This window comes from Paenibacillus sp. D9 (genome assembly GCF_001188365.1).
Classification (GTDB): Bacteria; Bacillota; Bacilli; order Paenibacillales; family Paenibacillaceae; genus Paenibacillus_O; species Paenibacillus_O humicus.
Genome location: NZ_JZEJ01000001.1, coordinates 1 through 49,727, shown reverse-complemented (window position 1 = coordinate 49,727; position 49,727 = coordinate 1). Strand labels below are relative to the sequence as shown.

The 49,727-nt window shown below is 59.5% G+C and carries 42 protein-coding genes and 1 pseudogene; 7 read left to right on the top strand and 36 right to left on the bottom strand.

Annotated features, from left to right (window positions below):
• The 8 genes from VE23_RS00215 to VE23_RS00180 all read right to left on the bottom strand — a co-directional run.
• On the bottom strand, positions 1-482 hold a 482-nt coding region (locus VE23_RS00215), incomplete at its 3' end, for a lytic transglycosylase domain-containing protein (protein WP_232316739.1).
• Positions 479-1,075 (bottom strand): dephospho-CoA kinase, encoded by a 597-nt coding sequence (gene coaE, locus VE23_RS00210; RefSeq protein ID WP_049867030.1) that lies wholly within the window; start codon positions 1,073-1,075, stop codon positions 479-481. The genes coaE and VE23_RS00215, both read right to left, overlap by 4 nt.
• 82 nt (positions 1,076-1,157) lie before the next feature.
• Positions 1,158-1,871, bottom strand: coding sequence for an MntP/YtaF family protein (locus VE23_RS00205; protein ID WP_232316737.1), 714 nt, complete (start codon positions 1,869-1,871; stop codon positions 1,158-1,160).
• Positions 1,872-1,990: 119 nt separating this feature from the next.
• Positions 1,991-2,845, bottom strand: a complete 855-nt coding sequence (gene mutM / locus VE23_RS00200; RefSeq protein ID WP_048745436.1) for a DNA-formamidopyrimidine glycosylase — start codon at positions 2,843-2,845, stop codon at positions 1,991-1,993.
• 78 nt (positions 2,846-2,923) lie between these two features.
• Positions 2,924-5,584: a DNA polymerase I gene (gene polA, locus VE23_RS00195; protein ID WP_048745435.1), complete on the bottom strand. Its 2,661-nt coding sequence runs from the start codon at positions 5,582-5,584 to the stop codon at positions 2,924-2,926.
• A 266-nt stretch (positions 5,585-5,850) separates the two neighbouring features.
• Positions 5,851-7,266: an ABC transporter substrate-binding protein gene (locus VE23_RS00190; protein ID WP_048745434.1), complete on the bottom strand. Its 1,416-nt coding sequence runs from the start codon at positions 7,264-7,266 to the stop codon at positions 5,851-5,853.
• A gap of 128 nt (positions 7,267-7,394) precedes the next feature.
• Complete coding sequence (locus tag VE23_RS00185; protein ID WP_049867029.1) at positions 7,395-8,234, bottom strand: carbohydrate ABC transporter permease; 840 nt, start codon at positions 8,232-8,234, stop codon at positions 7,395-7,397.
• Complete coding sequence (locus tag VE23_RS00180) at positions 8,231-9,190, bottom strand: carbohydrate ABC transporter permease (protein ID WP_049867028.1); 960 nt, start codon at positions 9,188-9,190, stop codon at positions 8,231-8,233. The genes VE23_RS00185 and VE23_RS00180 overlap by 4 nt, the downstream gene beginning before the upstream one ends.
• A 274-nt stretch (positions 9,191-9,464) precedes the next feature.
• Here VE23_RS00180 and VE23_RS00175 point away from each other — a divergent pair, with 274 nt between their 5' ends.
• A complete protein-coding gene (locus VE23_RS00175; RefSeq protein WP_048745460.1) occupies positions 9,465-10,223 on the top strand; it encodes a glycerophosphodiester phosphodiesterase in 759 nt (252 codons plus the stop codon).
• Between the two features lie 235 nt (positions 10,224-10,458).
• Here VE23_RS00175 and phoU read toward each other — a convergent pair whose 3' ends face one another.
• The 6 genes from phoU to VE23_RS00145 all read right to left on the bottom strand — a co-directional run bounded on the left by phoU (position 10,459) and on the right by VE23_RS00145 (position 15,694).
• On the bottom strand, positions 10,459-11,118 hold the full coding sequence (phoU, locus tag VE23_RS00170; protein ID WP_049867027.1) for a phosphate signaling complex protein PhoU: 660 nt from the start codon (positions 11,116-11,118) through the stop codon (positions 10,459-10,461).
• A 30-nt stretch (positions 11,119-11,148) separates the two neighbouring features.
• Entirely contained in the window at positions 11,149-11,904 is a 756-nt protein-coding gene (pstB, locus tag VE23_RS00165) for a phosphate ABC transporter ATP-binding protein PstB (RefSeq protein ID WP_048745432.1), read from the bottom strand.
• Positions 11,905-11,935: 31 nt separating this feature from the next.
• Entirely contained in the window at positions 11,936-12,742 is an 807-nt protein-coding gene (pstB, locus tag VE23_RS00160; RefSeq protein ID WP_083436334.1) for a phosphate ABC transporter ATP-binding protein PstB, read from the bottom strand.
• Positions 12,743-12,766: 24 nt separating this feature from the next.
• Complete coding sequence (gene pstA, locus VE23_RS00155; RefSeq protein WP_048745457.1) at positions 12,767-13,654, bottom strand: phosphate ABC transporter permease PstA; 888 nt, start codon at positions 13,652-13,654, stop codon at positions 12,767-12,769.
• Between the two features lie 2 nt (positions 13,655-13,656).
• A complete protein-coding gene (gene pstC, locus VE23_RS00150) occupies positions 13,657-14,664 on the bottom strand; it encodes a phosphate ABC transporter permease subunit PstC (protein ID WP_083436337.1) in 1,008 nt (335 codons plus the stop codon).
• A 115-nt stretch (positions 14,665-14,779) separates the two neighbouring features.
• Positions 14,780-15,694, bottom strand: a complete 915-nt coding sequence (locus VE23_RS00145; RefSeq protein WP_021877762.1) for a phosphate ABC transporter substrate-binding protein PstS family protein — start codon at positions 15,692-15,694, stop codon at positions 14,780-14,782.
• 186 nt (positions 15,695-15,880) lie between these two features.
• Here VE23_RS00145 and VE23_RS00140 point away from each other — a divergent pair, with 186 nt between their 5' ends.
• Positions 15,881-16,756: a LysR family transcriptional regulator gene (locus tag VE23_RS00140; RefSeq protein ID WP_048745431.1), complete on the top strand. Its 876-nt coding sequence runs from the start codon at positions 15,881-15,883 to the stop codon at positions 16,754-16,756.
• Between the two features lie 40 nt (positions 16,757-16,796).
• On the opposite strand, the gene VE23_RS00135 is transcribed toward VE23_RS00140, so the two are convergent.
• The 5 genes from VE23_RS00135 to VE23_RS00115 form a co-directional block, all read right to left on the bottom strand.
• Positions 16,797-17,483: a TerC family protein gene (locus VE23_RS00135; protein WP_049867026.1), complete on the bottom strand. Its 687-nt coding sequence runs from the start codon at positions 17,481-17,483 to the stop codon at positions 16,797-16,799.
• A gap of 194 nt (positions 17,484-17,677) precedes the next feature.
• Entirely contained in the window at positions 17,678-18,037 is a 360-nt protein-coding gene (locus VE23_RS00130) for a DUF3243 domain-containing protein (RefSeq protein ID WP_048745427.1), read from the bottom strand.
• A 150-nt stretch (positions 18,038-18,187) separates the two neighbouring features.
• Positions 18,188-18,853, bottom strand: coding sequence for a nitroreductase family protein (locus tag VE23_RS00125; protein WP_049867025.1), 666 nt, complete (start codon positions 18,851-18,853; stop codon positions 18,188-18,190).
• Between the two features lie 175 nt (positions 18,854-19,028).
• Entirely contained in the window at positions 19,029-19,688 is a 660-nt protein-coding gene (locus VE23_RS00120; RefSeq protein ID WP_049867024.1) for a hypothetical protein, read from the bottom strand.
• Positions 19,689-19,782: 94 nt separating this feature from the next.
• Positions 19,783-20,622: a transglutaminase domain-containing protein gene (locus VE23_RS00115; protein ID WP_049867023.1), complete on the bottom strand. Its 840-nt coding sequence runs from the start codon at positions 20,620-20,622 to the stop codon at positions 19,783-19,785.
• Between the two features lie 340 nt (positions 20,623-20,962).
• On the opposite strand from VE23_RS00115, the gene VE23_RS00110 reads away from it, so the two are divergent.
• Positions 20,963-21,217 carry a GlsB/YeaQ/YmgE family stress response membrane protein gene (locus tag VE23_RS00110; RefSeq protein ID WP_048745422.1) on the top strand — a complete coding sequence of 85 codons (255 nt, stop codon included), beginning with the start codon at positions 20,963-20,965 and terminating at the stop codon, positions 21,215-21,217.
• A gap of 303 nt (positions 21,218-21,520) precedes the next feature.
• Here VE23_RS00110 and VE23_RS00105 read toward each other — a convergent pair whose 3' ends face one another.
• The 7 genes from VE23_RS00105 to VE23_RS00075 form a co-directional block, all read right to left on the bottom strand.
• Positions 21,521-22,000: a hypothetical protein gene (locus VE23_RS00105; protein WP_157053882.1), complete on the bottom strand. Its 480-nt coding sequence runs from the start codon at positions 21,998-22,000 to the stop codon at positions 21,521-21,523.
• A gap of 430 nt (positions 22,001-22,430) precedes the next feature.
• Positions 22,431-22,694 (bottom strand): HPr family phosphocarrier protein, encoded by a 264-nt coding sequence (locus tag VE23_RS00100; protein ID WP_021877772.1) that lies wholly within the window; start codon positions 22,692-22,694, stop codon positions 22,431-22,433.
• A gap of 2 nt (positions 22,695-22,696) precedes the next feature.
• Positions 22,697-24,421: a phosphoenolpyruvate--protein phosphotransferase gene (gene ptsP / locus VE23_RS00095; protein WP_021877773.1), complete on the bottom strand. Its 1,725-nt coding sequence runs from the start codon at positions 24,419-24,421 to the stop codon at positions 22,697-22,699.
• Between the two features lie 46 nt (positions 24,422-24,467).
• A complete protein-coding gene (locus tag VE23_RS00090; RefSeq protein ID WP_049867022.1) occupies positions 24,468-25,607 on the bottom strand; it encodes a mannitol-1-phosphate 5-dehydrogenase in 1,140 nt (379 codons plus the stop codon).
• Positions 25,604-26,041, bottom strand: coding sequence for a PTS sugar transporter subunit IIA (locus VE23_RS00085; RefSeq protein WP_049867021.1), 438 nt, complete (start codon positions 26,039-26,041; stop codon positions 25,604-25,606). The genes VE23_RS00090 and VE23_RS00085 overlap by 4 nt, the downstream gene beginning before the upstream one ends.
• A 5-nt stretch (positions 26,042-26,046) precedes the next feature.
• A complete protein-coding gene (locus tag VE23_RS00080) occupies positions 26,047-28,230 on the bottom strand; it encodes a BglG family transcription antiterminator (RefSeq protein ID WP_049867020.1) in 2,184 nt (727 codons plus the stop codon).
• 78 nt (positions 28,231-28,308) lie between these two features.
• Entirely contained in the window at positions 28,309-29,778 is a 1,470-nt protein-coding gene (locus VE23_RS00075; RefSeq protein ID WP_049867019.1) for a PTS mannitol transporter subunit IICB, read from the bottom strand.
• Positions 29,779-30,056: 278 nt separating this feature from the next.
• Between VE23_RS00075 and VE23_RS00070 the strand changes: the two genes are divergently transcribed.
• Entirely contained in the window at positions 30,057-31,229 is a 1,173-nt protein-coding gene (locus VE23_RS00070) for a M20 family metallopeptidase (RefSeq protein ID WP_084781192.1), read from the top strand.
• Between the two features lie 1,333 nt (positions 31,230-32,562).
• Here the strand turns inward: VE23_RS00070 and VE23_RS00065 are convergent.
• Entirely contained in the window at positions 32,563-33,642 is a 1,080-nt protein-coding gene (locus VE23_RS00065) for a Gfo/Idh/MocA family protein (RefSeq protein WP_021882216.1), read from the bottom strand.
• Positions 33,643-33,820: 178 nt separating this feature from the next.
• On the opposite strand from VE23_RS00065, the gene VE23_RS00060 reads away from it, so the two are divergent.
• A complete protein-coding gene (locus tag VE23_RS00060; RefSeq protein ID WP_048747689.1) occupies positions 33,821-34,696 on the top strand; it encodes a helix-turn-helix domain-containing protein in 876 nt (291 codons plus the stop codon).
• A gap of 118 nt (positions 34,697-34,814) precedes the next feature.
• Here the strand turns inward: VE23_RS00060 and VE23_RS00055 are convergent, their stop codons facing one another.
• The 6 genes from VE23_RS00055 to VE23_RS00025 form a co-directional block, all read right to left on the bottom strand.
• Complete coding sequence (locus VE23_RS00055) at positions 34,815-35,534, bottom strand: response regulator transcription factor (RefSeq protein WP_049867018.1); 720 nt, start codon at positions 35,532-35,534, stop codon at positions 34,815-34,817.
• Between the two features lie 179 nt (positions 35,535-35,713).
• Positions 35,714-37,501, bottom strand: coding sequence for a two-component system histidine kinase PnpS (pnpS, locus tag VE23_RS00050; protein ID WP_049867017.1), 1,788 nt, complete (start codon positions 37,499-37,501; stop codon positions 35,714-35,716).
• A gap of 495 nt (positions 37,502-37,996) precedes the next feature.
• Positions 37,997-39,631 carry a glycoside hydrolase family 3 protein gene (locus VE23_RS00040; RefSeq protein WP_084781190.1) on the bottom strand — a complete coding sequence of 545 codons (1,635 nt, stop codon included), beginning with the start codon at positions 39,629-39,631 and terminating at the stop codon, positions 37,997-37,999.
• A gap of 29 nt (positions 39,632-39,660) precedes the next feature.
• On the bottom strand, positions 39,661-41,295 hold the full coding sequence (locus VE23_RS00035; RefSeq protein WP_048747681.1) for a response regulator transcription factor: 1,635 nt from the start codon (positions 41,293-41,295) through the stop codon (positions 39,661-39,663).
• On the bottom strand, positions 41,292-43,088 hold the full coding sequence (locus tag VE23_RS00030) for a cache domain-containing sensor histidine kinase (protein ID WP_049867015.1): 1,797 nt from the start codon (positions 43,086-43,088) through the stop codon (positions 41,292-41,294). Before VE23_RS00030 ends, VE23_RS00035 begins: the two co-directional genes overlap by 4 nt.
• A 60-nt stretch (positions 43,089-43,148) precedes the next feature.
• On the bottom strand, positions 43,149-44,489 hold the full coding sequence (locus VE23_RS00025) for an ABC transporter substrate-binding protein (RefSeq protein ID WP_049867014.1): 1,341 nt from the start codon (positions 44,487-44,489) through the stop codon (positions 43,149-43,151).
• A 195-nt stretch (positions 44,490-44,684) separates the two neighbouring features.
• On the opposite strand from VE23_RS00025, the gene VE23_RS00020 reads away from it, so the two are divergent.
• Together VE23_RS00020 and VE23_RS00015 are read left to right on the top strand one after the other, a co-directional pair.
• Positions 44,685-45,029, top strand: coding sequence for a PadR family transcriptional regulator (locus VE23_RS00020; protein ID WP_048747674.1), 345 nt, complete (start codon positions 44,685-44,687; stop codon positions 45,027-45,029).
• Positions 45,029-45,604, top strand: a complete 576-nt coding sequence (locus VE23_RS00015) for a DUF1700 domain-containing protein (protein WP_069202405.1) — start codon at positions 45,029-45,031, stop codon at positions 45,602-45,604. Before VE23_RS00020 ends, VE23_RS00015 begins: the two co-directional genes overlap by 1 nt.
• An 87-nt stretch (positions 45,605-45,691) precedes the next feature.
• On the opposite strand, the gene VE23_RS26245 is transcribed toward VE23_RS00015, so the two are convergent.
• The 3 genes and pseudogenes from VE23_RS26245 to VE23_RS26855 form a co-directional block, all read right to left on the bottom strand.
• Positions 45,692-45,865, bottom strand: a complete 174-nt coding sequence (locus VE23_RS26245; protein WP_021880420.1) for a hypothetical protein — start codon at positions 45,863-45,865, stop codon at positions 45,692-45,694.
• A 46-nt stretch (positions 45,866-45,911) separates the two neighbouring features.
• Positions 45,912-48,797, bottom strand: a complete 2,886-nt coding sequence (locus VE23_RS00010; protein ID WP_232316735.1) for a DEAD/DEAH box helicase — start codon at positions 48,795-48,797, stop codon at positions 45,912-45,914.
• Positions 48,794-49,727, bottom strand: a pseudogene (locus tag VE23_RS26855) (hypothetical protein); the annotation flags it as partial. The pseudogene VE23_RS26855 and the gene VE23_RS00010, both read right to left, overlap by 4 nt.

Below are 49,727 nucleotides of genomic sequence, written 5' to 3'. Positions count from 1 at the left end.
CTGCTCAGGTTTTTGAGCGTGCCGTCCCAAGTCCCGTTCTGCAGCCATTTGGACACTTTGCCTGGGCCTGCGTTGTACGCTGCGACCGCCGCGACCGAATTGCCCTTGAACTGCTGATGAAGGGAGTGTATGTACCAAGAGCCTGCCCGGATGCTGAGCTTCGTATCGGAAGTCACACCCTCCGCGGTCAAAGCCTCGAGCTTGGCCGTCTCGATGATCCACTGGGCCGTGTCGGGCATGAGCTGCATCACCCCCGCGGCTCCCTTCTTTGAAACCTTGCCGGTATGGAAATTCGATTCCACGCGGATGATGGCCGCGATGAGATACGGATCGACTTCATAATCGGAAGCTCCAGCCTGGATCTCGTCGACGAAAGAGATCGGATACATCATCCGGCCCATCCAGTCGGACTTGAGGAAAAGCAGGAGGACGAATCCCGCCAGCACGACGAGCAGCACCCTTTTCTTGGCCAGCCATCTCATGCCGGTGGAAGCTCCGTCATCCAGCGCACAATCTGGGCGCGGGTATCCTCCAGGCTGCCGCTGTTGTCGACGACCCAGTCTGCCCGCCGCTTTTTCTCGTCCAGACTCATTTGCAGGCCGATTCGCCGCTCCGCTTCCGCTTCGTCCATGCCGTTTCGCTCCATGAGACGCATGACCTGCAGCCCATGCGGCACATGGACGACCAGGACGCCGTCGTAAGCCTTGTCCTGTCCCGTTTCATACAAGAGCGGGATATCCGCCACAATGAGCCTTCCGGGCGATTCCGCCTCGGCGCGGTCCATTTCATCCTTCATATATCCACGTATCGCCGGGTGCAGGATCGACTCGAGCTGCCTCAGCTTGTCCGGATCTCCGAATACGACCCGCCCCAAGGCGGCCCGATCGAGCATGCCGTCCGGGAGCAGCAGGCTGCGGCCGAAAGCCGCAACGATGCCGTCCAATGCCGGCGTTCCGGGCAGAACAACCTTCCGGGCCGCCTCGTCGGCATCCGATACGAAGGCTCCCGCTTCGCGCAGAAAGCGGGATACGGTGCTTTTGCCGCTGGCGATCCCGCCTGTAAGTCCTATTCTCAAGAGATTCGAACCTCCTTTTTTGCAGCCATATTACCTCTTGTAAAGCCCAATATCCCTCCGCCGCGGGAGGGATAGGGAGATGTTACCATAGTTTGCCGAATCCGATCAAAAGCAGCAGGACGCCGGGCAGAAAGCTCAGCGCCTTCATCCGGTTGACGCCGGAGAACCGGAAGCCGAAGCGCAGTCCTCCTACCAGGAAAAGGCCGCTCGCCAGCATGATGCAGCATGCCGTCACCCAAGGCACGAGGCCGACCATGGCGGCGCCGAGACCGGCGCCGAACGCATCCAGCGACAACGCGGACCCGAGCAGAAGAGCTTCGCCCGGGCTTATGCTCCCGGAGCTGTCTATATCGGCGGCTTGAGGCGTCTTCAGAATCTGAATGACGAGGCCAAGCTTTTTGATTTCGAACGTAAGCACCGCAGCCGGCGGCAAGGGAGCCTCGTTCGAGCCGCCCTCCGGCATCGCTGCCGGATTGGGATGGTCGCGGGCCGAGCCCGCATCCGGCTTGGCATCGTCCTCCTTGCCGCGCCGAAGCTGCTGCACAAGCGTATAAGATCCGATCAGCATCAGGATGGCGGCCCCGATCAGCTTCGCTCCTTCGGGGGATACGAATCCGGAGAGCCAAGCCCCGACCTTCATGGCGAGCAGGATGACGATGCCCGAACAGCCCGTAATGATCAGCACAGACAGCATCGGGATGCGGATACGCCTCAGCCCGTACGTGACTCCTACACCGAATCCGTCCACGCTGACGGCAAATGACAAGAGCAACAGCGGCAGTATGTGGGCGAACACGTTCCAGCCCTACCTCCCTGCATTTGACTTAGGATCATCATATGCAAGGAATGGGCGTCTGTTCCTGTCTCTTCATCCAACACCGGCCGACGCCGGCTTCGACGCTGCCCGGGCAGCCGTCAGCCGCTCTTGCGGACGCGCGACTTCGGCAGCGGCTGGCAAGCCGCGCAAGTATGCGTGCCGCGTCCGCCGACGACGCTCTTCTCGATCGGCCTGCCGCAGTTGCGGCAAGGCTCGTTCTTGCGGCCGTACACAAGCAGCTCATGCTGGAACTTGCCGGGATCTCCCTGGCCGTTGACATAGGACTTGATGGAGGAGCCTCCCGCATCGACGGCCCTCTGCAGCGTATCGCGGATCGCCGCGTGAAGCAGCTTCCACTGGGCCGGCTTCAGCCGGTCCGCCGTCAGCTCGGGGTGGATGCCGGCCTGGAACAGCGCCTCATCCACATAAATATTGCCAAGCCCCACGATATATTCTTGATTCAGCAGCAGCGGCTTGATGCGCGTCGTCCGCTTGGCGAGCCTGTCCACCAGCGACTCGTACGTAAACTCCTCGCTCAGCGGCTCCAGCCCAAGCTTCAGCAGCGGCGGCATCGTGAATTCCTCGCCCGGCTTGAACAGATGCATCGTTCCGAACTGGCGGACGTCCTTGTACCGCAGCTCGGTTCCGTCCGTGAAGCGGAAGCGCACATGCGTATGCTTCGCCACTTCGTCCTCGGCGTCATGCAGGCCGTACTTGCCCTCCATGCGCAGATGGGAAACGAGCACAAGCCCGTCCAGAACAAAACGGATGAACTTGCCCCGGCGTTCCACATTCAGAATTGTATGTCCCTCAAGGGCGGCCTCGAAGTCTTCGGGCTCCTTGGGGCGCTGTATGATGCGCGGCAGACTGACGACGACCTTCTCGATCGTCTTGCCTCCCGCGAGAATATTGAGCGTTCGGGTTACCGTTTCTACCTCCGGCAATTCCGGCATGATGTCATCACCTCTTCGGCTTCTATTATACCGGAACCATCCTGGCGGCGCATTGCGCAGATTCTGACTGCACGGAGGCTACTTCGCCTCGTACCAGTTGGCTCCGAAGCTGACTTCGGCCTTCAGCGGCACATTCAGCTCCAAGGCGCTCTCCATCACTTCCGGAACGAGCTTTTTCATCGTCTCCAGCTCCTCCGGCGGCACTTCGAACACCAATTCATCGTGCACCTGCAGAAGCATGCGGCTCTTCAGGCCGTCGGTCCGGAGCCGCTCCTGCATTTTCACCATCGCCAGCTTGATGATGTCGGCCGCCGTTCCCTGGATCGGCGTGTTCATCGCGGTCCGCTCGGCGAACGAGCGAAGGTTGAAGTTCGACGCCTTGATCTCCGGCAAATAGCGGCGGCGCTCCAGCAGCGTCTTCACATAACCGTCCTTGCGCGCCTCCAGGACGATATCGTCCATGTATTTGCGCACGCCCTTGAACGCCTCGAAGTACTGCTCGATGAACCGCGACGCTTCCTTGCGGGTGATGTTCAGGTTCTGGGACAAGCCGAAGTCGCTGATTCCGTACACGATGCCGAAGTTGACCGCCTTCGCCGAGCGCCGCATGTTGGAATCCACCTCGGACTCCTGCACGCCGAATACGTCCATGGCCGTCTTCGTATGGATGTCCATGTCATGCGTAAACGCCTCGGTCAGCCCTTCGTCGCCTGATATATGGGCCAGCACTCGAAGCTCGATCTGCGAGTAGTCGGCCGCCAGAATGCTCCAGCCCGGCTCGGAAGGCACGAACGCCTTGCGGATCTTGCGTCCCTCCTCCAGGCGGATCGGGATATTCTGCAGATTCGGGAACTGGCTGCTCAGCCGGCCCGTAGCCGCGATCGTCTGCCGGTAGTACGTATGGATCCTGCCGCTGTCCTCGCGGATTTCCTTGAGCAGGCCCTCCACGTAGGTGGACTGCAGCTTGTGGAGCTGGCGGAAATGCAGGATGAGCGGAATGATTTCATGGTAGGGCTCCAGCTTCTCCAGCACATCGGCGTCTGTGGAATAGCCGGTCTTGGTCTTCTTCATGACGGGAAGTCCCAGACGGTCGAACAGAATCTCCCCAAGCTGCTTCGGAGAGTTGATGTTGAATTCCGTGCCCGCCAGGCGGTAAATCTCGGCCATGTCGGCGGTGATGCCCTTCTCGAGCTCCCGGCCCAGCTCGCGGATCGCGCCGGCATCCGCGCAGATGCCGAGCTTCTCCATGTCCGCCAGCACGCCGGACAGCGGCTGCTCCAGCTCGAAGTAGAGACGGTTCATGCCGCTCTGCTCCAGCTTCTCGCGCTGCAGCGGCGCAAGCGAGCGCACGGCTTCGGCCTTCGCTGCCAGGTGGGCGTACAGCGTCTCCTTGTCCGGCACCTTGAACTTGGCGCCTTTGCCGTAGACCGACTCGTCCGAAGGGACGGATGGAAGGCCGCTGCGGGCGGCGATGCCGGTGACACTCTGGTCGGTATCCGTCGGGTCGAGCAGGTAGGCGGCCAGCACGATGTCGAAGCCGGCTCCCTGCAGATGGACGCCGATCCGGTTCAGGACGAGCTCCGCACGATGCAGATCGCAGCCGGTCTTGGGCCGGGACGGATCGGCCAGCCAGCTTTTGAACCCGTCCGCGTCCGCGCTCGAGAGCCATTCCGCATCCATGACGAACACCTGGTCCTCCACGGCATAAGCCGCTCCGAGAATATCGGCATGATGGGGGTTGTCCCCGTGCGATTCCAGGAAAAAGCCTCCGGATTCATCCAGCGCGGCTTCCAGCGCCGACCTGGCTTCCGTATCCCCGATCTCGACCGGAACGACGGCCAGTTCCCGGCTCGGAGCCGCATCCGCCGCTCCCCCTCCGGCCGACAGGTCGAGCCTCTCCATCAGCGAGCGGAATTCCAGCCGGCCGAACACATCGGCCAGTACGGAAGGCTCGAAGCCGCTATAAGAAAACTCCGCCGTTCCTTCCTCGAGAGGAACCTCCCGGAAGATCGTCGCCAGCTGCTTGCTCATGAGCGCGGCTTCCCGATTCTCTTCCACCCGCTCCTTGAGCTTGCCCTTCAGCTCGCCGGAATGCTCCAGCACGCCTTCGACGGTGCCGTATTCATGCAGAAGCTTGAGCGCGGTCTTCTCCCCGACTCCCGGAATGCCCGGAATGTTGTCGGACGTATCGCCCATCAAGCCCTTGAGGTCGATGATCTGGCTCGGTACGAGGCCGTAGCGCTCCTTGACGGCGGCGGGATCGTAGAGCTCCGTCTCGCTGACGCCCTTGCGCGTCACGGCGATCGTCACCTGCTCGGAGGCCAGCTGGAGCATGTCCTTGTCTCCGGACACGACGATTGTCTTGACCCCCTTCTCGTCCGCCAGACGGGTCATCGTCCCGATGATGTCATCCGCTTCGTATCCGCTCAGCTCGAACTGCTTGATGCCGAACGCGGCCACGACCTCCTTGATCAGCGGGAACTGCTCCGACAGCTCAGATGGCGTCTTCTGGCGGGTTCCCTTGTACTCCGCGAAGCTCTCGGTGCGGAACGTCACCTTGCCGGCGTCGAAGGCGACGAGCACATGCGTCGGCTTCTCCTCCTCAAGAACCTTGAGCAGCATCGTCGTGAAGCCGTATACGGCGTTCGTATGTAATCCCGCTGCGTTCGTCAGCGGCGGCATGGCGTAGAAAGCCCGGTTGGCAATACTGTTGCCGTCGATCAATATCCACTTGTCCATTGGGCACCTCGTCCTGTTCATGGTTGCTTCCATCATACCATAAACGGCACTCCGATTCCCGGACGGGACTCTCCCGATTCGATCGGCTCGAACTTTTCGGAATCGGATTTCTATTCCTCGCTCTATGAAGCCTGAACAGCATCCAGCCTCTATCCGTCTCGGTTCAAAACCGTCAAAAGCGAGCGCCAAACCCATCCAGGACGATAAAAAACAGCCCCGGGCTCGTCGATCCCGGGGCTGTTTGATTGTTCGGAAGCTTTCGCTCCTTATTTGGCTACCGTCTTGTTGTAGATGCCGATCTTCTCGGTAATCTGCTTCGCCGCATCGTCAAGCGCGGCCTTGACGTCCTTCTTGCCCGTGAACGCTTCCTCGATCGCGCCTTCCACCGTCTGGCGCGCTTCCGGGAAGACGCCCATGACGGCGCCTTGGCTGGCCGTGCCCGCCTTGGAGGCATGCAGCTGGTCTACAGCCGTCTGGAACTGCGGATACTTCGCCAGATTGTCCTTGACGATCTGCTCGTCGTACGCTTTCGTCGTAATCGGGAAGTAGCCGGTGTTGATGTGCCACTCTGCTTGTACAGCCGGCTCGGCCAAATACTTGATGAACTCCCAGGCAGCCTTCTGCTCCTCGGCCGGCTTGTTGTTCAGAACCCACAGGCTTGCGCCGCCGACGACAACGCCGCCTTCGGTGGATGCATCCGGCTTCGGCAGGAAGGCCGTGCCGACTTCGAATTTACCTGCGGCGCCGTCGACGATGCCGCGCAGCGAAGCCGTCGAATCCAGCGTCATGCCGATCTGGCCGGCCAGGAACGCTTTTTTCGTGTCGTCCGTCTTGCGTCCGAGATTCAGCGCGGACTTGTTGTCCACCATGCCCTTCCACCAGGTCAGCGTCTTGACGGCCGCTTCCTGGTTTACGAGCGATTCGGTAGCGGCGCTGTCGCGGCCGTTGCCGTTGTTGACGAGGTCCTTGCCTTGGTTTGCCAGCAGCTGCTCTACGAACCAGCCGTAGATGGCGAAGGAAGCTCCCGTCACGCCGCCGCCGGTCAGCTTCTTGGCCGCGTCGGCTACCTCCTGGTAAGTTGCAGGCGGCTTGTTCGGATCAAGTCCCGCTTTTGTGAACAGATCCTTGTTATAGTAAAGAATCGGGTTGGACGTATTGAATGGCATCGAGTACTGCTTGCCGTCGAACGTGTAATAGCTCCGGATATTCGGCTCCAGGGAGGACACGTCGTAGTTTTCCTCGTCGATGAACTGCTGCACCGGCGTCACGGCGCCGGAATCGATCATGAATCTCGACCCGATCTCATACACCTGGATCAAGGACGGCCCGGACTTCGAATCCATCGAAGCCTTCAGCTTGTTCAGGCTCTCGTCATAGGTTCCTTGGAAGACGCCCTCCACCTTCACATCGGGATGCGAGGCGTTGAAATCGCTGACCAGCTTGTCCGCAGCCTTGCCGAGCTCGCCGCTCATGGAATGCCACCAGACAACCTTGACCGGCTCCTTGGCAGGCTCCGTGGAAGCTCCGCCCGCATTCGCGGCGGCGTCCGTATTGGAAGCCGCGGCGGTTGGCGCCGGATCGGCGCTAGTTCCGCCGTTGCTCGGATTCGATGCGCAGGCAGACAGAGGCAGCACGAGCATAGCCGCCACAGGCAGCGCCATTTTCCAATTGCGTTTGACCATGGTTGGATTTCTCTCCCTTTGAATCAATATTTGTATATATGGCAAGTCCCGAAGGACGAATACCCGTATGAGGACTGGAATCATGCCTGCTGCAGCGGTTGAACCCGAGCAGCTTGGTGTTATATATCTCAGCCTTTGACCGCTCCGGCTGTAATTCCCCGCACGAGCGGCTTGAGGCCCAGCGCCAGCAGCACGAGGGACGGCACCAGGACGAGCGCCACTCCGCAGAGCACCAGATTCCAGCTCGTCAGCTCCTCGAACTGGAGCATCGCGATTCCGATCTGGACCGTCCGCATGGCATCGCTGCTCGTGATGAGCAGCGGCCACAGGTACTGGTTCCAGCCGTTCAGGAATACATATACGGCCAGCGATGCGGCAGCAGGCCCGGACAACGGCAGGACGACGGAGACGAAGTGGCGGAAATGCCCGCAGCCGTCGATGCGCGCCGCCTCGAACAGCTCGCGCGGCAGCTGCAGGAAAAACTGGCGGAGCAGGAACACGCCGAATGCCGAAGCCGCGAAGGGCACGATGAGCCCTTGGAACGAATCGAGCCATCCCCAGCTTTTGACCGTCAAATAATTCGGGATAATCGTCACTTCCCACGGAATCATCATCGTGCTGATGAACAGCGCGAACCAGAATCGGCTTCCCGAGAACCGGATGTAGACGAATGCGTAGGCGGCCAGCGCCGCCGTCAGCACCTGGAGCACCATGATGGCGATCGCCAGAACAAAGCTGTTGACGATGAAGCCGAAGATCGGCACCGTTTCAATCGCGTTTTTGAGCCCGCCGGTGTACAAGCCGGACGGAAGCAGCTTGGGCGGATACTGACCCGCTTCGGCCGGAGTCATGAAGCTCTGGGCATGCAGATACAGCAGCGGTCCCAGCACGAACAGCGCCAGCAGGATGAGCGAGCCGTAAAGGCTGAACAGCCGGACCGGATGGCGCGAATGCCCGTATCCCCTCACTGGTAATGCACCTTCTTTCCAAGTACGAGGAATTGAACCGCCGTCAGCAGGAGCATAAGGGCGAACAGGACGATCGCGAGCGCGCTGCCGGTGCCGAACTGGTAGTTGACGAACGCTTCGCGGTAGATGGAGTACACCAGCACATCCGTAGAGCCGGCAGGGCCGCCCCGAGTCAGGATGTTGACCTGCCCGAACGATTGGAAGGCACTCATGATCGAGACGACCGCAAGGAAGAACAGCGTCGGCGACAGCAGCGGCAGCTTGATCGAGAAAAACGTTCTCCACATCGAAGCGCCGTCGATCCGCGAGCTGTCCATGACATCGTTGTCGAGCCCTTGAATGGCGGCCAGGAGCAGGACGAAAGGAAACCCGGAGTTCATCCATATCGTCATGAGCGAGACGGAACCGAGCGCTGCGGACGGATCGGTCAGCCACTGGACCGGGCCGATTCCGAGCTGCCCCAGCAGGTAGTTGAGCATGCCGAGCGTCGGATGGTACAGGATCATCCACAGGATGGAAGCCGTTCCGACAGAGAGGGCAAGCGGAACCGAGAAGACAAAGCGGAAGATCTTGCTGCCTCTGCCTGCGGCATGGACGAGGCTGGCGCAGAGCAAGCCGAGGGCTAGCCCGGCCGGCACGGTCAGCAGCGTGAACTTGACTGTGATCCAGAGGCTGTTCCAGAAAGCGGACGATTCCAGCATCCGCGAATAGTTGTCCCATCCCGCATATGCGGCGACCCTGCCCCGGGGGTCCGTAAGCTGGAAGCTCAGATAGACCGAGCGGGCCATCGGATAAAAGAGAAACAAGGTGAATACGGCCAGGCTCGGCGCCAGAAACAAGTAACCGAGCAGCTGTTCCCGGATCCGCCTCAGTCTGGCTGCGGCGATCGGGGTACCAGCCTCGGAGACCGGGGACAAGACCGGTTCAGGCTTGTCCTTATAGAGGGATGAGTCCATGGGTGATTGCCACCGCCCTTTCAAGAGATTGCATGGCCGGAGTCGGCTTGGCAACTCCAACGATAACGCCCTTTTGTAACCCCTATGTCAGCAATTTATTAAGATTAGGAAAGGCCATAACGCTTGCCTGATGGCAGGCATCTCTTTCTAAAGATTTCTTTAGATTTCAAATCCATGGGAGACAGGCTTTCAGAGACGGCATATAATGATGGCGAACGGGATCGCCGAAAGCGGCTTCTGCCGGAACGGAGCCACACTGGGAGGGAACAAGAGGATGACAGGAGAAATCGAGCTGGACGGAAATGCAGGCAGCCCGATCGTGATCGGGCATAGAGGCGCAGCCGGGGAGGCGCCCGAGAACACGCTGGCGAGCTTCAGGCTTGCGGCCGAGCAAGGAAGCCATATGGTGGAGCTGGACATTCACTTGTCGGAGGACGGCAAGCTCATCGTCTGCCATGACGATACGCTCGACCGAACGACGGACCGCACCGGAGCGATCCGCTCGCTGCATTCGGACGCCATCCGCGGGGCGGACGCCGGGAGCTGGTTCTCGCCTTCGTTTGCCGGGGAAAGGGTGCCGTTTCTGGAGGAAGTCTACGACCTCCTTCCGCCGCACATCGAAATCAACGTTGAAGTCAAGGATGCCGGAGGCGCGCTGCTCGACGAAGTTCTGCTGGACTACCTCCGCGGCGGCAATCGCCTGGAACGCACCGTCGTGTCCTCCTTCGACCACAAGCTGCTGCTCAGGCTGAAGCAGGCGGAGCCGGAGCTCCGCATCGGACTGCTGTATGCCGCCGATCTCATCCATCATGCCTCCTATGCGGCTCTGCTGGAGACGGAGGTATGGTCGCTCCATCCGCATCACGGCCTCATCGGAGCCAAGGATGCCGGGGATGCCATCGCCGCAGGGCTCCGCATCTATCCTTACACGGCCAATCATCCTGCCGAGTGGGACCGGCTAGTCTCCGTCGGAGTGACGGGCATCATCACCGATTATCCAGGCCGATTGAAGGAGCATCTGAGCAGCCGTTGAAGCCATGCGCAAAGCAAACAGCCTGCACGATTGTGCAGGCTGTTCTTTGTTTTTATTCGAGCGTCCCGCTCGTTGACATGCTGGATGGCTTCCTCGATGTCTCTATAAGTCAGTATCTGGAGAATCGGATCGAAATCTCCTCCTGCATGATGTTCATGGCCGCGTTCACGTTTTTGAGAACCGGTAGAAAAGAACATAACAAAGCCCCCCGCATGAAAGCGGGGGGCTCGGGACATCATACGTTCAAATCCGGGCGCTTGCCCGTAACGAGGTAAGTGACGCTCTCGCCGATGTTCGTCGCATGGTCGGCAATCCGTTCGATATAGCGGCCGACAAAGCTGAGCAGCATCGCTTGGTTGATCGTACGGGGATTCTCGACCATGATTGTGAACATCTCCCGGATGATCTGCGAATAGAGGGCATCGACGATGTCGTCGTCCTTCGCCATCTTGTAGGCCAGATCCACATTCTCCTGCACGTAGGACTGGATGGATTCGAAGATCATCGTCTGCACGGTCTCCGCCATGCGCGGCAGGTCGATCAGCGGCTTGATCAGCTCTTGGCCGTCCAGTCGCATGACGACCTTGGCGATGTCGACGGACAGATCGCCCATCCGCTCCAGGTCTCCCGAGATCCGGAACGCCACAAGAATGCGGCGCAGGTCCTTGGCGACCGGCTGCTGCGTCGCGATCAGCTTGGAGCCGAGCTCGGTGATCTTCTCCTCCAGGCGGTTCAGCTCCGGATCCTCCTGGATGATCTGAGCCGCTTCCTTGGCATTGATATGGATGAGGGAATACATGGATTTGGTCAGCGCCGATTCGACATGGTCTCCCATTTCGACCAGCATGGCCTTCAATTGATCCAGTCCTTCGTCAAGCTCCTTGCGTTTGATCACGTTCTCTCTCTCCCTCTCCCGGCTTCAGCCTTAACCGAATCGCCCTGTAATATAGTCTTCCGTCCGCGCATCCGTAGGATTGGAGAACAGCTTCTCCGTCTCTTCCGCTTCCACGAGCTCTCCATTGAGGAAGAATACCGTGCGGTCGGAAACCCTGGCCGCCTGATGCATGTTGTGCGTCACCATGACGATCGTATACTCTTTCTTGAGCTCGCGGACGAGCTCCTCGATCTTGAGCGTCGAGATCGGGTCCAGAGCGGACGTAGCCTCGTCCATGAGCAGCACCTCAGGCTCCACGGCCAGAGCGCGCGCGATGCACAGCCGCTGCTGCTGTCCGCCCGAGAGGCTCAGCGCGGACTTGCCGAGCAGATCCTTCACTTCCTCCCACAGCGAGGCGCCGCGCAGGCTGCGCTCGACGATATCGTTCAGGCGGGATTTGTCCCGGATGCCATGCAGGCGCGGACCATAGGCGACATTGTCGAAGATCGACTTGGGAAAAGGATTGGGCTGCTGGAACACCATGCCGACACGCTTGCGGAGCACTTCCACGTCGGTGTCCGCGCCGTAGATATCCTGTCCGTCCAGCTTGACGCTGCCGCCGATCTGAACGCCGGGCACGAGGTCGTTCATCCGGTTCAGCGTGCGGAGGAAGGTGGATTTGCCGCAGCCGGACGGTCCGATGAAGGCCGTCACGGTTTTTTCGGGAATGCCGAGATTGATCTCCTTCAGGGCGTGAAAGTCTCCATAATGCAAATTAAGACGGTCGATCTCCATTACCTGGTTCATAGTGTCCCCTGCTCCCATTCGTCTTGGAATCTTAGCCGAAGCGGCCCGAGATGTAATCGTCGGTCTGCTTGTTTTCCGGATTCGTGAAAATGATGTTCGTATCGTTGTGCTCGATCAGGTTGCCCATATAAAAGAATGCGGTCTTGTCCGACACACGGGCCGCTTGGGCCATGTTGTGCGTGACGATGACGATGCAGTATTCCTGCTTCAGCTCCGAGATCAGCTCTTCGATCTTGGACGTGGAGACGGGATCCAGTGCCGACGCCGGCTCATCCATCAGCAGCACTTCCGGCTCGACCGACAGCGTGCGGGCGATGCACAGACGCTGCTGCTGGCCGCCGGACAGCGACAGCGCGGACTGGTGGAGACGATCCTTCGTCTCCTCCCACAGAGCCGTACGCCGCAGGCAGGATTCCACGATCTCGTCCAGCTCGCGCTTCTTCTTCACGCCATGATAGCGCGGACCGAAGGCGATGTTCTCGTAGATGGACTTGTAGAACGGATTGGGCTTCTGCCAGACCATTCCGATCCGCTGCCGCAAGGAGACGACATCGGTGCCGGGAGCGTTGATATCCGCTCCGTCGAACCAGATGCTCCCAGTCATGCGGGCGTCGGGAATGGTGTCGTTCATCCGGTTCAGGCTGCGCAGGAACGTCGACTTGCCGCAGCCGGAAGGCCCGATCAAGGCGTTGACGCTTCCCTTGGCGAAGCGCAGGCTGACCTTCTTCACCGCTTCCTTATCCCCGTAAAATACGCTCAGGTTATCCGCGCTAAGCGCATCCGTCCCGGCGTGTTCCTCTGCACGGGCCCCGGGGGCCGACTGTGTAGACAATGCCATGGAATATAGCCTCCTCAGATGAGATTAACGAGATGCGGTCAGCTTGCGGTATAGGAAGCGGCCCAGCCAGCGCGACCCGAGGTTGAACAGCAGCACGGTCAGAATGAGCACCGCCGAGGCGCCGGCGGCGATCTGCGCCGCATCGGGCGCGACGCCTTCGCTGTTGATTTTCCAGATGTGGACCGCCAGCGTCTCGGCAGGCCTCAGCGGATTGAGAGGCGATACCGGGCTGAGCGGATTCCAGTCCGTGAAGTCCAGGCGCGGCGAGCTCATGCCCGCCGTGAACAGCAGCGCCGCCGCTTCGCCGAAGACGCGGCCTGCAGCTAGGATGGTGCCGGTCAGAATTGTCGGCAGCGATACCGGCAGCAGCACCTTGGTGATCGTATGCCAGCGCGTCAGGCCGAGCGCAAGCCCGGCTTCCTTCTGCTCGCGCGGCACTCCGCGGATGCCTTGCTCGGTGATCCTTACCATGAGCGGCAGGTTGAACACCGTCAGAGCCAGCGCTCCTGCGAGCAGCGAGAACTTAAGGTCGAAATACTGCACGAAGACGAGCAGGCCGAACAGGCCGACGACGATGGAAGGGAAGGAAGAGAGCACTTCGACAACGAGGCGGATGAAGTCCGTGAACCGTCCCGGACGGGAATATTCCGCCATATAGATGCCGGCTCCGATGCCGAGGGGAACCGTTATGATCATGGTCAGGACAAGCAGGAACAAGGAGTTGAAGAGCTGCGGCCCGATGCCGCCTCCCGTCTTGAACGTCTCTGGAGGAGAGGTCAGGAAATGCCAGCTGATCTGTCCGAGGCCCCGGTACAGGATGAATCCGATCAGCGAAGCCAGGACGGCGATGATCAGGAAAGCGAAGAAATAGAATACGGCGGTCGCGATGCGGTCTGCCGTTTTGTTGGACATTCTCATCTGCGTGCTCTCCTCTCCAGAAGGCGTACAATGCCGACAAAGACAAACGTCATGACGAGCAGGACGAGAGCCAGGCTCCAAAGAACGTTGTTCTGCACCGTGTCTTTGACCGTGTTGCCCATGCTAAGCGTAATGACGCTCGTCAGCGTGGAAGCCGATTCAAACAGGGATCTGGGAATATGCGGCGAGTTGCCGATGACCATCTGGACCGCAAGCGCCTCGCCGAACGCGCGGGCGATGCCGAGCACGACGCCGGTCAGCATCGATGGCAGCACAGCGGGCAATATGCTGCGGGAAATCGTCTGCCAGCGGGTGGCTCCGAGCGCATAGCTGCCTTCCTTGAGGCCGCGCGGCAGGTTGGACAACGAATCCGTGGCGATGGAGGTGATCGTCGGCAGGATCATGATCGACAGGACGATCGCGCCCGCCGCGATGCCGAGTCCCTGTCCGGGGAAGATCGAGCGCAGGAACGGCACGACGACGCTGAGGCCGACGAAGCCGTACACGACCGAAGGAATGCCGGCGAGCAGCTCGATGACCGGCTGCATGAAGCGTTTGCCGAACTTCGGCATCAGCTCCGTCATGAAGACGGCCGCGCAGAAGCTGAGCGGCGCCGCGATGCAGGCCGCAAGGATGGATGTCGCGAACGACCCCGTGATGAACGGAAGCGCGCCAAAAGAAGGCGGCTCGCCGTCCGGCGACCACTTGATGCCGGTCAGGAACTCCGATACGCTGACCCCGTTTGTGAAGAAGGTGGCAAGTCCTTTGGATGCGACGAAAAAGACCATGGAAAAAATCGTAACAATAAGTATGGCTACGCAAATAAGGGTATAGGCTTTGCCTTGCCATTCGCTCGCCGTACGGCTGCGTCTGGAACGCTTCGGCCGAGCTGGATTGCCGGCGGAAGGCCCCCCCTTCTTGGCTCCGGCGGAATCAGGCTTGCCTTGGGCTGGCGCTGCTGCAGGCTTTGCGTCTCCGGGGCCGCCCGGGGAAGGTTGTCTCATGGCGTTCATTTCTCATCTCTCCTTACGCCTTGGCATTTTCATGGCGCAAAGCCAAGGCGCGGAAGTGGTTTCCGCGCGCTTGGCCTGCTGCAGCGCGCCGTTGGCGCAACTGATCTTATTTCGTAATATTGCCTGCTTCGTCACGTTTTACTTGCATCTCGTGGATCGAGATGTAGCCCAGATCCGTGATGTCGGTTTTTTGAACGTCGTCGCTCAGCATGTAGTCGATGAAAGCTTTCACGATTTCGTTAGGCTCGCCTTTCGTGTACATGTGCTCGTAAGCCCATACCGGGTAGGAACCGGATTTCACGTTGTCGGCCGTAGCGTCTACGCCGTCAAGCTTGATCGTTTTGACGGAATCGTCCAGGTAGGAGAGAGCCAGGTAGCCGATGGCTCCGGGAGTTTCGCCGACAAGCTTCTTGACCGTGCCGGAGGAATCCTCTTGAATGTTGCCGGGAAGGTCTTCGGATGCCGTTCCAAGAGCGTATTTCTCGAACGTCTTGCGCGTTCCGGAGCTGGATGGACGGTTGACGATGACGATTTTCTCGTCTTTGCCGCCGGCGTCTTTCCAGTTCGTGATTTTGCCGGTGAAGATGTCGACCAGCTGCTGCTTCGTCAGGTTGTCGATGCCGACTTCCTTGTTCACGACCGTTGCCATGGCTACAACTGCGACTTGATGATCAACCAGCTCTTGAGCTTTCGCTGCATCGGCATCTTTGAATTTCTCGCCGGCGAAGATGTCGGAGTTGCCGATATCGGCTTGGCCTTCGGATACTTGCGTCAGGCCGGTGCCGCTGCCGCCGCCTTGGACTTGAACCGTGATGCTGGAATATTTGGAGTCGGCCATGAATTTCTTGGACACCTGCTCAACCAGCGGCTGCATAGCCGTCGAGCCTGCTGCCAGGATGGAACCGCTGAGCTCGGAGCCGCCTGCTGCATTGTTCGTGCCGTTGTCGTTTGCTTTGCTTCCGCAGGCTGCCAGCGTCAGCGCAAGCACCATCGTCATCAGGACCAACATCGTTTTCTTCATTTCGTTTTAAATCCCCTTCCGAGAACCAAGTTTGTTCTGCCTCACAAGACTTATTGTACAAGCGCCTTGTTAAAGGGATATCTTCGGTTTGTAAAGGCAATTGTAAAATTGAATAGACGCACTCTATGAATACCCGTAAAAATGATATACTTATTCTATACTCTATCCGGAATGAGGTCATTTATCATGACGTTGATCAAATGGAGAATTATCGTGCTCATTGAACAACTGAAAAAGGTCACCTTGGTTGCTCAGGAACTGGGCCTGAAGCAGCCTACGGTGACCTTTCATATGAAATCGATGGAGGAAGAATGGGGGATGCCTCTGTTCGAAATGAAGACAGGCCGGATCCTTCTGACGGACGCAGGCCGCAGGCTTCACCGGTACGCGCTGAAGATGCTGGCGCTGCAAGAGGAAGCCGCTCGCGAGATGAGGCTCCGGGGAGGCAGCCACAAGCGCCTGTCCTTGCTCGCGGACGCTGCTTGCAGCAGCATCATGGCGTCATTCGCCGCATTCGCGCTGGAGCCGGCCGGGTACGGAATCGAATGGCTCCGTATTGAAGAAGGATCCGGCATGCATGCCGATATTCGTATTCGGGAGCGGCAGGAAACGGCTGATGCAGACTGGCTGCCCCTTCCCGATGCCGACCTGAGACTTGCGGTCTCCCGTGAATGGGCCCAGGCAGCAGGCATCCAAGCCGCACAGGCCGCCCTGGAATCCGGCAAGCCCTGGATCGCGCCGGCTGCCGGCACCCGGCTGCGAAGCCAAATCTTGACCTGGGCGGCCGCAAGGGGACTGGATCTGGAAGAAGGGCATGCGGTGCCCGATGCCGTCATGGCGGCTTCGCTTGCAGCAGCCGGGCTGGGCGTGGCTGTCGTGCCTATCTTTTCGGATCCCCGCTTCGCCCAAGCGGCAACATGCGTTCTGCCGGATCCGGGACGAATGCTGCTGCTGCCGCTGAACGGCATTCCGCCCTATCGGCTTGAACTCAAGCTCGGCGCCGGAGTTCCATCCGAAGCACGGCTCGCGATCTCCTCCTGGCTGCAGAGCCCGCCGGAATAAGCAGCGCAAGCCGTATCCGGCTTGCAGCGCGATCGTCCGCTCAGCGGTCTCCCGCCTCCGGCTTCGGTTCCGCGGATGAATGGCGGCTGTTCAGGATACGCCCGGCAATCAACACGGCAATGGCGATGACAACCGGGATGACATGGTCCGCGTAGGCGAACAGCCCGGACAGCTTCTCCCCGACCGCCTTGTCGTCCAGAAGCATCTCCCCTGCCGTGTAGCCGAGCAGCGCAGCCCCAAGAATGACGATGATCGGATACTTGTCCATAATCATGACGAGCAGCTTGCTTGCCCATATAATGAGGGGAACCGTCATGGCGAGGCCGATGAAGATGAGCAGGTAGTTGCCTTGCGCTGCGCCTGCCATGGCCAGCACGTTGTCGAGGCTCATGACGAGATCCGCGAGAATGATCGTCCGTATCGCCGCGCCCAGTGAGCCGCCAGCCTTGATTTCCTCTTCCTTGTCTCCGGTCTGGAGCAGCTGCACGGCGATATAGACGAGCAGGATGGCTCCGGCAAGCTGCAGGTAAGGAATCGAAAGCAGCTTCACCGCCACGAACGTCAACATGACCCGCAATGCGATGGCTCCGATGCTGCCCCACAGGATCGCCTTTTTTTGCTGTTCGGGCGGCAGCTTGCGGCTTGCCATCGCTACGACGACCGCGTTGTCTCCGCTTAGGACGATATTGATCAAGATCAATTCCAACAATCCAACCCAAAATTCCAACGCAAGTCCTTCTTTCCGGAGCAGGCTCCAGCCTGCTGCCCGTCCATAATCTTGATGAGTAAACTTATTCTATGTAAACATATTATAAAACCCATATCAAATCCTGCCTATAATCGGCTTGTCTTGAAGGTCAAACGAAAAGGCATCTGATCCGGGCTGCGATGCAGCCTCGGACAGATGCCTTTCTCATCCTGCTAGGAGCGCTCGATAACAGGCTCGTTCGTCTCCTGGCTCAAGCGGACCAGCATATGAGCGAGCTTGTGGCGTTCATCGTCCTTGCCGACCTTCCACAGCTCCTGCAGCAGCTTCTCCTCGCTGTTGCGGGGCTCTTCGTGCTTGGCCAGATAATCAGCGACTTTCTCGGCGGCTACCGCGAGCTGCTCTTCATCGAGGCCGATTCTCCTCGCCAGATCGATCCGGTTGCCCAGATAGCTTTTGAATTCGCCGAAGCTGGCGAGAATCTGTTCTTTTTTGCCCTCGTCCATATTTCCGATCGTTTCCTTGACTTTGTCGTAGGCTTCCGCGCCGTTCTTGATCTCCTGCTCTTGTGCCATAGTCATTTCATCCTCTCGGGTAAAGGGTTTGTCCTGCCTGAGCCTTCATTACCCTGGGGATATTCGCCTTAAACGAAGAAATGGACCTGCCGCATGCCGGCGAAGGTCCATTCCAAGCCATGAATGAATAAACTTCAAGAACGAATAAAGTTATTGATGGAATCCGTTCCAGCTCGTCACATCGTCTACGGAGAGACGGACCGTAGGATGGCCCGGCTCGGCTGCCTTGCCGACAGCGATCAGCATGACGTTGGCATAACGCTCCGAGACACCGAACATTTCGCGGAACTGATCCGTGTTGTAGCCAGCCATCGGCACCGTGTCCAGTCCTCTGGCGCGAGCGGCCAGCATGAGCTGCTGGGACACCAGGCCGCCGTCGATCAGAGCGCCGTGCAGCACGCGGTCCCGGCTGAGCCCGCCGTAGAATTTGTTCATATTGCCGATCAGCTTGTCAGCTGTCTCCTCGTTCATATATCCAGCCTCGACCGCCTTGGCATAGATGCGCGGCGCTTGCTTATAGGCCTCCAGATCGACAAGTACGGCGATGACGGCGGAGGAAGAAACGATCTGCTCCTGGTTGAAGGCTACGGGAAGAAGCTTTTGCTTCAATTCCGGATCCGTAATGACGATGAAGCGCCATGGCTGCATGTTGCTGCCCGATGGAGCCAAAACGGCTGCGGACAGCAGCTCCCGGATTTCCTCATCCGTCAGCTTATGGGAAGCGTCATACTTGCGGACGGAACGGCGTTCCTTGATGACCGTGTGAAAATCGATAACCGGCTGCTGGACCTTGCTTTGCTCAGGAATGATGGTCATTCTCTGCACTCTCCTCATCGTCAACTGTATCTACATTGATGACAGTATAGTAACATCGTCACATATCCGTGTCAACGGATAGGAATAAATGGTTTTGTCTTGAAAAAAGAGGCAGGCGCGGATCGCTGATCCGCACCTGCCCGCCTTGCATCCGCACTTGCGTGCAGACGTTCGATTACGTATCCAGTCCATGTTCCTCGCGGATCTTGTACATGCCGGTGACAAGCGGATCCGCCGTATCCCGGTTGAGCAGATGGAGCGCCAGCAGGTAATGGAACGGCAGGGCGACAACGTTGTTCCCGTCGGTGATCGAAGGGAACCCGGCTTCGACAACCGGCCCATGCTCGGGATGGACATCGATATCGACATGAACCGGCTCCGGAGCGAACTCCTCGCGGACCGTCTTGGCGATATGCGGGACGATGACCTGATCGAACAGGAACTTCGCTTCGTCTTCGTTTTGAGGCGGAGGCGGTACGAGCCTGCTGCGTTCTCCCCTTAGTATATCCACGAAGAAAGAAGACAGCCATAAGGCCGGGTCTTCGTTTTTCTGGAAGTTCTGGACGAGCTCGTTCATGAAAAATCCGCATGTATACAAGTTGCCGTTAGGATCCGTCAGCCTGTACATGACGAGAGGTCCGTACATCGGGTGGCTGATGACCTGCCCGTCCACTTCGTATTCATCCTGGTAAAACGTTCTAAGCGCCGTCTCTCCATGCTGGTAGAGCGCCGATATCATGTTCATCAATTCGGTTTCGGTAAGTCCGGGCTGTCCTTCAGGAACTTCGGTTCCCGGAGCTGCCTGCTTGTCTTCGGTATCATGGTTTGTCGTCATGCACGCATCCTCCTATCATGCGTCCATCTTACCATTCCGCATAGGAAAGGGAAAGCCATAAAGCGATTTCAGCAGAGGAATAAACTTCCTTTTTTCATCCTCTTGCCGCCGGATACTCGGAACGGACCCAGCTGTGATCCTTGCTGATCGCGTCGTCCGACACAAGCAGGTAAGCCGTTCCCGGCTTGGCGGCGCCGCCCTCGTCAAGGGTCGTGTCCAGGTGGAGCCACGAATCTCCCAGCTTGACCAGATTCCATACATGCTTGGATCCCTTGGAGTCCCCGTATACGATCCGGCTGTCGAATCCAGCCGCTTCGAGCATCCGCTGCGTCATCAGAGCATAGCCCTGGCATACAGTGCTCCCGCCCTTCGCCAGGCCGTCGTAAGCGGAATGGCTGGAGAGCGAATAATCATAGGCGAACCGGCCGATCACCCAGTCGTGGATCGCTTTCACCAGCTGCCTGTCCGTCATGCCCGGCTTCACCAGCGAATCGACGGCTTCCTTCGCCGTTTTGCGGACGTATTCGCTCTGCTCGGCTGTTTCCCAATACTCCATCTTGAACGTGATGGAGGCCTGATTCCTGGTGCTCGTCCAGCTCCAGCTCATTTTTTTCAATACAAAGCGCATGTAGTCGTCCTTGCTTCCGACCTGCTTGAACAGCTTGTCCAGCTGCTTGGCCAAATCGGAGGTGTCGCCTGTATAGTTGACCGTGACGGAAGTCCCGTACGCCTGCTTCATGACGCCGTAGACGATGGACGCCGCTTCCTCGAAGGAATCGGCCGCATAGGCGCCTCCTGCGGCATAAACGGCGGCTGCAGCCGCAGGCTCCGACGCAGCGGAAGCCTGCACGGGAGCTGCGATCCATGCGGCTGCCGCAGCTGCGGCGGCGATCCCTCTGAACCATCCTTTGAATGCTGAGCGAATAATCTTCATTCCGATAACCTCCGTTTGAGCCCGCGGCCTCGCCTGTTATGTATCTATCGAACTATCAATATATCATGTTGTAGTTCGCAAGTAGCGGGTTTTTGTTTACTAGATTATTCGGATCGAACCATTTCATAATGTATATACGACTATAGAAATAGTTCTTTGGGCCCATCATCATTCTTTCGCTTCTTCTATATAGGTGGAATAGAGACCGGGATTCACGGCACGTCCGTCTGGGCAAATTCCGAAATGACTCTCGGGCAGCCTGATTCTAAATTCGCGGCAGAGGTTACTTATTGGCATGAGGGAAACACGACACTAAAAGAAGAAAAGGGAGGAAATCATCATGGCATGGTTATGGGCATTGATTGTAGGAGGCATCATCGGCTGGCTGGCGGGCATGTTAGTTGGCCGCGACGTTCCAGGCGGCATTATCGGAAACATCATCGCAGGTTTTGTCGGCGCTTGGCTCGGTTCCATGCTGATTGGCGAATGGGGTCCTGTCGTTGGAGGCTTCTACTTCATTCCGGCTTTGATCGGAGCTATCGTGCTTGTCGCGATCGTCAGCCTTATTCTCGGAAGCATGCGCAGAGCTTCTTAATTGGAAGCAGCGCTACGCTTAAGCAAAATAGCGCATGAAAAAACCGCCCGGCTCGGGCGGTTTTTTCATGCGCTTATTGGCAGAGCGAAGCAAATTTCAACAATCCGGATGGCAACAGCCTGGAGTTCATGTGCGCCGTGGAAGTACCCGAAACAATGAGGGATATAACGGACAAGCTCTCGCTGGAGCAATGGAACGAGCTGTCATGCTAGCTGATCGCTGATAGCGTCGATTCGCTCAGCTTCCTTCCGCCTATGCAGACGCTGGCTCATGGCCGGATTCTCTCTCAGGCTTGTTCCTTTTTCAGCTCCACTCGCCGGTGACAAGCCCGCGCGCCGCGGTCAGGAGAGCCCTTTTTTGAGCGGCTGCCTGAGTCTCGGTCAGTTCCCCTGCGGAGATCTGACGCTCCAGCTCCGCCTCCCATGGCTGGTAGACGCCCCGGATGACGGCGTCCTCCGCGCTGCCGGACAAGCTGGCCGCTTCGGCCGGCGTCTCTCCGTTCCTCAGCCGCTCCACAAGCTGGTCCACAGGCAGTCCCGCCGCTTGCGCGGCAGCCGCCGTCCACCCTATGCGGCTTGCGTCGATCCGGTCGGACTGCGTCTTCTCCAGCACGGCTGCCGATGCATTCGCGCGGGAAGGGACGGACATCGCGCTGCTCATCGACAGCATCAGCAGCAGAGCGCTGGCTGCGATGAGCCGGGCTTGCCTGGATTTGCGGTCGCTCCTTGAAGTCCTCGCCGCAGCGTTGACAGCCGGGAGATCAGCTCCTTGTCTTTGGTCCACGTTCATTCCGCCTTTCGCCGGCGTCCGGATGCCCGGACAAGCCGCTTATATACCTTCATTGTAACGGGCATAGGTTAAGCCCGGTTTAAGCGACTCTTAAGAAAGCATTAAATTTCGCCAGCATAGGCATCGCTTGAACGACAAGGCATTAAATTCAGTTTATTCTTTGAAAGGAAAGAATAGAACTCAAGAAAAGAATGACTATGGTCGCGGACCTGTTTGATTTGAATGTAGTGTACGTTTATTTCACCCCCTTCCCCCTTTCGGCAGGAATTCATTTTTTGAAAAGTCCGTTTATTATTCGATGGTTCCATATGAAGCGGATGTCATCGACCATCCTTCTTATGCGGCGGAATGAAATAAAGCCGTATGGCGACAGCCGCTCTCAAGCGGCGCCGCCATACGGCCTGTATGCAATTCGCAGGATAATCTATTCCTCGTAAATCTTCGTCAGCATCGCGCCAAGCTCCTGCAGCGCCTGCTCTTCCTGCTCCCCTTCGGTTTCCACCGTGATTTCGTCGCCTGCGGCGATGCCGAGCGTCAAAAGACCGAGAGAGCTTTTGCCGTTGGCTTTCTTGCTGCCCTTATGCAGCGTCACCTTGCAAGGAAAAGAGCTTGCCTTCTCGACGAACAGCTTGGACGGACGGGCATGGAAGCCCTGCGGATGAATGACGGTGAAAGTTCCGGTTGCCATGATTATGCTTCACTCCTTAGTTGTTGGTTGACAAAATCGAGCACTTCCTGCTGCGAGTCCATGCCGAGAGCTTCTTCGGCCAGCACGGCCCATTCCTGCTGCGACAGGCGCGACACCAGCTCGCGCGCCGGCAGCACCGAGGAGGCGCTCATGCTGAATTCATGCAAGCCCATGCCGAGCAGCAGCGGGATCGCTGCCGAATCGCCGGCCATCTCGCCGCACATGCCGGCCCATTTGCCGTGCTTTTTCGCGGCTTGAATGACCATGTTCACCAGCCTCAGGATGGATGGATGATGCGGCTGGTACAGATAAGCGACCGATTCGTTCATGCGGTCTGCCGCCATCGTGTATTGGATGAGATCGTTCGTGCCGATGCTGAAAAAGTCCACTTCTTTCGCAAGCGCTTCGGCATTGAGCGCCGCTGCCGGAATCTCGATCATGATTCCGACCTCAAGCGAATTGGATACCGGCACGCCCTCGGACTCCAGAGAAGCCCGCTCCTCCGCCAGGATGCGCTTCGCTTCGCGAAGCTCGCTGACGACAGCGATCATCGGGAACATGATCGCCAGCTTTCCGTGGGCGCTCGCCCTCAGCAGCGCGCGAAGCTGGGCGCGGAACAGATCCTGCCGCTCCAGGCAGAGCCGGACGGCGCGAAGGCCGAGAAACGGATTCGCTTCCTTAGGCAGCGTCAAGTAAGGAAGCTCCTTGTCTCCGCCGATGTCGAGCGTGCGGATGACGACGCGCTTGCCGTTCATTTTCTCCAGCACATGCTTGTAGACGGTGAACTGCTCCTCCTCGGACGGGAACGTCGAACGGCCCATATAAAGGAACTCCGTCCGGAACAATCCGATGCCGTCCGAGCCGTTCGCCAGCACCTTCTCCAGATCCTCGACGCCGCCGATGTTGCTGGCCAGCTCCACCTCATGGCCGTCGGTCGTGACGGAAGGACGGTTCACGAACTGCTGCATGCGCAGCTTGTAGTCCTCGTATTCCCGCTTGCGGGCCTGATAGTCCTGAAGCTGGGAATCGGAAGGAGCCACGATCACCTTGCCTTCCACCGCATCCAGAATGACGATGGTTCCGGACTCGATTCCTGCGGCGGCAGTTCCTGCCCCTACGACGGCGGGAAGCTCCAGGGAACGGGCCATGATCGCAGAATGGGAAGTGCGGCTGCCGATCTCCGTCACGAAGCCGCGCACGTAATCGAGATCGAGCTGAGCCGTATCGGACGGCGTAAGATCGTTCGCAATCAGAATCGTCTCCTCGTCCAGCTCCGACAGCGCGCTGTGCTCGCGTCCCTCCAGCTTGCTGATGACCCGCCCGGCGACGTCCTTCACGTCCGCGGCGCGTTCCCTCAGCAGCTCGTTGTCCATCGATCGGAGCACCTCGACGATGGACGAGGACACTTCATGCAGCGCATAAGCGGCATCCACTCCATCGCTGTCGATCATGTCCATCGCAGCGTCGATCAGGTCGGGATCGTCGAGCAGGAACAGATGGGCTTCGAATATTTCCGCCTTCTGCGCTCCGAGCTTCTCCAGCGTACGCTCCCGAATGCGGTCGATATCGACCCGTGCCGCCTCGACGGCCTCCTTCAGCCGCTGCTTCTCCGCTCCGGCATCCCCGGCAGTCTTGCGCGGCGGAACCGACTCCGACTGCTGAAGGCGGTACGCCTTCGCAATCGCGATGCCGGGCGATGCAGCTACTCCAGTAATCAGTTGGCTCATGCTGAACTCCTTCTTTCTCTATCGCACTCGTTTGTCTCTGTCTGTTTTATACCCGGCTGTACTTCTCGATGACGCTCACGGCGAGCGGATGGCCGGATTCCACTCCGCTCACTTCGCTGAAGGCTGCGGCAGCCCCATCGGAGGCAATCATTTCCTGCAGCTTGGCTGCTTCGGGATCCTCCGCATAGTCGAACTTCAAGGCCAGCGCCATCACCTCGGCCAGGGAGTCCGCATGGCCGCCCTGCTCCAAAGCCCGCAGCGCCGGCCGGATCAGCCGGTCGTCCGGAGACAGCTTGCGGATCGGCGAGCGGCCGACGCGCACGACCTCGTCGGTGAGATACGGATTGCGGAAGCGGTCGAGAATCGTATCGATGTAGACCTTATGCTCGCCTTCGTCGAATCCGTAAGCCTTGACGAGCATAGCGCCCGTCTCCGCCAGCGCGCCCGAGACAAGCTTCACGATCTCCTCGTCCCGCATCGACTGCTGGATCGTCTCGTAGCCTTTGTTGTAGCCCGCATACGCCGCGCTGCAGTGGCCGGTGTTCACCGTGAACAGCTTGCGCTCGATGTAAGGAACGAGATCGTCCACATAATGAACGCCGCTGATTTCCTGCGATCCGGGCAGCATTTGCGAACGGTTGACGACCCATTCGTAGAAGGGCTCCACGGTTACGGCAAGAGGATCCTCATGATGCTGGATGGGCACGATCCGGTCGACCGCCGAGTCGGGGAATGCTGCCGCCGCCTCCGCACGCTTGGCATTGTCAGCACCGAGCAAAGCGTAGACATGCTCTTTCAGCAGCGTGCTGGCGCCGATCGCGTTCTCGCACGCGATCACATGCAGAGGAGACGCGCCGCGCTCCATGCGCAGCTTCAATCCGTCCGCGATGCCGGGAGCGATATGCTTCAGGATCGGCACGCCGACCGCCGTCGTGACGAGGTCCGCCGAGGCGACCGCTTCAGCCACAGCTGCGGCGTCGCGCCCGTCGATCGCCGACACTCCGGTCACCTCGACGGCTTCTCCGCCTTCATCCGCGAGCGTCACCGTATAGGAGCCGCGCTCCCGCAGCGCCTTGACGAGCGTTTCGTTCACATCGGAAAAGACGACGTCATAGCCGGAACGCGACAGCAGCAGCCCGATAAAGCCTCGACCGATGTTCCCGGCGCCGAAATGGAGGGCCTTCATTCTTCCATCCCGCTTTCGAAAATCGAGATGATTTCCTCCGCCGATCCGGCAGTGCGGATCTTCTCCATGTTCTCCTCGTCGGAGCAGACCATCGCAACGCTCGTCAAAATGTCCATATGCTCGCCGTTCTGCGCGGCGATGCCGACGATCAGCACGGCAGGCTCGTCGCCGCCGAAGTCGACGCCGCCCGGAACCTGCAGCACGGCAAGGCCGGTCGATTGGATCATCGCTTTGGCTTCGTTCGTGCCATGGGGAATGGCCAGTCCGCTGCCCATATAGGTGGAGAGCACGTTTTCGCGCTCGATCATTTTCTCGATATAGCCTTGGTCGGCATGCCCGGCGTCGACCAGCATCTGGCCCGCCATGCGGATCGCTTCGAATTTGTCGGCCACCTGTACGTTCAATTTGATTTTGTCTGCCGATAAAATGCTCATCTTCCTCACTCGCTTTCCAGTTTTGTTTTGAGATATCCGCGGAGATGGGAGGCGATCAGTTCCCTGATCCTGCTCTCCCGGCCCTCCGCGAGTGCCTGAATCATCCCGTCGTCCAGCAGCGTGACGCTGACCTCGCTGAGCACCTCGAGGCTTTCGCGCGACAGCTGGCGCGGCGCCAGCATGAGCAGGAAGCGGGCAAGCCTCGGCCCTTCCGCACCATCCAGCCGCAGTGCCGATTCCATCTCGAACAATAACAGAGAAGGCTTAAGCACAGCGTCGGTGCGGGTGTGGAACAGGGCCAGCTCCGTGCCCGGTATGAGCTGTGTCCCGTTTTCCTCGCGGCGCAGCAGCAGATCGACGACTCGATGGACATCCTTGACCGTGTCTCCGAGCGCCCCATGCCCGCATGCGGCGCTCAGCCACTTCTCCAGGGTGGGCCGTCCGTCAACGGACAGCTTCAGCACCTTGAAGGCATTCAGCAGCTCGATGCACTGCTTGGTAGCCGCCCCAAGCTGCTCCAGTCCCGTAAGACCGGCCGCCTCCGACAGCTTGACCGCATCATCCGATAGGGAGCTCGCTTCCGGCGGTTCCCATTCCTTGAGCAGCTCCGCCGCAGCCGTATCGCCGGCAGGCGTCGGCCGGAGGCCTTCATCCTGCCAGCTCTTGCTCCGGATGAATTCGCGGAGGCGATCCGCCTCGGGCGGGGTGAGAAGCGGGCTCAGCTTCAAGTACTGGTCTTCTGGCAGGGGCAAGTCCACCGTGCTGATGATGAGGTCGTAATCCGACCGCGGTATGCGCGCCGCCTCATACCAGGATGCCTGGTCGACGATCTGCAGCTGCGGGAACTCCTTGCGCAGGCGGACCGCAATCATTTTGGAAGAACCGATTCCGCTCGTGCATACGACGATTGCCCGCATGACTTGGCTTACTTGCCGGAGACGCTCCCGGGACGCCCCGAAATGCATGACGAGAAATGCGATCTCTTCGTCGGGAACCGTGAATCCGGGCAGGGCGGAATCGGCTGCCTGCCGAACCTGGCGGTACAGCTCCGGGTATTCCTTGCGTATGGCATCCAGCAGCGGATTGCGGATCCGCTGGCCTGCCCCCAGCCTCTCCAGAGCCGCCTTCAGATGGGCGAACAGCCCGTCGCGCAGCGAGCGGTCCGCCGAATAATCGGTCCCGTCCAGCTCGCTCATGCGGCGGATGAACGACCGCACCTTGCCGGCCAGCTCCAGGTCGTCCGCCGCCAGCGAGCCGGAAGAATGCGAGGACGCTCGGCGCAGCAGCTCCGCTGCATAAGCGGCTTCCGCCGCGGAATAGGCGATGCCGAGAGCTTCCCCCAGCATGCGGCACAGGATGGCGGCCGAACCGGACTCGCCTCCGGCGGCTTCGCCGGCTGCTTGCCCGGAGGCTGCGCTTTTGCGCGCATAGGCGAGCCGGTCCATATCCCCTTCGCTGACAGTCATCCCCGCTTCTATTCTTACCGCCCCGATCGACAGCCGAACAAGCAGATCGGTATAGGCCTCTTCGCTCAGCGTTTCCCGCTGGTTTCCTTCTTCCCATCTCCAGAGCGCCTCTTCCACGAGCCCGATCCGGTCCGCACCCGCCATGCCCGCAATCATCGCGTCTACCGGGTGGATCGGCTGATCGTCGCTGCCGGCGATCAGCCGCAAGTCGTCCAGGCGCAAGCGGACGACCGCTCTCACCGCTTCCCGCAGCAGAGGTTCGGAACCGGTGATTTCAACCCCGTATCCCCGTCTGCGGATAAGCAGCAGACCTTGCTTTCCCGTCCATTCGGACAGGTCGTCCAGATCCGCTCCTACGGTCGGCACGGTCACCTTCATCTCCGAAGCCAGCGAGAACAGCTTCACCGGCTCCTTGGACGCCAGCAGGCGGCAGAGCAGGTACACCTGCCGCTCATCGGAGGAGTACTCCGCCTCCTCGGGAATGAGCACCTGGGCCCGGAGAGCTTCAAGGCGCTCCGGATCCCCCTCGACGCTGAGACCCGAGCCGGCTTTGCGGCGAAGCATGATTCCGCTGCGATGCAGGAAACTCTCGACCGCGTCCAATTCCCTGTGCACCGTCCGGGCGCTGACGCGGATCGTACGAGCGATTTCCGCCACGGTGATCTCGTATGGGGGACGAAGCAGCGAATCGAGAATCTGGCGCATCCGATACGTTAGCTCCATGAGCCTGCTCCCCCCGTACGGCCGCAAAAAGGCGGTTGGATGCCGGCAATTTGCCCGCATCCACTCGCCTCAAGCCTATTATTCGTTCGTCAATCGTTTGACGAGCTCGTCGTATTCCGGACTTTTCAAGAAATTGTCGATGGAAATATGCTCCGCCTTCGGCGCTACGCCGCGAGCGCGGTCGGTAAGCGTCTTGTGCGTAATGACGATGTCCGCATCCGACGGGATGTCGCTGATCGCGGTATTCGTGACTTCGATCGGCGAGCCTGCAGCCTTCATCTTCTTGCGGAGGATGGATGCGCCCATGGCGCTGGATCCCATGCCTGCGTCGCAGGAAAAGACGATTTTATGCACTTCATCCTTGCCCTTCAGACCGGCCGACATTCCTGCAGTCGCTTCGCGAGCGCCTTCGGATGCCGCAACTGCGGCCGAGGCCGGAGTGCCGGAAGCCTTCATGTCTTTCATGCGCTGGGTTGCAGCTTCCAGATCGTCTTCGTCTTCATCTGCCTTCTTGCTCGTCTTGAGCAGCAGCGCGGCAATAAGGAAGGATACGACCGCAGCCGTAATCACGCCGCTCAGAACCGGGAGAATCTCGCCGCGCGGCGCCATCGCCAGGTAAGCGATGATGCTGCCCGGGGACGGAGGTCCGACGAGGCCAGCGCTGAACAGGGAGAACGTGAACGTACCGGTTACGCCGCCTGCGATGGCAGCCAGAATCAGGCGAGGGTTCATCAGGATGTACGGGAAGTAGATCTCATGAATCCCGCCGAAGAAATGGATGATCGCTGCGCCGGGAGCGGACTGGCGGGCAGCTCCGCGGCCGACGAACATGTAGGCCAGCAGGATGCCGAGACCCGGGCCCGGGTTGGACTCCAGCATGAACAGGATCGACTTGCCGGCTTCCTTGGCTTGCTCGACCGCGATCGGGTTCAGGACGCCGTGATTGATCGCATTGTTCAGGAACAGGATCTTCGCCGGCTCGATCAGGATGTTGACCAGCGGAATAAGATGGTGGGCGACCAGCCAATCCACGCCTGTGGAGAGGATGTTCGTCAGGCCTTCAATGATGCGTCCGATGACCGCGTAAGCGACCAGGACGAGTCCGCCGCCGATGATGCCGAGCGAGAAGTTGTTGACGAGCATCTCGAAGCCGGGACGAATCTTGCCTTCGACGGCCTGGTCAAACTTCTTCAGCACCCATGCCGCGCCGGGACCTACGACCATCGCCCCGAGGAACATCGGAATGTCGGTGCCGACGATGACGCCCATGGTGACGAGTGCGCCGATGACGCCGCCGCGCTGCTTGTGGATCATCGAACCGCCGGTATAACCGATCAGCAGAGGAAGCAGATAGGTGATCATCGGGCCGACGAGCTTGGCGAGATATTCGTTCGGGAACCAGCCTGTCGGTATGAACAAGGCCGTGATCAATCCCCAAGCGATGAACGCTCCGATATTCGGCATGACCATGCCGCTAAGGAAGCGTCCGAATTTTTGAACTCCTACCCGGGCACCGCCGGATGAGGAGGATGGAGTGGTTTTAGCCACGAGGTGTACCTCCCTATGGTTGTCTTCTGTCGAACGGCAAGATGGCATGAGCCGTTCGTCCTGTATTCATCCTATCCCACAACCACCGCTCCAACAACAAAATGAAAACGCTATATTGTCAGGAAGCCTGCTGACAAGACTTTATTAAACAGCCGGAATAGATCTGAATATTCCAGCGATTTCGGGACTTTGCGGCGGCTTTGCCATCCGGATGGTATACTGATGGGACAGGAATCGAAGGATTCATTCTTACATTGTTTGTATAGGGAGGAAGAACTATGCCCATAGACCACGGCATGATTCAAAAAACGATTCAGCGGCACGGAGCGCGCTGGAAGGAGATTTCTCTGCGCATCGCCAAAAACCCGGAGCTCGGCCATGAGGAGTTCCTGGCCTCTTCCCTGCTTGCCGACGAGCTCGAGCAGCAAGGCTTCTCCGTCGAGCGCGGCACGCTCGGCATGAAGACAGCCTTTGTCGCCTCCTACGATTCCGGCAAGCCCGGGCCCGTCGCCGCTTTTCTGTGCGAATATGACGCTCTTCCCGACATCGGCCATGCCTGCGGCCATCATATCATCGGCGTCATGGGCGTCGCGGCGGCTGCCGCCTTGAAGTCGGCGATCGGCGAAACCGGCGGAAGCATCCGCGTATTCGGCACCCCGGCCGAAGAAACGAGCGGCGGCAAAGTGCCCATGAGCGAAGCGGGCCTTTTCGACGACTGCGGCTTCGCGCTCATGGCTCATCCCTACCATTCCCACGAACGGTCCGGAGCATCGCTTGCTCTCGATGCGGTCCGCTTCGAGTATCACGGCCGGACGGCCCACGCGGCGGCTAGCCCGCATCTGGGCATCAACGCCCTCGATGCCGTGCTGATGCTGTTCGGCTCCAGCAACGCCATGCGCCAGCAGACGCGCAGCGACGGACGCATTCACGGCATCATCGACCACGGCGGCCAGGCGCCCAACATCATTCCCGGTTATGCTTCCGCCAAGTTCTATGTCCGCTCCGGCGACCGGGCTTATACGGATGAGCTGACGGCAAGGCTCACCGCCTGCGCGGAAGGCGCAGCGCTCCAGACCGGCTGCAAGCTCGAAGTCTCGCGGTTTGAATTCAGCTATGACGAGCTGCGGACGAACGAGGCGTTGTCTGCCGTCTACACCTCGAACCTGATCGCGTCCGGCGTTGCGGAGGATGAAATCATATCGGGCAGCGACCACGGGTCGCTTGATCTCGGCAACGTCTCTCTCCGCTGTCCGGCCATCCATCCCTATCTGAAGGTCGTGAACGAGAAACTGGGCCTGCATACGGCGGAGTTCCGGGATGCCGCCATGAAGGAGGAGGCGCTGGAAGCGATGCTGCAAGGCGCCGGCCTGCTCGCCTCCACCGCCTTGGACGTATTGGCGGATCCCGAGCTGTACCGGCGGATCCGGGAGGAGTTCGAGCGCGGGAAGTAAGCCGGCCGGGACTTGCGCCGGTGGAGCCTTGGCTGTTGGTATAGGTGCTCAGGTTGCAGCAGCGGCTGGCCTCCGGCACTGCGACCGTGTTGTGGTCCATGCTCTTGGCGCTTGGTGCTGCTCCCGGTATCCCTTAATGTTTTGTGGTCGTGGCTTGTTCGCGCATTTGTTGCTTCAACCTCGTGGATGCTGTCCTGTCTACGGCCACAACATTTCTTTTTCACAAAAAAATTAACCATTTTCTCCTTGCTTCTAGGCTTCTCCACCTTGTTCACAACGGAACGCCGCTGTATCGGACATAGGATCCGTTATGCTGTATCGGACATAGGATCCGTTATTTTGAAATTAAAGGCGGTTAGTGGAGTTTATCGGACATACGATCCGTTATTTAGCGAGAAACCGCCTCATTAGGGTGTTTTTTCTTAAAATAGCGGAACTCATGTCTGTTAAAATTTCTTGAATGCCCAAAAAACAGGAAATAGCGGATCGTATGTCCGATAATGTTTCTTTTCCACTTCGAACCCCGTTTCCGAGTCCATGTCCGATGGCGTTACGGGTCCAATTTTGATACCGTTCCATCTTCAACGCCCATGTATCGATCAGGTTTCATCTCATTAGCTTCAATTACCTTCTTGATCCAATTCTTTTCTATTTCCGGTGCATGCAACACTCGGACCCCGCGCTTGATGCTGTTCCCTTTCCACCTCCCGCTGCACTCTAAGTCCGCTTCCGGTATCGTTCCAATGCTACAGCTCTAATCCGAGTCCGACTCTGTTCCCTTTCCACCTCCCGCTGCACTCTAAGTCCGCTTCCGGTATCGTTCCGATGCTCCAGCCCCAATCCGAGTCCGACTCCGACTCTGTTCCCTTTCCATCTCCCGCTGCACTCTGAGTCCGCTTCCGGTATCGTTCCGATGCTCCAGCCCCAATCCGAGTCCGACTCCGACTCTGTTCCCTTTCCATCTCCCGCTTCACTCTAAGTCCGCTTCCGGTATCGTTCCGATGCTGCAATTCCAACTCGAATCTGTTCCTGTTCCGTTTTGCGGACGGCAGCACTCCTTCTGATCCCCTGGCAAGGTGCCTTTCCGAGCCGAACCCGACCGTGCCGATTCCGCCGCTTTTTACTCCCAGGCTCTTGTCCAGCATGGACCCGACCTAGGATACACCCGATATCCAACCATTGCAGCGTATTTTCGCGGAGCCAACCAAGCAACGAGAAAGTTGGTTCCCCTTCTCCCGTTCCACGCATTTCACATCCCGCGTTCCACGGATGACAGCAATAAAAAAACCGCTGCCGAAGTCTGACGACTTCATGCAGCGGCATCTTTTTTCTATTAGTCGAAGTAAACGGCTTTGCCCGTCTTGGAGGATTCGTAGATCGCTTCGAGAATCTCGGATACGACCAGCGCCTGCTCCGGCGTCACGACCGGAGTCGTGTCGTTGATGACGCTCTGGATCCAGGAGCGCGCTTCCAGCTCGCCCGGATCTTCCGAAGCGCCTTCGTAGAAGGCGACGCCGCCGCTGCCAAGCTCGATTTCCTTGACGTACAGGCGGGCGTTGTCTTCGCCGTTGATGCGAAGTCCGTTCTTCATGTCCGCACCGGCCTTCGTGCCGCTCAGCGATACTTTCGCCTCGTCGACTTCAAGGGAGTTCAAGGCCCAGCTCGATTCCAGCACGATGGAGGCGCCGTTCTCCATGGTGATCATGGCGAAAGCGGAATCCTCGACCGTGAACTGCTTCGGATCCCATGGACCCCATGCATTCGCGGCGTTCTCGTTCTGGGAAAGCTTGTGGTAGGCGCGTCCAAGCACGGCTTTGGGCTTGTAGTTGTCCATCATCCACAGAGCCAGGTCAAGCGCATGCGTGCCGATGTCGATGAGCGGTCCGCCGCCTTGTTTTTCTTCGTCCAGGAACACGCCCCAGGTCGGAACCGCGCGGCGGCGGATGGCATGGGCCTTGGCGTAGTAAACTTCGCCGAGCTCGTCCTTCGCGCAGGCGTCCTTCAGGAAGCGGGAGTCGGAGCGGAAGCGGTTCTGGTAGCCGATCGTCAGCTTTTTGCCCGTACGCTTGGCGGCTTCCAGCATGCGGCGCGCGTCATCAGCCGTTTTGGCCATCGGCTTTTCGCACATGACATGCTTGCCGGCTTCCAGAGCGGCGATCGCGATATCCGCATGGGAATCGTTCGGCGTGCAGACATGCACGACTTGAATGGAAGAATCATTCAGAAGATCATGGAAATTCTCATATACCGCCGCTTCAGGAGTGCCGAATTTGGACTTGGCGTCTTCGGCGCGGTCGCGGTGGATATCGCAGAACGCCACCATTTCAGCCTCTTGAACTTTGGACAGGGAAGGCATATGCTTGCCGTTGGCGATGCCCCCGCATCCGATAATGCCCACACGTACTTTGGACATGAATCTTCCTCCTCGCTATAAATCCGTTATTTTGGGTTTTTGGGGTGTTGATCGCAGAGGGACTCTTGATTGTGGATGCCCTCTCACACTAGAATAAGTATAGATAACAGCCCACTAAAAAGAAAGCGTCTTAATAGCGATGCTTTTATGCAATATTGGTATTGGAGGCGCTTCGGCTTTGGAAGTCTACAACGAAAAGGTTCTGTATGAAAACCCTCTCTTGTCTCTGCGCATCTTCCAGTCGCAGCGCGAGGACAATCTGCTCATCAACTGGCATTACCACCGGGAGCTGGAGCTTCTGCTCGTCCAGAGCGGCAGCATGGAAGTGTTCGTCGAGGAAGATGTCTTCAAGCTGGAAGCCGGGGACGTTGCGATCATCGGCGCCAACCAGCTTCATCGTGACCGGAGCTCGGCCGAAAGGCTGGATTACATCGTGCTTCAGTTCGACTTGGAGCAGTTTTTCGACCACAGCACGATGCCTTACATGCGCTATTTCACGGAAACCAACCACCCTCTCAGCCAGGTGAATTATATTTTCAAGGAGAATTCCTCCGTCAAGGAAGCGATCGGGGATAGCGTTCGCGAGATCCTGTCGGAGGCGACCGTCAAGCAGACCGGCTACGAGCTTGCGGTCAACATGCTCATCAAGAAGATCCTCCTCCTCATGCTCCGCAACGACAAGCGCAAGGTGCTGGCCGAGCAGGAGGATTTCGACCGGGTCCGCCTGCGGCCCGTGCTCAGCTTCGTGGAGCAGCATCTCACCGACCGGATCCAGGTGGAGGAAGTATGCAAGCTGGCGAATATGAGCTACTATTATTTCGTCAAGTACTTCAAAAAATCCATCGGGCTCAGCTTCACCGAATACGTCAACTACCGCAAGATCAAATGGGCCGAGCGGATTCTGCTCACCAAGGATCTCAGCGTCTCGGAGGTCGGGGACCGGATCGGCATGCCGAACATGGCCCACTTCTACAAGATGTTCAAGAAATACAACGACTGCTCGCCGAAGGAGTTCCAGAAGCGGATGCTCGCCTGGGGCGGGCGGAGCAGCTGATTTCCCGCCGCCTCGCATTCTATGGAGCAGCGATTCAAGCCAAAAAACCGTCGCGAGGGTCGTACCCTTGCGACGGTTTTTTTGGAGAAGCTCCCGGAATCTTCCCGGCGGCAGCCTCTTACAACGAAGATCCGGCCTTCTTAGGCAGCACCAGCTTGTAGCCGACGCCGCGGATCGATTCGATGCAGACGGACTGGGCGCCCAGCTCGAGCTTCTTGCGCAGCGAGCTGACATGGACATCGACGGTCCGCTGGCCTCCGATATAGTCGAAGCCCCAGACGACATTCATGAGGTCGTCGCGGGTGATGACCATGCCCGGCCGCTGGATCAAATACAGCAGAACTTCGAATTCCTTCGGCCTCAGCGGCACCTGCTCGCCCGCGAGCACGACCTCGTAGCGGTCGGGATAAATGGACAGCTCCCCGGCCGTAATGACCTTGTCCTGCGGGTCCGCGGCATCCGGCAGGCCGCCGCCCGATCTCCGGAGCACGGCGGATACCCGGGCCAGCAGCTCCGCCACGCCGAACGGCTTGGTGATGTAATCGTCCGCGCCGTGCTTGAGTCCCTGCACGACCTCTTCCTCGGCGTTGCGTGCGGTCAGGATGATGATCGGCGTCCGGATGCCGCTCTGCCTCAGCTTGCCCAGCACCTCGAAGCCGTTCATGCCCGGCAGCATGATATCGAGCATGATCAGGTCGAAGCTCCGCTGCAGAGCCGCCTGCAGCCCGTCCGCCCCGTTCTCCGATACGGTTACTTCATACCCTTCCTGCGTCAGGTTATAAGACAAAAGCCTGGATAATGTCGGCTCGTCCTCGATGACCAGCACTTTGTGCGTCATATTCTATCGACCTCCAGCCTCGTGAGCCGACGACCGGGCATGGATCTCTCCGCCGCCCGTCTGCCGGTTCCGCTTGCGTTGCAGCATATGCGCCGGAGCTTGCGGCTCCGGCTGCTTGTCTCTTACCAGTGTACCATGCGGCGGCAAGGAAACGAAGGAAGCGGAGAAAGCTCCCTTCGTCAAGGCTGAATGACGGGCAGCTCGATGGTAAACGCCGTTCCGACGCCGACCGTGCTGTCGACCGTGATGCTGCCGTGATGCAGCTCGACCAGATGCTTGACGATCGACAGCCCGAGGCCGGTGCCGCCGCTGACCCGCGACCTTGCCTTGTCCACCCGATAAAACCGTTCGAAAATTCTCGGCAGATCTTTGCGCGGAATCCCGATGCCGGTATCGACGATCCGGATCTGCACCATCTCCGAGCCGCCATCGCCCTGAACGAGGCTTGTCCGCACGCTTACCTTGCCGCCTTCCGGCGTGTAGCTGATGCCGTTCTGCAGCAGATTGGCCACGACCTGCCGCAGCCTGTCCTCATCCGCTTCCAAATAAATGCCCGGCGCGTTGTCCAGCGTCATCGTTATCGATTTGCGCGCGGCTTCCGACTCCAGTATCGTCATGCTCCGCTCCATGAAGGAAGCCAGATCGATCGGAGAAAATTGGAGAGGGACGCGGCGGGACTCGATTTTGGACAGCTCCAGAATGTCGCCGATCAGCCGGTTCAGCCTTTCGCTCTCGTCATAGATGATCTGCATGAACTGCTTGGACATGACGGGGTCGTCGACCGCTCCGCCGAGAAGCGTCTCGGCGAAGCCTTTGATCGCCGTGATCGGCGTCTTGAGCTCATGCGACACATTGGCCACAAATTCGCTGCGCATCCGCTCCAGGCGGCGGATCGCCGAGACGTCATGAAGGACGAGCAGCAAGCCGCCGAAGGAATCGTCGCTCTGGTAGACAGGCACCAGATTCAGCTCCAGCAAGCGCTCCTCCGGGAAATAGAACGTGATCTCCTCGTGGACGGCTTCCTGCTTCTCGAGCCCCTGCTGGATGATCTGGGACAGCTCGTACTGCTGCTTGGCCTCGCTGTAAGGCCGGCCCACCATTTCCCTATGCTCGAAGCCAAGCACCTCTTCCGCCCGGCGGTTCAGCAGCATCATGCGGCCGGCGGGATCGATCATGACGACGCCGCTCGTCATGTTGTCCAGCACGCTGTAGAGCTGCGTCTCGTTCTGCTGGATGCGGTTCATCTGCACCTGCAGACCCTCCGCCATGGAGTTGATGGCCGCTCCCAGCTCGCCGATCTCATCCTTGTTGTGGACGTCGACGCGCACGCTGTAATCCATGGAGCGGATCCGCTTGGCCGCGTCGGTGATCTGCTCAAGCGGGCTGGTCAGCCCCTTTGCGATCCGGTAGCTGACGGCTGCGGCCACCAGGAAGAGCAGCAGCAATCCGATGATGAGAACCGTCCAGAGGCGGTTGATGTTCCTTTCGACGGTTTCCAGGCTATAGGAAAGCCGGATGATGTCCGAGTGGGGATTGTCCTTATTTACCGCCATCGCCACATACAGCATGTTCCGGCTGATCGTGTCGCTGTGGCGGATCGCGCGTCCGGTCCCGTTCTGCTCCGCCTGCTTCACTTCCGTGCGGCCGAGATGGTTGTCCATCGTGGAGGGATCATGATCCGAATCCCCGAGGACGATGCCGTCCTTGCGGATGAAGGTGACCCTCGCTCCCGTCAAATCTTTCAGTTCCTTGGCTTTCGCCTGGAAGTACGATTCCGCCTCGGCCTGGGAAGCAAATTCCCAAGTCGTATTGGAATTAATGATCCTCATCTCCCGAACCATGCTGTCCTCAAGCGCCGAGATATGGTTGGATTTATAGGTTTTGCCCATCATGAGCCCGGCTGCCGTCACCGACAAGCCGATCATGAGGATAATGATAAGCGTCAACCGCATGCGAAAACGTTTCAAGCCGGCATCTCTCCCAAGTCTCTTTCTGAACCCTCCCCTATCGTACCCTCCTTGTCCCAGCGGCGCTATGGGGGTATTGTAAACTTTATGTAAAACTTTCATGCATGGGAAAGGTCGCTTTGACCGGCTCCGGCGTCGGAAACTCAGGCTGCGCAGCCGGAAGCTCGTTCAGGCTATGCAGCCGGAAGCTCGCTCCGATCGCTGTTGAAGCCGGATTTCGTGGATTCCATTCCCTCCCGAGGAGGAAATCCGGCTTCAAAGGCGAACGCTGCCGCTTCTGCACGATTCTTCCGGCCGCTCCGCTTCGGACAGGTTCAAAGTCAAAGCCCCTCCATAAAACCTCAATCGACCCGCTCATCCCATGATGCTGCGCATAGGAATTTAAACCGCCTCCAGCCCATCGCCAACCCGCTCTTCCGGACAAGTTCACAATCAAATAGAGCGGTCGCAATAAAGCGCCGCTCCATAAGGGAACACGAGTGTTCAAACAGCTGATCAAAGACCGAAGCCGAACGGATATTCGACCGAAAGCTCCATCGGAAGCCGGCCGGAAGGCTTCAGCTCGCCGGCAAGAGCTTTGGCGGCGGACTGAAGGGCTAGCGGCCGGCACTCATATACCGCCAGGTAAGCCTGGACATCCGGGAACAGGTTGATGTCGAGAGGGTTGCGGACCGAGACGGCGACCGTCTTCTCGGGAGCCAGCTCCATCAGCCGCTCGGCCGTCGTCCTCTCGAGCGGATGCTTCATCGCGTCGTAGCTGACGAAGACGATGCGGTCGAAGCGCTCCAGCCCCGCAAGCGGATCGAAGCCGCTCATGCGGCGCTCCTCCACGTTAGGCAGCCGCTTCTGCAGCTGCGAGCCGAGCGTTCCGTCGCCGGCGAGCATCTCGTCGGCGACCGATACGGCGACGATCTCCGGCCACAGGACGAGCGTGCGGCCTTCGGGCGGCAGAGGCAGCAGGCCGCCTTCATTTTTGACGAGCGTCACGGAAGCTTCGCTCCAGCGCTCAGCGGCGTTCCGATGATCTTCGGTGAAGATGCTGCGGGAAGCTTCTTCCCATGGCAGCAGCGGCTCGCCCTTGGCCAGCTTGTCCTTGAGCGCCAGTATCCGCTCCAGCGATTCGTCGATGCGGGCTTCGTCGAGCTGTCCGTTCTCGACGGCGGCGGCAACGGCTTCAAGCGCGGCCAGCTGCTTCTCCGGCGTATGGCTGACGAGCAGGAGGTCTGCGCCGGCTTCGATGGCTTTGACGGAGCCTTGGCCCGGACCGTAGAAGCGGTCGATCGCATCCATCTCGAGGCAATCCGTCACGATGACGCCTTCATAGCCGAGGTCGCCGCGCAGCAGCCCGGTCAGTACCGGCTTCGACAAGGTGGACGGAACGCCGCTCGGATCGAGCGACGGCAGGCAGATGTGAGCGGTCATGATGAGGTCCGTGCCGGCCTCGATAGCTGCCTTGAACGGGGGCAGCTCGACGGCGTCGAGGCGCGCGCGGTCATGCGGGACGACGGGCAGGTCGTGGTGGGAGTCGACGCTCGTGTCGCCATGCCCGGGGAAATGCTTGACCGTAGCGGACACTCCCGCCGCCTGATAGCCGCGGACGGCCGCCGCTCCCAGCCTGGACACCAGCTCCGGACGGTCTCCGAAGGAGCGCACATTGATGACCGGATTGTCCGGATTGTTGTTGACGTCGAGGCAAGGCGCCAGGTTGAGGTTGATGCCCAGCTTGCGCAGCTCTTCGCCGGAGATCCGGGCCGTTTCGTACGCGGCCTGCTCCGAGCCTGTCGCGCCGAGCGCCATATTGCCGGGCATGAGGGTGACGCCGTCCACGATGCGGGCGACCATGCCGCCTTCCTGATCGATGCTGACGAGCAGCGGCGGACGACCCGCCTCGGCGGCGGCCGCGCCGAGCTGCCCGGACAGCTCATGCACCTGGCGGGCGTCCTGGACATTGCGGGAGAAGTAGATGACGCCTCCGACGCCGTAATCCCGGATGACGCCCAGGATGTCGTCCGAAGGCTGCTTGCCGTGGAAGCCGAAGATGAACAGCTGTGCGATCTTTTCCTTGAGCAGCCAACCCTCGTAAGGCTTGCCCGCGCTATCGGCAATAGAAGATGGATGATTGATGGACATAGAGAGACCCCTGCCTTCCAAAATGTAGATTAAGTCGAATGCGGCCTAGAGCCTTCGGCCGGAGGCTGGCTCAGCCTGGCCCGGAAATCCGTCGGATTCTCGCCGGTGTACTTCATGAATACTTTGGTAAAATACCTTCGCTCGGAATAACCGACTTCCTTGGAGATCAGAGCGACGCTCTTCGACGTATCGGCGAGCAGCGCCTTGGCTTTTTCCATCCGCTGCCGCGTGACGTATTCGATGAATGTCTCGCCGTAGGTCTGCTTGAAGAGCAGGCTGAAATAAGAAGTGCTGAGACCGACGCGGGTAGCCGCCTCCTCGACGCTGATGTCGCGGAATAGGTTGCGGTCCAGATATGCCCGCGCCTCCGCGATCGTCCGCTCCGAATGCTTCTTCTTGTCGCTCGATCCCGCAAGGCCGGCGTCCGCCGTCTGGCGGATGACGCCCATCAGGTCCTTGGCGCTGATCCTCCGGTCCAGCTTGCGCCACAGCGCGTCTTCCTGCTCCTTGCCGAGCAGCTGCATGTCCTTCATCTCCCTCATGAGATGGAGAGCGAAGTAGTGCAGAACGGGCTTGGCTCTGCCCAGCTCAGGCGTGCTGAGAGTCTGCAGATGGGCGGACAGCTGCCGGATGACCTCATGCACTTCGCTGGACGATCCGCCCTTCATCGCCTCCAGGATCCGTTCGGAGTTCGCCCACAGCTCCTCGTGGGAAGTGTCCCTCTCCACGCTGTCGTCGGTGAAGAATCGGATGCGCTCCGCCTCGGGATCCAGCTGCATGGAGCGGTGGACCCGCTTGTAGGCGGCCGACAGCCCCTTGAGCGGAACCGGCTCATGCCAGATGCCGGCATGGAGATTGAGCTTCACATGACGGCTGACTTCGCCGAGCAGCTTCTCGGTCCTCTCCGCCATGACATTGAGATCCAGCCGCGAGAGATGCGTCTCCAGCAGCAGGCACCATTCGCCGTCCCGCATCTGGATGACGGCATTCCGTATGCCGCTGCGGCGAAGCGCTTCCCGGACGACGTTGCTCACGGCGAAGTTCCAGAGCTTGCGCTCCTTGTCGTTCCACTCCCTCCAGTCCTTCGCCTCCTCGGATCCGGCGTCGAGATCGAATACGATCAGGATGTAGCTGCGTCCCGCCGGCTCAAGCTCGTCCTCGGCCATGAGCCAATGGTTATGGGACACGTCCGTATAATCCTTCAGCACGTCGAACAGCACTTTCTCATTGGCGAGATCCATGACGGCATCCAGCCTCTGCCGCTCGCTCTGCAGCTGCTTCATGCGGGTGCGCCGCTGGTTCATGACCCGCGCGATGACTCCGGTCAATTCGTCATAAGGAATCGGCTTCAGGATATAATCCTGGACTCCATACTGGATGGCGGTACGGGTATAGCTGAAGTCCTGATAGCCGGACAGCATGATGATGTCCAGATCCATGCCCGCTTCGCGGATCGTCCTCACGAGCGTCATTCCATCCATCACGGGCATGCGGATGTCGCACAGGAGCAAATCCGTGTCGCCGTCCTGGAGAAGCTCCAGAGCCTCCCTCCCGTTCTTTGCCGTGGCAGCCACCTGGAGCCCGAGCATCTCCCAGGGGATGACCTTCTCCAGATTGCGTGTAATATGCGGTTCGTCGTCGACGATCATGACCTTTCCCGTCATGCCTGTTCCCCCCTATTGCGCGGAATGGTGCACCGGATGGTCGTTCCCTGTCCGGGGCTGCTGCATATCATCATGCCGTAGCCGGGTCCGTAATGGATCCGGAGCCGGTCCGCGACGTTGCGCAGGCCCAGGCCGCCCCTCTCCCCATCCTCCATCGGACTCCATTTTTCCTCTTTCCTGCCCTCTGCGATCCGGCTCATCGCTTCCCCGTCCATGCCGATGCCGTTGTCGGCCACTTCAAGGACGATGCTGCCGGAAACGACGCTCACGGACACCCGGATCATGCCTGCGTGCTCCAGCCCGTCAAAGCCGTGCTGGATGCTGTTCTCGACGAGCGGCTGCAGGGTCAGCTTGAGAATCCGGTATTCCAGCGCCTCCTCATCGACATCCAGCTCGTAATGGAACAGATCCTCGAAGCGGTACTTTTGAATTTCCAGATAGCTTCGTACATGCTCCAGCTCCTCCTGCACCGTAATCTCTTCCTTATGGTGCATGCTCGTCCTCAGCAGCCGGCTGAGACGATGGACCATGAGCATGATCTTGGCGCCTTCGTTCTGCGCAGCCAGCGCATTGATGGACTCCAGCGTATTGAACAGGAAGTGGGGCTTGATCTGCGCCTGCATGAGCATCATTTCGGCACGCTGCTTGCGCACCTGCTCCTCCCTCACTTCGGTCAGCAAGCCTCCCAGCCTCTCGGTCATGCTGTTGAAGCTGCTCCCGAGCAGCACCGTTTCGTCCTTGCCCTGCACCGGAACCCGGATATCCAGCAATCCCTGCTCGACCAGACGCATTTTGCGGACGACGCGGATGATCGACTTGGCCACGCGGTTGACGAAGAAGACGTTGAACAGAATCGCCGACAGCAGGCATAAGCCGGTGATCAGGCTGATCCATTTGACGAAGTTGACGTTCTCGCTCATGAGGGAATTCCAGGGCTTGGCCGATACGAGCATCCAGTCGTTGATGCCGAGCCAATAAGAGGAGGTCAGGCTGTCGACTCCCTGGAACTTGGCCCGCTCGCTCGCGTAGGGCTGATCCGCGCTCGAGGGCAGATAGCTCTTCCCGTCCAGCACTTGTCCGGCAAGCTTCGTCTCGCTGTCGAGCAGCACGAGGCCGCGCTGGTTGACGATGTAATACCTGGAGCCGTCCGAGAGGCTGCCCCGGAAGTTCGTCAGGATGTCGTCCACGCCGGACGACTTGAACTGGGTGACCATGATGCCCAGATTGTCCAGGCTGTCCCTGTCCTTCACGACGCGCATCTGGGTGAACAGCGAGTATTCCTTGCCGGTCAGCTCTTCCTGTTCATAAGGTCCGATCCAGAGCGGCTTGGCGTTGAGGCGCTCCGCCTTGGCATAGGAAGGATGGAATTTGAGCCGCTCGTACGTGACGGGCTTGAACGTCGTGGGATCGTTGCGGGTGGAGCGGAACAGCGCCCCGTTGTTCGCATACAGGATGATGTAGCTCATCGCCGGATTCTGGAACAGCAGCTCGCCCATTTCCTTTTCCGCCTGCCCTTTGGCGATCAGGGAGCTGGCGCCGCCGTTCGGATCGGCGTTGAGCTTGAGCGTTTCCTGCACGACGGAGCTCGTCAGGCTCGCATCGGTAAGACGGTTCATCTCATCGAAAAAATTGCGGATGTTGCTGCCGACCGCATGCATCGTCATCTCGGTCTGCTCGTTGTACTTTTTCTCCAGGAGATGCTCGTAATAGAGGAAGGATACGACCCCTGAAGATGCGACGGGCACTACGATCAGAAGGATGAAGGCCAGCAGCAGCTTCGGTCTTAGATTCACAGCCTGTCGAACCCCTCTCTTGTCAGCTCGCGTCCATGATCGGTCGGGAAGGCCGCATCTTCATTTCTCGTCGCGCAGGACGCTGTCCTGCACCGCCTGAATTTCCGCCGCCACGGCTTCGGGGGAACGGATCTGACCGATCAGCTCCTGCAGCCCGATGCCGACCTTCGTGTTGATCTTGTACGGCATGTAGTAGTCGAACGCCCGGAACGTGGACGGCGCATTGCCCACAACTTGGAGAACTTCGGATATCAGCGGATCCACGCCGGAAAAATCGCTGAGCTTCATGGAAGGAAGCGTCTTGTCCTCCAGCAGGATCCGCTTCTGGTTCGCTTCATTGAAGTAGCTGCGGATGAAGCTGGTCACCATGGCGATCTGATCCTGGGACAGGGTGGACGAAAAGCCGAATCCGTTGGAGTATCCGGTATTGAGCGCATGCAAGTCTCCCGCTCCTCCCGGAATCGACGGAAAAGAGAAGTAGCCGAGATCGTTCTTGTACGGGCCTGCGTTGTCGCCGGTCAGTGCCGCCAGATCCCAGGTGCCGGTGAACAGCATGGCCGCTTTGCCGTAGAGCAGATCCTTGGCCTGCTGCTTGTCGGACTGGCTCAGCGCGTCGGCAGGAAAATAGCCTGCCTTGACGATTTCGGAATAGGCGCGGAAGCTCGCCACCATGTCCGGATCCGTCCATTTGTCCGTGCCGGCCGCGATCCGCGCCAGCTTGTCCGTGCCGGCGTACCGGTCCATGATCGTGTTCCACATCATGCCGGCGATCCAGGGATCCTTGGCGGACAGCGCGAACGGCGTATACCCGCCCTTTTTGATTTTGTCCGCAGCCTGCATGAGCTCGTCCCAGGTAGTCGGAATGTCCAGTCCGAGCTCCTTGAAGATGCTTTTGTTGTAATACAGCGCTTCGCTGTAGCCGCCGAAAGGAAGGCCGTATACCTTGCCGTCGACCGTGAACTCCTCCAGGCTCTGGAATTGGCTCTCGATGCCCAGCTCGCGGATGATCGGAGTCAGATCCAGCAGACGCCCGGCTTTTACGTACAGCCTGACGTCCGAGCCTCCGAAGATCTCAAATATATCGGGAGTTGTCCCGGTAGCCATCTCGGCCTTGAGCTTCTGGTCCCGGTTGATGATCTCGTCGATGCCTTCAAGCTGGAATTTCAAGCCCGGATTGTCCCTCTCCGTCTCGCTCACGACATCCTGGAGGATTCTCAGCCTGGCCTTGGCGGACTCCTTGATCTGGGTATGCCTCAGAGTCAGCGTCACCGGCCCGGAAGGGCTGCCCTGGGGGACGGAAGGATCGGCAGCGGGCTTGTTAGCGCCCGATTCATTGAAGCAGCCTGCCGAAGGAACCAGCATGACGGCCGCCAGCGCCGCGCAGGCAAAGCGTTTGATCATGGAATGACCTCCCGGATCTCTATGACTCTATTATAGACGGAAGGCCCGCCCCGTTGCAGGATGAAAAATAAACTGTCAAGGGATACAATTCTATTCGATTTCCGCCGCTGCGCTCGTAAATTCAGCCTGTTTTCAATCACCTACCTTGCGCTGCACAGTACCTTGTAGTAACATGTTCCCTGAGGAGTGGTCGGCATGGAAATATCGGAATGGAATTCCCAGGTACGGAGGGGGATTCTGGAATTTTGCATTTTGCTGTTGATCAGCGGCAATCCCCGGTACGGGTACGAGCTGGTGACTCTCCTGAACAAATGGGAACCGCTCGCCATCACCGAAGGAACGCTCTATCCCCTCCTGAGGCGGATGCTGAAAGAGAACTACCTGGAGTCCTTCTGGCAGGAATCGGAATCCGGACCTCCGCGCAAGTACTACAGCCTGACCGATGCTGGACGCAGGCTCATGCATGACATGTCGGCCGAATGGGGCAAATTCGCGGCCGCCATTCATCAAATCCAACTGCACCGAGGAGATGAAGCTTAATGAGTCCGCAAGGAAGAGCTTACCTGGACCGGTTCCATCAGCTGCTCAGCGGCATTCCCGATGAAGAAAAGCTTGACGCCGTGAGAGAGATCGAAAGCCACATCGCCGAGGGAATCGCCCATGGCCGGCGGGAATCCGAGGTTCTGGCCCGGCTCGGCGACCCCCGCAAGCTCGCCAGAGCTTACCGGAGCGAATATATCATGGGCCGCGGCTCGAACCGATCCTTCCGGGATATGCTTGCCATGGCCGGATTCTACTGCACGACGGGACTGCTCAGCATCATGGTGATTCCGACGCTTGCGACCATCGCATACGGATTTGGGTTGTGCACGGTCCTCGCTTTGCTGGCGGGAATTATCCGCTCGTTCGGACAGACGTGGATTTCCATGTCCATCTATCCAGGCATCGAAATCCCGACCCAATGGAGCATGGCCTACGCGATTGTATTGGCGGGAATAACCGGCTTCATCGCCTATATCAGCCGAAAGTACCTGCGCAAGTACATGATTTTCCTGTCGGCAAGCTACAAGAAGATCATGCCTGACAAAGCCCCCGATTCCGATTTCGGAGTCTGAACGACCCGTTATGCCGTCAGATTCCTCATTGGATCGAGACGACGCGAAAAAAAGCCCGCCGGAAGGCGGGCTTTTGATTGCTATCGGTCATTTCCTCATGCCCTGCACAGAGCTGCGGACCGCTTCGTAAAAAGCAGCCCATGCTTTCTCGGGGCCGGCTTCCTCCGCCTCGCGGCGCGTCTCCCCGGAAGCTGCATCTTCTGAGGAGAGCGGACGGCCCGCCTCTGCTTCCGGAATTCCGGAACGGATGTAATCCTTCATTCCTTAACTTCCTCCCTGCCCTCGATGATCCCGATATCCCGGCCGCTCAGCCTTGAATCCACTGGCGGCGCAGCGTGAACAGCTCCCGCAGCTCGTCGGTCGACAGCTCCGTGATCCACTGCTCCGACTGCCCGACCACCTGGTCGTTCAGCGACTGCTTGCGCTCGATCATCTCATGGATCCGCTCTTCGAGCGTCCCGAGAGCGACGAACTTGTGGACCTGCACCTGCCTGGTTTGCCCGATGCGGAATGCCCGGTCCGTCGCCTGGTTCTCGACGGCCGGATTCCACCAGCGGTCATAGTGGAACACATGGTTCGCCGCCGTCAGATTCAGCCCGGTTCCGCCCGCCTTCAGCGACAGCACGAACGCTCCATGCGGCAGATCCGGATTCTGGAAGTCGGCGATCATGTCGTCGCGCTTGGCCTTCGGCACCCCGCCGTGCAAATAAGGGACAGGGAGGCCGAGCCTTTCCTTGAGCAGCCTCTGCAAGGCCGCTCCCATATCGACGAACTGCGTGAAGACAAGCGCCCGTTCCCCTTCGGCAGCCGCTTCCTCGCACATCTCCAGCAGCCTCATCGTCTTGGCCGAGCGTTCCGGATTCCAGGCGGCCGAATCGCCTTCCGCCTCGCGCAGGAGCAGCGCGGGATGATCGCATACCTGCTTCAGCTTCGTGATGGAGGCAAGGATAAGCCCGCGGCGCTGCATCGGACCGAGCGTGTCGAGCTTCTCCAGCAGGTCGGAGACGATGGATTCGTACATCGCGCCCTGCTCGGCCGTGAGCGTGACGTAGACCTGGCTCTCGTTCTTCTCGGGCAGCGACAGCTGGATGGCGGGATCCTTCTTGACCCGCCGCAGCATGAACGGCTTCACCCAGCGTTGGAGGGCCGATATCGTCCGCTCGTCCCGCTCCTTCTCGATCGGCAGGATGACGTTGCGCCGGAATTCCGGCAGCGTGCCGAGATAGCCCGGATTCGTAAAATCGTAGATCGACCAGAGCTCGCTCAGACGGTTCTCCATCGGAGTTCCGGTAAGGGCGATCCGATGCTGGGCCGTCAGATTCCGAATGGCCGACGATTGCTTCGTGTACACATTTTTGATGTTCTGGGCTTCGTCCAGGCAGAGGCTTTCCCACTGCAGTCCCGACAGCTCTTCCTCGTCGAGCGGAGCCAGCGCGTAGGAGGTGATGACCAGATCCGCGCCTTCCGCGAATGCCAGGAACGCTTCCCGGCCTCTGGCGCGCTTGGGTCCGTAATGCAGCCTCACGTCGAGCGACGGGGCGAACCGCTGCAGCTCCTTCTCCCAGTTGCCGATGACCGATGTCGGGCAGATCAGCAGCGACGGAGCCGGCTGCCGCCCTTCGAGCTCCCGGATCGAGAGCAGGTAGACCGTATACTGGATCGTTTTGCCCAGACCCATGTCATCGGCCAGAGTAGCTCCCAGGCCGAAGCGCCGCAGGAACGCAAGCCAGGACACGCCTTGCAGCTGGTAGGGCCGCAGCTCGCCGTGGAACGCAGCGGGGACGCTGACGAGCGGCAGCTCGCTCGTATCCTGCAGCTGTCCGATCAGGCGGTGCAGATGCTCATTCAGCTCCACTTCGGCGACAAGATCGTCCTCGCCGCCTTCCTCCTCTTCCGAAAGGACAATGCCTCCCTGCAGATGCATCTGCATGACGTCCCGGAAGCTCAGTCCTTTGCGTCCTCCGGCCTTCTTCATCCATTTGCGGATCTTGGATACATCCTCGGGATCCAGATGCACCCATTCGTCTCCGATCCGGATCAGGCGCTTGTTCTCGGCGGCCAGGCTCATGAACTGCTCCTCGGTCAGATCCAGCCCGCCGAGCGCGAGCTTCCAGTCGAACTGGACGATCTGGGACAGCCCGAACATCGGCTGGTCGGCGGATCCGGCAGCGGACTTCAGCTTCGCCTTCACCCGGATCCGGCGCTTGCGGACCGTCTCCCACCATCCCGGAAGCAGAACGGAAGAGCCGGCGTCAAGCAGGCGCAAGCTGGCGTTCTCCAGGAAATCCCACGCCTCGTCATCCTGAAGCGCATGCTTGACGACGCTGCCGGTATCGGAGCCCCACTCCGGCAGGGCCAGCAGCCACTTGCCCTCTTCTCTCGCCAGCCGGTCATGAAGCAGGTCGAGCCATTCCTCGGGAATGCGAAGCTCCGACCCGCTGACCGGACGCCAGCCGCCCGGCTCCTCTCCGCGCTCCAGCGGAATCCAGGGGCCGCTTCCCTCGCGGTCGCGAATGGCGGCCCGCAGCCTCCATTCCCCGCCCTGCTCCGGCTCCGCCAGCTGCAGGGCGACGCGGAACGGAAACGTATCCTTGCGCAGCCCGATTCCGATATACCAGTCTTCTTCGGACGGCGACTTGCGCTCCAGCACCTGGCCGGTCGCCCTCTCCAGATCATGCCATGCATTGCGGACGGTTCGGCTGCCCTCGATAAGCTCTTCCACAGCCGCGCTCAGCCATTCATGGACGACCGCCTCCCGATGGGGCTCGACGGCATCTATGGCCGGCTCCCAGCCTTCCCGCAGCCGCCAGCTTCTGCGCAGCTCCGACCAGCCCTGCCAATCCGGCTCGAACGCCCCGTCCAGCAGCGCTTGGCGAATCAGTCCGGCATAACGGGCAAGCCTGAGCAGCTCATCGTCGTACTCGATCGCCAGCAGCCGCACAGGCTGCGGCATGGCCAGGTAATCGCACGCGAGCAGCGGCGCAATGAGCAAGGACCTGCCCGCGCCGGTGCCGGGATCGGCTTCCAGCTGCTCCACTTCGGCTCCATACCAGGAAGGAGCGTGCCAGGCAAATAACAGATCGCGCAGCCTGGCGTCGAACTCGCCGGGCTCGGCAGCATGCAGCTGGATGCCGCTGCCGGTCCAGCGGCCGCTCAGCCTGATCGGCTTGGCCGTAGATAGTCCTCTCATCATTTCAGCAGGCTTCCTTTCCTCAGTTCCTCCTGGAGCGCCCGCATCCGCTGGTATTTCAGCGCGATTCGGGCCATATAGCGTTCCCAGGCTTCTGTATTCCGTTCGGCCTGGTACAGCTTCTCCAGCTTTTTGAGCTGCTTCACAGCCATCCGGTAGCTCTGGCGGTTGCGGATGCCGATCCAGCTCTCCACAGACTGGTGGTAGAGCGGAATCAGCATCGCAGGCGCAAGCTTGGCGACGGAACGGACATCCGCCGGATCGAGCTCGTCTGGCCTCAAGCCCATCGCAAGCTGCAGATCCGCCCATTGCTCGAAGCTGCCCTTATCCAGAAGCTGGTCGGACAGCGCCATATAGGAGAAGGGCAGCTTTTGCACCAAGTATTCCATCCAGATCGGGTTGTCGCTTTGCTCCATGTCCGCGCTCCTGCACAAAAGCAGAAACGGCTGGATCGCCGAGCCGCCCCGCTTGCCGTCCGTCGTCTTGGACAGATAGTCCATCCAGATGGCGAGTCCTCCCCAATCTTTGCTGTCCAGCCGCTTCCTCGCCGTATCGAGCGCCAATCCGGCCGCCGGATCGGATGGTCCCTGCAGCAGCAGATCAACGGCTTGCCGGTCATGGCCGCGGAACGCCTCCAGATGCGCCAGGGCAATGATGGGGAAATAGATCCTGGAATCTCCGTCGGCTCCGCCCCTTTCGTCCTGAGGCCGGCGGACGTCGTTCGCACCCGGCTCCGGAAGGAGCTCATCGGATGCAGCCTGCCTCGCCTTGCTCAGGATGGAGCGGAGCTGATCCGTCTCCCTCTCCATCCAGTCGTCCCTTGCATGAAGCTTCTCCGCCAAGGCATAGTAGAGCCGGTCCCAACGGAACAGCTTGCCGGCCGTATCGGCTCCCCGCTCGCGGAGAAGCCCGGTCAGGAAGTCGAGCCACTCC

Bases quoted from the DNA above. Each gene is read 5' to 3' on its own strand.
- mutM (WP_048745436.1), bottom strand. From the start codon at position 2,845: ATGCCGGAATTGCCGGAGGTAGAAACGGTAACCCGAACGCTCAATATT.
- polA (WP_048745435.1), bottom strand. From the start codon at position 5,584: ATGGACAAGTGGATATTGATCGACGGCAACAGTATTGCCAACCGGGCT.
- VE23_RS00190 (WP_048745434.1), bottom strand. From the start codon at position 7,266: ATGGTCAAACGCAATTGGAAAATGGCGCTGCCTGTGGCGGCTATGCTC.
- VE23_RS00180 (WP_049867028.1), bottom strand. From the start codon at position 9,190: ATGGACTCATCCCTCTATAAGGACAAGCCTGAACCGGTCTTGTCCCCG.
- VE23_RS00175 (WP_048745460.1), top strand. From the start codon at position 9,465: ATGACAGGAGAAATCGAGCTGGACGGAAATGCAGGCAGCCCGATCGTG.
- pstB (WP_048745432.1), bottom strand. From the start codon at position 11,904: ATGAACCAGGTAATGGAGATCGACCGTCTTAATTTGCATTATGGAGAC.
- pstB (WP_083436334.1), bottom strand. From the start codon at position 12,742: ATGGCATTGTCTACACAGTCGGCCCCCGGGGCCCGTGCAGAGGAACAC.
- pstA (WP_048745457.1), bottom strand. From the start codon at position 13,654: ATGTCCAACAAAACGGCAGACCGCATCGCGACCGCCGTATTCTATTTC.
- pstC (WP_083436337.1), bottom strand. From the start codon at position 14,664: ATGAGACAACCTTCCCCGGGCGGCCCCGGAGACGCAAAGCCTGCAGCA.
- VE23_RS00145 (WP_021877762.1), bottom strand. From the start codon at position 15,694: ATGAAGAAAACGATGTTGGTCCTGATGACGATGGTGCTTGCGCTGACG.
- VE23_RS00140 (WP_048745431.1), top strand. From the start codon at position 15,881: ATGACGTTGATCAAATGGAGAATTATCGTGCTCATTGAACAACTGAAA.
- VE23_RS00130 (WP_048745427.1), bottom strand. From the start codon at position 18,037: ATGGCACAAGAGCAGGAGATCAAGAACGGCGCGGAAGCCTACGACAAA.
- VE23_RS00125 (WP_049867025.1), bottom strand. From the start codon at position 18,853: ATGACCATCATTCCTGAGCAAAGCAAGGTCCAGCAGCCGGTTATCGAT.
- VE23_RS00120 (WP_049867024.1), bottom strand. From the start codon at position 19,688: ATGACGACAAACCATGATACCGAAGACAAGCAGGCAGCTCCGGGAACC.
- VE23_RS00115 (WP_049867023.1), bottom strand. From the start codon at position 20,622: ATGAAGATTATTCGCTCAGCATTCAAAGGATGGTTCAGAGGGATCGCC.
- VE23_RS00110 (WP_048745422.1), top strand. From the start codon at position 20,963: ATGGCATGGTTATGGGCATTGATTGTAGGAGGCATCATCGGCTGGCTG.
- VE23_RS00100 (WP_021877772.1), bottom strand. From the start codon at position 22,694: ATGGCAACCGGAACTTTCACCGTCATTCATCCGCAGGGCTTCCATGCC.
- ptsP (WP_021877773.1), bottom strand. From the start codon at position 24,421: ATGAGCCAACTGATTACTGGAGTAGCTGCATCGCCCGGCATCGCGATT.
- VE23_RS00090 (WP_049867022.1), bottom strand. From the start codon at position 25,607: ATGAAGGCCCTCCATTTCGGCGCCGGGAACATCGGTCGAGGCTTTATC.
- VE23_RS00085 (WP_049867021.1), bottom strand. From the start codon at position 26,041: ATGAGCATTTTATCGGCAGACAAAATCAAATTGAACGTACAGGTGGCC.
- VE23_RS00080 (WP_049867020.1), bottom strand. From the start codon at position 28,230: ATGGAGCTAACGTATCGGATGCGCCAGATTCTCGATTCGCTGCTTCGT.
- VE23_RS00070 (WP_084781192.1), top strand. From the start codon at position 30,057: ATGCCCATAGACCACGGCATGATTCAAAAAACGATTCAGCGGCACGGA.
- VE23_RS00065 (WP_021882216.1), bottom strand. From the start codon at position 33,642: ATGTCCAAAGTACGTGTGGGCATTATCGGATGCGGGGGCATCGCCAAC.
- VE23_RS00055 (WP_049867018.1), bottom strand. From the start codon at position 35,534: ATGACGCACAAAGTGCTGGTCATCGAGGACGAGCCGACATTATCCAGG.
- VE23_RS00040 (WP_084781190.1), bottom strand. From the start codon at position 39,631: ATGTCCATCAATCATCCATCTTCTATTGCCGATAGCGCGGGCAAGCCT.
- VE23_RS00035 (WP_048747681.1), bottom strand. From the start codon at position 41,295: ATGACGGGAAAGGTCATGATCGTCGACGACGAACCGCATATTACACGC.
- VE23_RS00025 (WP_049867014.1), bottom strand. From the start codon at position 44,489: ATGATCAAACGCTTTGCCTGCGCGGCGCTGGCGGCCGTCATGCTGGTT.
- VE23_RS00020 (WP_048747674.1), top strand. From the start codon at position 44,685: ATGGAAATATCGGAATGGAATTCCCAGGTACGGAGGGGGATTCTGGAA.
- VE23_RS00015 (WP_069202405.1), top strand. From the start codon at position 45,029: ATGAGTCCGCAAGGAAGAGCTTACCTGGACCGGTTCCATCAGCTGCTC.
- VE23_RS26245 (WP_021880420.1), bottom strand. From the start codon at position 45,865: ATGAAGGATTACATCCGTTCCGGAATTCCGGAAGCAGAGGCGGGCCGT.
- VE23_RS00010 (WP_232316735.1), bottom strand. From the start codon at position 48,797: ATGATGAGAGGACTATCTACGGCCAAGCCGATCAGGCTGAGCGGCCGC.